This window comes from Desulfomicrobium macestii, assembly GCF_014873765.1.
Classification (GTDB): domain Bacteria; phylum Desulfobacterota; class Desulfovibrionia; order Desulfovibrionales; family Desulfomicrobiaceae; genus Desulfomicrobium; species Desulfomicrobium macestii.
In genome coordinates, this window is record NZ_JADBGG010000003.1 from 57,215 (window position 1) to 114,885 (window position 57,671).

49 protein-coding genes (2 of these 49 running past the window's edge) are annotated in these 57,671 nt (G+C 61.4%); 28 read left to right on the forward strand and 21 right to left on the reverse strand.

Features of this window, described 5'->3' with window-relative positions; genetic code table 11:
* The 6 genes in view from H4684_RS02685 to H4684_RS02710 are tightly spaced (at most 19 nt apart) and all read left to right on the forward strand, a layout consistent with a single transcriptional unit that may run on beyond the window.
* A protein-coding gene (locus H4684_RS02685) for a GAF domain-containing sensor histidine kinase (RefSeq protein WP_192622737.1) crosses the window boundary here: on the forward strand, positions 1-739 show its 3' portion. Its footprint begins 551 nt before the window's first position; only the last 739 of its 1,290 coding nucleotides appear in the window; its start codon lies off the left edge, out of view; the stop codon is at positions 737-739.
* Position 740: 1 nt separating this feature from the next.
* Positions 741-1,928 (forward strand): response regulator, encoded by a 1,188-nt coding sequence (locus tag H4684_RS02690; RefSeq protein WP_192622738.1) that lies wholly within the window; start codon positions 741-743, stop codon positions 1,926-1,928.
* A complete protein-coding gene (locus H4684_RS02695) occupies positions 1,925-2,605 on the forward strand; it encodes a cell division ATP-binding protein FtsE (protein WP_192622739.1) in 681 nt (226 codons plus the stop codon). The genes H4684_RS02690 and H4684_RS02695 overlap by 4 nt, the downstream gene beginning before the upstream one ends.
* Positions 2,602-3,474 carry a cell division protein FtsX gene (locus H4684_RS02700; RefSeq protein ID WP_192622740.1) on the forward strand — a complete coding sequence of 291 codons (873 nt, stop codon included), beginning with the start codon at positions 2,602-2,604 and terminating at the stop codon, positions 3,472-3,474. The genes H4684_RS02695 and H4684_RS02700 overlap by 4 nt, the downstream gene beginning before the upstream one ends.
* A 19-nt stretch (positions 3,475-3,493) precedes the next feature.
* The gene (gene ilvD / locus H4684_RS02705; protein WP_092189842.1) at positions 3,494-5,164 is read left to right on the forward strand and encodes a dihydroxy-acid dehydratase; all 1,671 of its coding nucleotides are present in this window, start codon (positions 3,494-3,496) and stop codon (positions 5,162-5,164) included.
* Positions 5,164-5,889 carry a class I SAM-dependent methyltransferase gene (locus H4684_RS02710; RefSeq protein WP_192622741.1) on the forward strand — a complete coding sequence of 242 codons (726 nt, stop codon included), beginning with the start codon at positions 5,164-5,166 and terminating at the stop codon, positions 5,887-5,889. The genes ilvD and H4684_RS02710 overlap by 1 nt, the downstream gene beginning before the upstream one ends.
* 4 nt (positions 5,890-5,893) lie before the next feature.
* Here H4684_RS02710 and H4684_RS02715 read toward each other — a convergent pair whose 3' ends face one another.
* Complete coding sequence (locus H4684_RS02715; RefSeq protein WP_092189839.1) at positions 5,894-6,655, reverse strand: class I fructose-bisphosphate aldolase; 762 nt, start codon at positions 6,653-6,655, stop codon at positions 5,894-5,896.
* 18 nt (positions 6,656-6,673) lie between these two features.
* Complete coding sequence (locus H4684_RS02720) at positions 6,674-7,918, reverse strand: NOL1/NOP2/SUN domain family protein (protein WP_192622742.1); 1,245 nt, start codon at positions 7,916-7,918, stop codon at positions 6,674-6,676.
* Between the two features lie 75 nt (positions 7,919-7,993).
* Between H4684_RS02720 and H4684_RS02725 the strand changes: the two genes are divergently transcribed.
* Together H4684_RS02725 and H4684_RS02730 are read left to right on the forward strand one after the other, a co-directional pair.
* Positions 7,994-8,914: an RluA family pseudouridine synthase gene (locus H4684_RS02725; RefSeq protein WP_092189835.1), complete on the forward strand. Its 921-nt coding sequence runs from the start codon at positions 7,994-7,996 to the stop codon at positions 8,912-8,914.
* Positions 8,911-10,467: an ArnT family glycosyltransferase gene (locus H4684_RS02730; protein WP_192622743.1), complete on the forward strand. Its 1,557-nt coding sequence runs from the start codon at positions 8,911-8,913 to the stop codon at positions 10,465-10,467. The genes H4684_RS02725 and H4684_RS02730 overlap by 4 nt, the downstream gene beginning before the upstream one ends.
* A gap of 121 nt (positions 10,468-10,588) precedes the next feature.
* On the opposite strand, the gene H4684_RS02735 is transcribed toward H4684_RS02730, so the two are convergent.
* The 8 genes from H4684_RS02735 to H4684_RS02770 all read right to left on the reverse strand — a co-directional run bounded on the left by H4684_RS02735 (position 10,589) and on the right by H4684_RS02770 (position 18,839).
* Positions 10,589-11,977 (reverse strand): Fic family protein, encoded by a 1,389-nt coding sequence (locus H4684_RS02735; RefSeq protein ID WP_192622744.1) that lies wholly within the window; start codon positions 11,975-11,977, stop codon positions 10,589-10,591.
* A 106-nt stretch (positions 11,978-12,083) separates the two neighbouring features.
* Positions 12,084-12,857, reverse strand: a complete 774-nt coding sequence (locus H4684_RS02740) for a sugar phosphate isomerase/epimerase family protein (RefSeq protein ID WP_192622745.1) — start codon at positions 12,855-12,857, stop codon at positions 12,084-12,086.
* A complete protein-coding gene (locus H4684_RS02745) occupies positions 12,854-14,083 on the reverse strand; it encodes a L,D-transpeptidase family protein (RefSeq protein ID WP_192622746.1) in 1,230 nt (409 codons plus the stop codon). The genes H4684_RS02740 and H4684_RS02745 overlap by 4 nt, the downstream gene beginning before the upstream one ends.
* A gap of 27 nt (positions 14,084-14,110) precedes the next feature.
* A complete protein-coding gene (pyrE, locus tag H4684_RS02750; protein ID WP_092189825.1) occupies positions 14,111-14,674 on the reverse strand; it encodes an orotate phosphoribosyltransferase in 564 nt (187 codons plus the stop codon).
* A gap of 10 nt (positions 14,675-14,684) precedes the next feature.
* Positions 14,685-15,977, reverse strand: a complete 1,293-nt coding sequence (purB, locus tag H4684_RS02755; RefSeq protein ID WP_092189823.1) for an adenylosuccinate lyase — start codon at positions 15,975-15,977, stop codon at positions 14,685-14,687.
* 84 nt (positions 15,978-16,061) lie between these two features.
* Positions 16,062-16,313 carry an FmdB family zinc ribbon protein gene (locus tag H4684_RS02760; RefSeq protein WP_092189821.1) on the reverse strand — a complete coding sequence of 84 codons (252 nt, stop codon included), beginning with the start codon at positions 16,311-16,313 and terminating at the stop codon, positions 16,062-16,064.
* Positions 16,314-16,553: 240 nt separating this feature from the next.
* The gene (locus tag H4684_RS02765; RefSeq protein WP_192622747.1) at positions 16,554-17,663 is read right to left on the reverse strand and encodes a DUF362 domain-containing protein; all 1,110 of its coding nucleotides are present in this window, start codon (positions 17,661-17,663) and stop codon (positions 16,554-16,556) included.
* Between the two features lie 3 nt (positions 17,664-17,666).
* Positions 17,667-18,839 carry a homocysteine biosynthesis protein gene (locus H4684_RS02770; RefSeq protein WP_092189817.1) on the reverse strand — a complete coding sequence of 391 codons (1,173 nt, stop codon included), beginning with the start codon at positions 18,837-18,839 and terminating at the stop codon, positions 17,667-17,669.
* 112 nt (positions 18,840-18,951) lie between these two features.
* Here H4684_RS02770 and H4684_RS02775 point away from each other — a divergent pair, with 112 nt between their 5' ends.
* From H4684_RS02775 to H4684_RS02830, 12 genes are all read left to right on the forward strand, one after another.
* Positions 18,952-20,232, forward strand: a complete 1,281-nt coding sequence (locus H4684_RS02775) for a helix-turn-helix domain-containing protein (protein WP_092189815.1) — start codon at positions 18,952-18,954, stop codon at positions 20,230-20,232.
* 19 nt (positions 20,233-20,251) lie between these two features.
* Positions 20,252-21,406: a DNA polymerase III subunit beta gene (gene dnaN / locus H4684_RS02780; RefSeq protein WP_192622748.1), complete on the forward strand. Its 1,155-nt coding sequence runs from the start codon at positions 20,252-20,254 to the stop codon at positions 21,404-21,406.
* A 51-nt stretch (positions 21,407-21,457) separates the two neighbouring features.
* Positions 21,458-23,866 (forward strand): DNA topoisomerase (ATP-hydrolyzing) subunit B, encoded by a 2,409-nt coding sequence (gyrB, locus tag H4684_RS02785; RefSeq protein ID WP_192622749.1) that lies wholly within the window; start codon positions 21,458-21,460, stop codon positions 23,864-23,866.
* A gap of 38 nt (positions 23,867-23,904) precedes the next feature.
* Positions 23,905-26,454, forward strand: coding sequence for a DNA gyrase subunit A (gyrA, locus tag H4684_RS02790; RefSeq protein WP_192622750.1), 2,550 nt, complete (start codon positions 23,905-23,907; stop codon positions 26,452-26,454).
* A 241-nt stretch (positions 26,455-26,695) separates the two neighbouring features.
* A complete protein-coding gene (locus tag H4684_RS02795) occupies positions 26,696-27,628 on the forward strand; it encodes an aspartate carbamoyltransferase catalytic subunit (protein WP_092189807.1) in 933 nt (310 codons plus the stop codon).
* A gap of 22 nt (positions 27,629-27,650) precedes the next feature.
* Positions 27,651-28,964, forward strand: a complete 1,314-nt coding sequence (locus H4684_RS02800; protein WP_092189805.1) for a dihydroorotase — start codon at positions 27,651-27,653, stop codon at positions 28,962-28,964.
* 50 nt (positions 28,965-29,014) lie between these two features.
* Positions 29,015-30,388 (forward strand): sigma-54-dependent transcriptional regulator, encoded by a 1,374-nt coding sequence (locus tag H4684_RS02805; RefSeq protein WP_192622751.1) that lies wholly within the window; start codon positions 29,015-29,017, stop codon positions 30,386-30,388.
* A 60-nt stretch (positions 30,389-30,448) separates the two neighbouring features.
* Positions 30,449-31,771 carry a tRNA nucleotidyltransferase/poly(A) polymerase family protein gene (locus H4684_RS02810; protein WP_092189801.1) on the forward strand — a complete coding sequence of 441 codons (1,323 nt, stop codon included), beginning with the start codon at positions 30,449-30,451 and terminating at the stop codon, positions 31,769-31,771.
* A gap of 95 nt (positions 31,772-31,866) precedes the next feature.
* A complete protein-coding gene (gene rlmN / locus H4684_RS02815; RefSeq protein ID WP_092189799.1) occupies positions 31,867-32,949 on the forward strand; it encodes a 23S rRNA (adenine(2503)-C(2))-methyltransferase RlmN in 1,083 nt (360 codons plus the stop codon).
* Positions 32,936-33,313 carry a phosphoribosyl-AMP cyclohydrolase gene (hisI, locus tag H4684_RS02820; RefSeq protein WP_092189797.1) on the forward strand — a complete coding sequence of 126 codons (378 nt, stop codon included), beginning with the start codon at positions 32,936-32,938 and terminating at the stop codon, positions 33,311-33,313. The genes rlmN and hisI overlap by 14 nt, the downstream gene beginning before the upstream one ends.
* A complete protein-coding gene (gene hisG, locus H4684_RS02825; RefSeq protein WP_092189794.1) occupies positions 33,313-34,194 on the forward strand; it encodes an ATP phosphoribosyltransferase in 882 nt (293 codons plus the stop codon). The genes hisI and hisG overlap by 1 nt, the downstream gene beginning before the upstream one ends.
* Positions 34,195-34,234: 40 nt before the next feature.
* Positions 34,235-34,999 (forward strand): tetratricopeptide repeat protein, encoded by a 765-nt coding sequence (locus H4684_RS02830; protein WP_192622752.1) that lies wholly within the window; start codon positions 34,235-34,237, stop codon positions 34,997-34,999.
* A gap of 158 nt (positions 35,000-35,157) precedes the next feature.
* Here the strand turns inward: H4684_RS02830 and H4684_RS02835 are convergent, their stop codons facing one another.
* A complete protein-coding gene (locus H4684_RS02835) occupies positions 35,158-36,048 on the reverse strand; it encodes a LysR family transcriptional regulator (RefSeq protein ID WP_192622753.1) in 891 nt (296 codons plus the stop codon).
* Between the two features lie 210 nt (positions 36,049-36,258).
* On the opposite strand from H4684_RS02835, the gene purE reads away from it, so the two are divergent.
* Together purE and H4684_RS02845 are read left to right on the forward strand one after the other, a co-directional pair.
* The gene (gene purE, locus H4684_RS02840) at positions 36,259-36,753 is read left to right on the forward strand and encodes a 5-(carboxyamino)imidazole ribonucleotide mutase (protein ID WP_192622754.1); all 495 of its coding nucleotides are present in this window, start codon (positions 36,259-36,261) and stop codon (positions 36,751-36,753) included.
* A complete protein-coding gene (locus tag H4684_RS02845) occupies positions 36,750-37,826 on the forward strand; it encodes a 5-(carboxyamino)imidazole ribonucleotide synthase (RefSeq protein WP_192622755.1) in 1,077 nt (358 codons plus the stop codon). The genes purE and H4684_RS02845 overlap by 4 nt, the downstream gene beginning before the upstream one ends.
* Positions 37,827-37,907: 81 nt before the next feature.
* Here the strand turns inward: H4684_RS02845 and H4684_RS02850 are convergent, their stop codons facing one another.
* On the reverse strand, positions 37,908-38,489 hold the full coding sequence (locus H4684_RS02850) for a hypothetical protein (RefSeq protein WP_092189784.1): 582 nt from the start codon (positions 38,487-38,489) through the stop codon (positions 37,908-37,910).
* Between the two features lie 307 nt (positions 38,490-38,796).
* Between H4684_RS02850 and H4684_RS02855 the strand changes: the two genes are divergently transcribed.
* The gene (locus tag H4684_RS02855) at positions 38,797-41,295 is read left to right on the forward strand and encodes a 2-oxoacid:acceptor oxidoreductase family protein (RefSeq protein WP_192622756.1); all 2,499 of its coding nucleotides are present in this window, start codon (positions 38,797-38,799) and stop codon (positions 41,293-41,295) included.
* A gap of 87 nt (positions 41,296-41,382) precedes the next feature.
* On the opposite strand, the gene ptrA is transcribed toward H4684_RS02855, so the two are convergent.
* From ptrA to H4684_RS02870, 3 genes are all read right to left on the reverse strand, one after another.
* The gene (ptrA, locus tag H4684_RS02860; RefSeq protein ID WP_192622757.1) at positions 41,383-44,223 is read right to left on the reverse strand and encodes a pitrilysin; all 2,841 of its coding nucleotides are present in this window, start codon (positions 44,221-44,223) and stop codon (positions 41,383-41,385) included.
* 39 nt (positions 44,224-44,262) lie between these two features.
* A complete protein-coding gene (locus H4684_RS02865; protein ID WP_092189779.1) occupies positions 44,263-45,180 on the reverse strand; it encodes a patatin-like phospholipase family protein in 918 nt (305 codons plus the stop codon).
* Between the two features lie 73 nt (positions 45,181-45,253).
* Positions 45,254-45,874, reverse strand: a complete 621-nt coding sequence (locus H4684_RS02870) for a LysE family translocator (RefSeq protein ID WP_192622758.1) — start codon at positions 45,872-45,874, stop codon at positions 45,254-45,256.
* A gap of 70 nt (positions 45,875-45,944) precedes the next feature.
* Between H4684_RS02870 and H4684_RS02875 the strand changes: the two genes are divergently transcribed.
* Positions 45,945-46,607, forward strand: coding sequence for a uracil-DNA glycosylase (locus tag H4684_RS02875; RefSeq protein ID WP_225940196.1), 663 nt, complete (start codon positions 45,945-45,947; stop codon positions 46,605-46,607).
* 128 nt (positions 46,608-46,735) lie between these two features.
* Positions 46,736-47,332, forward strand: a complete 597-nt coding sequence (locus H4684_RS02880; RefSeq protein ID WP_092189774.1) for a nitroreductase family protein — start codon at positions 46,736-46,738, stop codon at positions 47,330-47,332.
* A 76-nt stretch (positions 47,333-47,408) separates the two neighbouring features.
* On the opposite strand, the gene H4684_RS02885 is transcribed toward H4684_RS02880, so the two are convergent.
* From H4684_RS02885 to H4684_RS02895, 3 genes are all read right to left on the reverse strand, one after another.
* The gene (locus H4684_RS02885) at positions 47,409-47,765 is read right to left on the reverse strand and encodes a DMT family protein (protein WP_092190220.1); all 357 of its coding nucleotides are present in this window, start codon (positions 47,763-47,765) and stop codon (positions 47,409-47,411) included.
* A 152-nt stretch (positions 47,766-47,917) separates the two neighbouring features.
* Positions 47,918-48,712, reverse strand: coding sequence for an ABC transporter permease (locus tag H4684_RS02890; protein ID WP_092189772.1), 795 nt, complete (start codon positions 48,710-48,712; stop codon positions 47,918-47,920).
* A complete protein-coding gene (locus H4684_RS02895; protein ID WP_192622759.1) occupies positions 48,709-49,350 on the reverse strand; it encodes an ABC transporter ATP-binding protein in 642 nt (213 codons plus the stop codon). Before H4684_RS02895 ends, H4684_RS02890 begins: the two co-directional genes overlap by 4 nt.
* A 514-nt stretch (positions 49,351-49,864) precedes the next feature.
* On the opposite strand from H4684_RS02895, the gene ald reads away from it, so the two are divergent.
* Positions 49,865-50,977, forward strand: coding sequence for an alanine dehydrogenase (gene ald, locus H4684_RS02900; protein ID WP_192622760.1), 1,113 nt, complete (start codon positions 49,865-49,867; stop codon positions 50,975-50,977).
* 175 nt (positions 50,978-51,152) lie between these two features.
* Here the strand turns inward: ald and H4684_RS02905 are convergent, their stop codons facing one another.
* The 3 genes from H4684_RS02905 to H4684_RS02915 are packed head-to-tail and all read right to left on the reverse strand — an operon-like array spanning position 51,153 to position 55,361.
* On the reverse strand, positions 51,153-51,611 hold the full coding sequence (locus tag H4684_RS02905; protein WP_192622761.1) for a GyrI-like domain-containing protein: 459 nt from the start codon (positions 51,609-51,611) through the stop codon (positions 51,153-51,155).
* Positions 51,612-51,639: 28 nt separating this feature from the next.
* On the reverse strand, positions 51,640-52,833 hold the full coding sequence (locus H4684_RS02910) for an HDOD domain-containing protein (protein ID WP_192622762.1): 1,194 nt from the start codon (positions 52,831-52,833) through the stop codon (positions 51,640-51,642).
* A 53-nt stretch (positions 52,834-52,886) separates the two neighbouring features.
* Complete coding sequence (locus H4684_RS02915; protein ID WP_192622763.1) at positions 52,887-55,361, reverse strand: heavy metal translocating P-type ATPase; 2,475 nt, start codon at positions 55,359-55,361, stop codon at positions 52,887-52,889.
* A gap of 233 nt (positions 55,362-55,594) precedes the next feature.
* Here H4684_RS02915 and H4684_RS02920 point away from each other — a divergent pair, with 233 nt between their 5' ends.
* Both H4684_RS02920 and H4684_RS02925 read left to right on the forward strand, forming a co-directional pair.
* Positions 55,595-56,239, forward strand: a complete 645-nt coding sequence (locus H4684_RS02920; RefSeq protein ID WP_092189760.1) for a succinate dehydrogenase/fumarate reductase cytochrome b subunit — start codon at positions 55,595-55,597, stop codon at positions 56,237-56,239.
* 11 nt (positions 56,240-56,250) lie between these two features.
* On the forward strand, positions 56,251-57,671 hold the 5' portion of the coding sequence (locus H4684_RS02925; RefSeq protein WP_092189758.1) for a fumarate reductase flavoprotein subunit. It continues 439 nt past the right edge of the window; only the first 1,421 of its 1,860 coding nucleotides appear in the window; its start codon is at positions 56,251-56,253; the stop codon falls past the right edge of the window.

Consider the following 57,671-nt stretch of genomic DNA (forward strand, 5'->3'; position numbering starts at 1 on the left):
CAAGCAAAAAGAGCTGATCATCGCCTCCACCGAGCGCTCCGAACTGGTGCAGATGGTGGTCCACGATTTTAAAAGCCCCCTTTCTGCCGTCATCTCCAACATGGATCTGTTGTCGTATCTCGGGCCCAGCGAATCCCAGAAACCGATCATCGAGACGGCCTTCAAGGGAGCGAGCAAGCTTCTGGAAATGATCGACGAATTTCTGCACATAGCGCGTGTCGATGAATGTCAGGAGCGTGGAGTCATCCCCTGTCCGGTCTCTTTTCTGCCCCTTGTGCATGAGCAGATTGAAGCTCTCATGCCCTTGGTCCGTGAAAAGAACATGACCATTGAAAATCAGTGCGAGCTTGATGTTCAGGTTCTGGGCGATCCCATGCTGCTTGGACATTTGGTTCAGAATCTGATTTCAAACGCCATAAAGTATACGCCCGTGAATGGGCGGATCAGGGTGGGGATGGGCGCCTGGGAATCGCGCAGAACGGCGGATCCCACGCATACGGTGCTCAAGTTCTGGGTCGAGGATGATGGCGAGGGGATCGAGGATCGCTACAAGGAATCCATTTTCGACAAGTTCGTGCGTACGGAAAAATCAGTTGAAAGCGGGATAAAGGGAACCGGTATCGGACTTTTCATCTGTCGCAAGATAGTGAACATGTTTCAAGGCAAGATCTGGGTGGAGGATGTCACTCCGCACGGCAGCAGATTTTGCGTCATTCTTTTCATCCCCGAGGAAAATTGAGATGGACAAAAATATCACCGTGATGGTGGTTGAAGATATCCTGTCTGCCAGGGAGACGGTCTTGAACCTTTTGCGGGCCCTTGGCTTCACTCATTTTCTGGAGGCGGAGAACGGCGAGGCGGCTCTTGAAAAAATCAAGGACGGCGTTCCCGGCCTGATCATTTCCGACTGGAACATGCCGAAGATGAACGGCCTGAGCCTGTTGCGCGCTGTGCGTTCAAGGCCGGAAACTCCCTACATTCCCTTCATATTTCTGACTTCCAAATCCGAGGTGGAGGACGTGGCTCTGGCCTCGGACGGCGGCGCTTCGGCCTATCTGGTCAAACCCTTGACCATCAAGGCTTTGTCCGAGGCCTTGAACACGGTTTTCGATGGGGGCTTTGAACAGGATTTTGAACTGCTCAAAGCGGAGATCCAGAATTTGTGCGCGGCAAAGGAACAGGCCAAGGCTCTCGATCTTTTGCGCCGCTTTGAATTGCTCTATCCTTCCCAGATGCAGAGGATACGACTTGCGCATGTGCGGGTGCTGACGGAATTTTCCGATTTTTCCAAGGCCGAGGAGATGCTCTGTGAAATACTGGCCGCGAACCCGCTTTTCGCCAGAGGCTGGGAAACCATGGCCAAGGTCCAGTGCTGGCAGGGAAAACCGGATCAGGCTTTGGCCGCCGTGGACAAGGCTGTCTCCATCAGTCCCAACAACACCGAATATTACATTCTGCGCGGCTCCATCAATCTGCACAAGGAAGATCTGTACGCGGCCCGGAATAATTTCATGACCGCTCTCAACATCGATCGCAAGAACGATCAGATCAAGCAGGACATCTGGAACGCCTATGTAGATCTGGATATGGTCGATGAAGTGCAGCGCGATTTCGGCTCGTATATTTTCTCTTCCCTGACCTGCGATACCCTGAACAACATGGCCGTGGCCTACCGGCGCAAGGGCGAACTGGCTCGGGCAATAGAAATCTACCGCGCGGCGCTGGCCAAGGAACCCGACAATCCCAAGATTCTCTTCAACGCCGCCGTGGCCTATGTGAACAGAAAACAATACGGCAAGGCCAAGTCGCTTTTGGCCCACGCCCTGGGCAATGATCCTGATTTTGAAAAAGCCAAGGCGCTCCTGAAGCAAATCAGCGCTCATGAGCACAAACACGACGAAGCCGAGAAATCCGGGGACGAAAAATGATCAGCATTTCCAAACTTTCCTACTCCTTCGGCAGGCAACTTGCGTTGAAGGACATAAATTTCTGCATGAAGCCCGGCGAGTTCGTCTTTCTTTGCGGTCCATCCGGCGCCGGGAAGACGACCTTCATGCGCATTCTGCACGGCGCGCTTCCGGTGCAACGCGGCAAGGCCGATGTGGCCGGCTATGATTTGAACACGTTGGCCGAGAGCCGCAAACATTTGCTCCGCCGCGACGTGAGCGTGGTCTTTCAGGATTTCAAGATCCTGACCAACCAGACCGTTTTCGCCAATGTGGCCCTGCCGTTGAAGGTACGCGGCATCGGGCAGCACATCATCGAGAAACGTGTCCGGGCGGTGCTCAGAAGCCTGCACCTCGATCACAAGACCGGGGCGCCCTGCGAGGAACTGTCCGGCGGCGAACAGCAGCGGGTGGCCGTGGCCCGGGCCGTGGTGGTCAAGCCCAAGCTGCTCCTTGCCGATGAGCCCACCGGGAACCTCGACCACGAACTGTCCATGCGCATGATGGATATTTTTCAACAATTTCATAAGTTTGGAACTTCAATCATGATAGCGACCCATAACCGTGAAATCATGGAACGCATGGCCGATGCGCGCATCGTGACTCTGGAGGACGGGGTCATGCGCGAAGGTTGCGCCCAGACCGGAGGGCGGCCATGAACGTATTTTTTCAACTCATCGGGCAAGGCGTGCGGGACCTGTTCCGGGCTCCGTGGTCCCTGTGCATGACCATTGCGGCCATCACCCTGGTATCCTTTCTGGGCGGGGCTTTTCTCATGCTTGTGCACAATCTCGATCTGCAGATCGGCAACAGGCAGGGCAATGTCCAGTTCCAGGTCTACTGGCAGGCCGATGTCGCTTCGGATCAATTGAAGGAGGTCTGGTCCGGACTGTCCTCCATGGAGGGTGTGGTCAACGTGCGCACTTTCACCCCGGATCAGGCTCTTGGCGTGCTTGAGGAGTCGTTCCAGAAAAATGTGGACCTGGATTGGATGAAAGGCAGAAGCCCCTTGCCGCCGACGGCTCTGGTCGAATGCGATCTGCCCGCCGAAGACGGAAAAAAATGGGCCGCAGGCATGGTCAGGCGTCTTGAAGGCTTGCCCAAGGTCGAGAAGGTGACCTTCAATCCCCTGCAGGTCGATCTGTTGACCTCTTGGGTCGGATTGACCAAGATGGCTTTCTGGCCGGTGACCGGATTTTTGCTTGTGGTTGTCGGCCTTGTGGTGGGCAACACCATAAAACTCGCTCTTCTGGCCCGGCGCGATGAATTGGAAATTCTGCGTTTTGTGGGCGCGAGCCGGGCATACATACAGTTCCCGCTGCTCGTGGGCGGAGCCTTTCAGGGACTTTTGGGCGCAGGCCTCGCCCTTGGCCTGCTAAAGCTTTTGCACCACGGCATCGAGGACATGTTCAATGTTCCTCCGCTGTGGATCACCATCTCCTTTCTGCCCCAGATACACAGCCTGGCCATTCTTGCCATTTTGGCGTCAGTTGGAGTTTTGAGCTCCCTGGTCGCTTTTCGCAATTAATCTACTCGAGGATATTTCAATGAATCGCAGCGATAAAATGATCAAAGGTTTGGAAAAGGCACCGCACCGCTCCCTGCTTTTTGCCCTGGGCATGACCCGCGAGGAGATGAGGCGCCCACTGATCGGCGTGGTCAATTCGGCCAATGAGATCGTGCCCGGACACATGCATCTTGATATCATCGCCCAGGCCGTCAAGGACGGTGTGCGCATGGCCGGAGGCACGCCCATGGAGTTTCCCACCATCGGCGTGTGCGACGGGCTGGCCATGAATCATGAAGGCATGAAGATGAGCCTGCCCAGCCGCGAACTCATCGCCGACTCCATCGAAATTTCCGCCACGGCCGTGCCTTTCGACGGGTTGGTTTTCATTCCGAATTGCGACAAGATCGTGCCCGGCATGCTCATGGCCATGCTGCGCCTCAACATCCCCTCGATCATGATCAGCGGCGGCCCCATGCTCCCGGGCAAGTTCGAGGGCCAAACCGTCGATCTGATCACGGTCTTCGAGGGCGTGGGCAAGGTCAAGAGCGGCAGCATGACCGAAGCGGAACTTGAGCGCATGGAGGAATGCGCCTGTCCCGGCTGCGGTTCCTGCGCGGGCATGTTCACGGCCAATTCCATGAATTGCCTGTCCGAGGCCCTTGGGTTGTCCCTGCCCGGCAACGGAACCATCCCCGCCCCGACCAGCGCGCGCATCCGTCTGGCCAAGGATGCGGGAATGCAGGTCATGAGCCTGGTCGAAAAGAACATTCGCCCGCGCGACATCGTCACCGAAAAGAGCGTGGCCAACGGCGTGACCGTGGACATGGCCCTTGGCTGCTCCACCAACACGGTCCTGCACCTGCCCGCGATTTTCCGCGAGGCCGAGCTCGATCTGACGCTGGACATTTTTGACAACATCAGCCGCAAGACCCCCAATCTTTGCAGGCTTTCCCCCGCCGGACCGCACCATATCGCCGACCTGCACGAGGCGGGCGGCATCCCGGCCGTCATGAACGAATTGGCGCAGAGCGGGCGCATCGATCTTGATGTCATGACCGTGACCGGCCGGACCCTGGGACAGAACATCGAGGCCCTGAAGCCGCGCATCCTGCGCCCGGAAGTCATCCGCACCGTGGCCGATCCGTATTCCCGTGAAGGCGGCATCGCCATCCTGAAGGGCAACCTGGCTCTGGACGGCGCGGTGGTCAAACAGTCCGCCGTGGCGCCTGAAATGATGCAGCGCACGGGCGTTGCCCGAGTCTTCGAGAGCGAGGAAGACGCCGTGAGCGCGATCATGGGCAACAGGATAAAGGCCGGCGACGTGGTCGTCATCCGTAATGAAGGCCCGGTGGGCGGCCCCGGCATGCGCGAGATGCTGACCCCGACCTCGGCCATCTCCGGTCTTGGCCTTGGCGGCGAAGTGGCGCTTTTGACGGACGGCCGTTTCAGCGGCGGAACGCGTGGGGCGGCCATCGGGCATATCAGTCCCGAAGCGGCCGAAGGCGGGATCATAGGGCTGGTCCAGGAAGGGGACCTGATCAGGATAGACATTCCTGCACGCAGCCTTGAGCTTCTGGTTGACGAGGCGGAACTTGAAAAGCGCCGCCAGAACTTCAAACCCTTTGTGAAGGAAATCCGTTCCTCCATTCTGCGTCGCTACAGCCGCATGGCTTCGTCCGCGGCCAAGGGAGCGGTGACCAAAATCTGATGCGTTGGAACCGGGAAAGCGCGGTCCGCTACGACAAATGGGCCGGAACCGTGCGGGGAAGCTTCGCCCTGCAGCAGGAAAAAAAACTGCTGCAGGGAGTCATAGCACCCTGGCCCAGACGCAAGCAGAAGCTCCTGGACATCGGCTGCGGAACGGGAATGTTTCTGGAGTTTTTCTGGTCCTGCGGGTTTGATCTGACGGGCATGGACAAAAGTCCGGACATGCTGGCCCGGGCCCGGGAAAAGATAGGCCATCGCGCCGATCTCCACCTTGGAAGCGCCGAGCATTTGCCCTTCGAGGATCGCGAGTTTGATTACGCCTCGCTCATGACCGTGTTCGAATTCCTGGAAGATCCGGCCCTGGCCCTGCGTGAAGCGGCGCGTGTGGCGCGTAAGGGCCTTTTGATCTGTTTTTTGAACCGGATGTCCCTGTACGGGCTATCCCTAAGGCTGGAAAAAAGAAAATCCCCGCTTGGCGAGGCGCGCTGGTTCACCTGGCCCGAAATGCGCGCGCTGATCCAGCAAAATCTATCCCCGGGCGGCATCGAAGCCAGGTCCATTCTTCTGGGCCCGCCCTGCACCTGGAATTCTGTTCCGGTCATCCGCTATCTGAACAGCACGCCCGCCTTTCCATGGATGGGAGCCTTCACGGCGGTGCGCGTCGATCTGACCGCCCCTCGCGCCCAGACTCCCCTCATGGCCTGGAATACCGAACCCACAACGTAATTGCCTATGCCTTTCCGTGCACGAGATTGCATATTTCTTCCAGGGCCTTGGCAGGATTTTCCTGCTGGAAGACGTTGCGTCCGATGCACATCCCGGCCACTCCGGCGTCCAGGCTTTCGCGCACCGAGCGCAGGAAGGATTTGAAATCGCCACTGCGCGGTCCGCCGCCCATGACCACGGGCACGGGACAGGCCGCTATGGCCCGGGCGAAGCTCTGGTTGTTCCCGCAATAAGGCACCTTGACCACGTCCGCGCCCAGTTCCGCGCCGATGCGGATGCTGTGCGCGACCAGGGACGGATCGTTCTCGTTTACGATCTGTCCGCCTCGGGCGTAGATCATGGCCAGCAGCGGCAGGCCGAGCTGGTGCGCCTCTTCAACGCAGGCGCCAAGATCCGAGAGCATGCGGTCTTCGAGGTCATTGCCGATATTTATGTGCATGGAGACCATGTCCGCGCCAAGCCGTAGCGCTTCCTGCACGGAACAGACCAGGGCCTTGTTGTACGAGGGCAGGCCGTGCCGGGTTCCGGCAGAGAGATGCACGATCAGGGACTGGTCCAGGCGGATTTCCCCGGCGTGGGCCATGACCATGCCCTTGTGCAGGATCACGCCCTGGGTGGGCAGATGCCGCACTTCGCGAAGCAGGCTGCCCAGATCTTCCAAACCCGGGATGTTTCCTTCGGAAATTCCATGATCCAGAGGCAGGATGATGGTTCGTTTGGATCCCGGATGAAAAAGACGGGCCGCCTTGCGCAGGTATCCGATCATGATGCTCTCCTGTTTTTGTTATCGATCCGACCACAGGCAACGATTGCCCTTGATCGTCAAAAAACCCAAGGGAAGTCCCTTGAAATAGAACGCGAGGCGCTTTCCCGGTCCGGCCCAGGACAGACTTTGCCCGGACAGGAGTTCCCGAATGGTGGATACCTGTTCAAGGACGAGGCTTTTTTCGTCCGGCCTCGGCGGAACGAACATGCGTAGCGTGGCGTCGGCCAGGATGGAATCCCCGGCGCTCTTGCCCACGGCGAAACCCTGCCAGCGCAGTTCCGCCGGAAGCTCTGCCGCCTGTTCCAAGATGAGATAGACCCGGCCGCCCACGCGCAGGAAACAGTGCTCCGGGAGCCAGCCCGTGTCCAGTCCGGTGCGGGACGAAAATTCGTGCCGTGAGACAAGCTCGCCGGGCAATTCCGCCTTGGTTGCGCGGACGCTCTTTTCCGCCTGGCCCGGCTTTTTCAGGGCGGCCAGGAAAAATCCCTGTGCAAGACTGCCCTCGCCGTCCACGAGCAGGCATCCCGGCAGGGATGGGGCAAACCTGAATCCGGGGAATTCCGCCAAGGGCTCGGTCACAAGACCCAGGTGCTCCGTGGCGAAACGGACCTGATCCTCGTTTTCACGCTCATTTGTGGTGCAGGTCGAATAAAGAAGTCGTCCTCCCGGGGCAAGAAGCCCGGCGGCTCTGGTCAGGAGTTCCCGTTGCAGGATTTCCAGCGGCGCGGTCTTCTCCCCCGCCCACATCTGGGCGGCCTTGGGGTTCTTGTCCACCGTGCCCCAACCGCTGCAGGGTGCGTCGAGCAGGATGCGCGGCCATGAGTCATCCTGAAGGGGCAGGGACTGGCCTTCATATTTGCAGGTGGCCACGTTGTAGCAGCCAAGATGGCGCATGTTCACGCGCAGGGTGGCCAGACGGTCCGGACTTGGCTCGTTGGCCAGCACCAGCCCCGTGGGCCCGACCAGGCTTGAGAGGATGCCGGTCTTGCTGCCGGGACTGGCGCAGAAGTCGAGCACGCGGTCCCCGGATTCGGGTGCCAGAGCCAGGGGCGGCAGCATGGAAGACTTGTCCTGGATGTAGATATAGCCGAACCTGGCCGCGATGCTCCGGCCAAGCGGCATGGGTTCGGCGGTGAGGGTCCGCGCCAGGGCGAAGCAGGGCTGCGGCTCGAAGCGAAAGCCTTCGGCGTGAAGCAGGGACTCCACATCGTTGATCTGGTCCTGCGCGCACACCAGCCTGAAAGAGCGAGTGGTATTTTTCATAGGGGGGTGGTTAAGGGCTTATTTGACAAGAGCCCCTGTAGCCATCAAGAAAGGGCCTGTCAAAGCGGAGGGTCCATGCAGTCGGAAAGGACGTCGGTTCAGGTGGTGGAGGTCGGGCGCGAGGAAAACGGTCGCAAGCTCATCTCCTTTCTGGAGGCACGGCTGGGGAGCCTTCCGACGGGTCTGCTCATGCGTCTGGTGCGCACGGGCCAGGTGCGCATCGACGGTCGTCGCTGCAAGCCCTTCGATCGCGTCCTGACGGGCCAGATGGTGCGCGTTCCGCCCGTGAACGTGGAACGCGGGGAAAAGCCCGCGCGCGACCTGCCGGGACTTCAACGCGTGTTCGAGAACGATGAGATGATCGTGATCGACAAGCCCGCGGGGCTGCCCGTCCACGGCGGCACGGGCTGGACCGATTCCGTGCACGACCGGCTCAAGGGCTGTTTCGAAGGGCAGACCTTTGTGCCCGTCCCGGTGCACCGGCTGGATCGCGACACATCCGGGCTGTTGCTCTGCGCCAAGACCCATGATTTTCTGCGCTCGATGCACGCGGCATGGCCCACGCTGACCAAGGCGTATCTGTGCTGGGTGGAAGGGACATGGGAATCGACCGGCTGGCGGACCATCGTCTCGAAGATGGCCAAGGCCGAAACGGGGCGCGGCGAGCAGGTGGTCTCCGGCCAGGGCAAGCGGGCCGTCTCCCACGTGCATCCATTGCTTACGGACGGGCGTAAAAGCCTGCTGCTGGTCGTTCTTGGCACCGGGCGCACCCATCAGATTCGGGTTCATCTGGCCGATCTCGGACATGCCATTGTCGGCGATCCCCGATATGGCCGGGGCGGAGGGCTTTTGCTGCACGCGGCCGCCCTTTCCTGGCCCGGACATGAATTTTTCGTCCTGCCGTCCTGGCGGGGAGAGTTTCGGATAGAGCGCATTTGCGCGCAGGACATGAAGGATATTCTCGCAACCGCTCCCGCCAAGGAGGGGGCCATATGACCAACCGTCAAGAATCCGCACTGTATTGGGCTTTGAGTCTTCTTCTGATAACGGCGGCAACTCTGGCCAGATACTGGTTCGTGGCCTCGGGACAGCTCAATCTTGCGCCCGATGAAGCCCAGTATTGGGACTGGAGCCGGAGTCTGCAGTGGTCCTATTATTCCAAGGGGCCGCTTATAGCGTTCATCAATTACGTGGGCACGGCCTTTCTGGGCGCGACGGAACTTGGCGTGCGCTCCGGCGCCATGGTCGGGGCGCTGATCATGCAACTGGCCGTACTGGGTTGGATCGGCATCTATATGAAGCGCATCCGCACCGCCTTCTGGACGCTGCTGGTGCTGAACACGACCATGCTTTTCATGGCCGGGGGCCTGCTCATGACCACGGACAATCCGCTCCTGGTCTTCTGGCTTCTGGGCATGATCTGCCTTGGCGTTGCCGTGGACAAGGGACATCTCGCGGCGTTTGTCATGCTCGGGCTGTGCCTCACGCTTGGGATCACGGCCAAATACACCATGGTGCTGTTCATGCCCCTGGCTCTTGCGGCCGCGTTCTGGATCGGGCGCAAGCAGGACATGCCCGCCCTTTTTTGGCCGCGGCTTTTAAAGACGCTTGGGATCGGGGGAGTGGCCGGGTTGCTGCCCATCCTGATCTGGAACGCCACCAACGATTGGGTCGGGATCAAGCACGTCATCTATCGCGGGGCCATGGCCGGGGACAAGGCCAAGATCTTTTTCGAGCTGAAGAACTTTCCCGAATATCTGGGCAGCCAGCTGGGCGTGGTCACCCCTTGGTGGTTCGTTTTTCTGTTCATCGGGGCCTGGCTGGTCGGTCGGCAGCTCTTGAAACGCGACCAGGAGCCCGTGTTCCCCTGGCTTTCCCGGTCCATGTGCATCATTTTGACCGTCTTCTTCTGGCCCGTGTGGCTCTTTTTCCTGTTCTGGAGCCTGCACACCAAGGTCGAAGCCAACTGGTCGGCCACGGCCTATCCGGCGGGCATCATGCTTGCGGCCCTGGCCGTGGAGCGGTTCGTGCACCGCGATCCTCGACCCAAATGGCGCTTCGCCTGGCCTGCCTTGGGCGCCGTCGTTTTCATCCTCTTGCATTTGCAGGGATTCATTCCCTTCGACAGTCCAAGGAATCCGGTGCACCGGCTCATGGGCTGGCAGGATCTGGGCGTGCAGGTGGCGCAGGCCAGGGAGGAGCTTGGCGGAGAGGAAACCGTTTTTCTCTTCGGGAGCGAATACGGTGTCACGGCGGAGCTGGCCTTTTACGTCCCGGGCCAGAAGCGGGCATTCTGCCTGGCCGGAGGGCGCAAGATGAACCAGTATGATCTGTGGCCCGGTCCGGACAGCGGGATGCAAAATGCGGTCTTTGTCTACAAGGGTGAAAAGGACAAGGTTTCAGACAGGGTGCAGCCCCTGTTCGAGAGCGTGGATGAGCCACGGGTGGTGGTCAGCGCTCACGGAAAACGCACCGGACAGACGTTCACCATCTTTCTTTGTCGGGGCTACAAGGGCGTGTGGCCGGAGCAGGAAGGCCGTTCGTTTTGACGTTGCGGGGACCCTGTCCCCGCCGCGTTTTATTTCATCGTGAGTTTAACGTCGCCCCGGATGCAGAACGACCGGGGCGGCACATCGATGGCCCGCACTCTGCGACGGGGCATTTCCCGGATCACAAGAGCTTTCTCGCTTCCCGCCACGCTTCGAATTCGGAAAGCCGGAGCCGATATCTGGCCAGCGTTCCCGGGTGCAGACGCTTTAATTCGTCCTGAACCATCTCGACAAAGGCATCCTGGTCCCGGGCCTCGATATGTTCAGCCGCAAATCGCTCCATGGCCTCCAGTACATCCTGTCGTCTGGAGCGCACGATATCGATGACAATCTCCCTCAACTGCGGCCTGTAGCGCAGGCGCAGCGGATCCGGGTCGGCCAGACTCTTGCGCACCGCCACGTACTCCTTCGCCGAACGTTCGTACGCCCAGACAAAAAGATCCCGCAGCAATTCGATGCGGTTCATTTCATATACGCCCAGGATAGCATCGACATACGTCCGATCAGGAACGTCGATGAATGTCAGCGGCGAAAGGTTGTTCTTGATAAGCGGAATATTGGCCGCAAGGCGTGAGACGCGCTTGTTCACATCCTCGAACGGCTGCAGATACGGAAGCTGGACCAGCATGAAAAACGCTTGCTCGAAAGGATCCGAAATGGCCGCCGCCTTGCCCAGAATGCCATGAAAACATTCTTCGATGACCTGTGGCATGGCCAGGGGAATGAAGACTGATCCGCTGATCTGCACCGGGCGGAAGCGCAGGCGTCCGGATGCATCCGGATCAGGCATCAGGTTCTCCGAAAGCAGGCCGTGCAGGCTGAGCAGGGTATGTACGTCAAAGCCCACGGACTCGGCGTCATCGAGTAACAGTTCGATGGCCGCCTTGTGGTTGAGGATCATCTGGGCGTCCTGGGCGCCCTTGCCTTGCGCATGCCGACCGAACTCGATCAGTTTCTGCGTATCGAGCCTGGAATAGGTGTTGCCTTCCAGACGGCTTGAGGCCCAGGACAAGTCAATCAGAAGCCGGTTCAAGATGGCCCGGCCATGCGTGCCTGCCGGTCGGCCGAACGCGTCCGTCTCCCCAATGTTCCGCAAATGCCTTCTGGTTGCCTCGTTCAGATACCAGGTCTGGCTTGGAACGTAATCGTCAAGAAAGTTTCGGTCATAACCAATCGGGGTCCGGCCTGTGCGGGGGCGCCTGACGTAGGCATAAATCTCTCTGCCTTGCTCCGACAGGGGAATGCCGTCCGTGGTGTCAAACGGCGCCGATGGCTCCGCCAGTTGCGCAGGAGCTGGCTTGATCGGGGTGGTCAACTGATAGACGGTGGCTCTTGCGCGGCCGGAAACGGTCACGATTCCGGTCGCAGCGAGTTCGGCCAGCCAGCGCTGCACCGTGCGTGGATGGGGCGGATTTCGCAAAAAAGCGCAGATGGCGGTGCTGGTCAGCCCGTCAGGATATTGAAGCAGAAGCTGCCGGATCTCTTCATGTCTTAGGGCTGAAATGTGCATGCGTGAACCTTGACGTGGCAAATGATGACGAATCACGACATGGAATATGTCATGATATGTCGCGATTTACAAGGTGTGTCGTGATTCGTGTCGCGATCTGCGCGGCTCAGAGCTTCGGGCCGTTGGCGCGCAGGTAGTCCTGGGTGGCCAGGAACGCGGCCTCGGTGTGCGGTTCGAAGGTGGCCGAGGCCTTCCGGCCGGCCAGGCCGCACCAGAGCTGGTCCCAGGGTATCGTCCCCTGGCCCAGGCCAAGGTGGGCGTCGGACTCGCCATCGTTGTCGTGCAGGTGCAGGTGCAGGCGGAAGGGAGCCAGGGCCGCAAGCCACTCCGCAAGATTTTGGCGTTTGCGTCCTTTAGCGAAACAGTGCCAATGCCCCACGTCCAGACAGGCTCCGGCCTTGCCGGAAAGTCCCCGCAGTACGCGCACATGATGATCCGGGCTCAGCTCAAACACGTTTTCAAGATAGAGCGGCGTATCTGCTGTCTGGCCCAACACCATCTCCCAGGTGCGCAGGGAGTTTTCAAGCCACGCTTCCTCGAAATGGGAATAGATGACGCTGTTGTAGTCCAGATGGGCGATGAAATGGACCGGGGCATAGATCCGGGCGGTGTCGACGGCTTGCAGCAGGCGCTCCCTGCTCGCCTTGCGGATCATGTGGTCGAGGCTTCCCGGACGCAGGTCGAAAAAGGGCAGATGCACGGCGCAGGTCAGTCCGGCATCATGAAAGATGCGGGCGGTTTTTTTGTGCCATTCGGGCGAAAACGTGTCGAGGGCCAGGGCGTCAAGGCCAAGTTCGGGGCTTAGCCCACGGGTCAAAAAGAGGTCCAGATATCGCGGGTGCTCTTCAATGTAGCGCAGGGGCAGGTTGGTGAAGGTCATGGCTGCGGCGCCGTCTCGTCGCTTGCAATGAGCCAGGCATCAAAGGCCCCGGGCAGAAAGAGGATGTTCCGGGAATTCCCGTCAGCCATGAGTTTGGCCTCGATGCCTTTTTTGGTGACGCGCACCACGGGTTCGGCGCTGTAGGGGTTTTTCTTTTTGGCCGCCATGTCGTGCTCAAGCGATGCGGCGATGGCTTCGCGGCCCTTTGCGCCGCTTCGAATGCCGGTCCGGTCATAGATCCGCACCAGGGTTTTGAGATCACCCTTGTCCCAGGCCTCTGCGCATTCCTGCAATCGTTCGCGAATCTCCTTGCCGACCAGCCCGGCGTAGTCCTCGCTTCCGCCCAGGTTCTGCGGAATCCACTCTTCGCCAACGATCTTCCAGAGCTCCACCTGGCGCATCCAGTACAACCTGCGCAGGCCCTGTTCCCCATGAGGAAAGGTGCGCTGGGCAAAGACCGAGACCATGTAGTCCGGCCCCTGCAGGACCTGCAGATTTTCCATGCGGATATCGACCCACTTCGCGCCGGCGAATTCCTGTAGGGTTTTCTGCCGGAAACGGGCAAAGCTCAGGTTTGATGATTTTTCAAAACGCGTGGGATCGTAGATCTCGAAAAAAGCATTCTCGCGTCGTTCACGGGCCTTGATCCAGCCCCAGGTGCCAAGAACAATCTCCGGGGGAGGCCCTTCCTTGCCCGTCAGGCTCACCGACTCCGCGATGACGACAGGCGTGGCGTGGATGCGCACATGCCGGTCCAGGGTGTCCACATCGTCGTTTTCAAGAACCACGCATCCAAGAGTCTGGCGCGGGCCGAAGCTGCGTCCCCGGCCGTGGATCATGATCCCGTTTCCGGTCTTGCCGTGGATGCGGTCCACGGGGTTGGGATAATTCAGCGGAAAGGCCGTGTTGCCGAAACTGTCGAAATCAAGGCCCCCTGTGGCCTTGCCCTCCAGAAAATAGACGCCTTCAGGGGTTTTGCGGTCGCCCTCCAGGAGCTTGCCGCCGCCGCGCATGCCTGTCGTGCAGGGCATATCCCTCATTTTTGTGAGTTCGCCGTTCTTGTTGCGGACCAGAAAGGCGCGTTGCCGACCCATGTCCACGGCCATGAATGCCGCAGGAGTGCTTGGATGTGCGGAAAAGGATGCAGTCCAGCTCTGGGAGCTGGACGGAGCGGCGGAGAGGACGGACAGGAACGCCGCGAGCAGGATGAAGGTGCGGGAACCCATTTTTTGGGGGGGGAGGCCGAAGCCTCCCTAGCTTTTCGCGGTTTCGAGCAGTTCTTTGCGGGTGAAGATGGTCTGCAGGTCGAATCCGGCTTTTTCCAGATTTTCCCGGCCACCCTGTTCGCGGTCGAGCACGCCCATGATGCCGACGATGTTGAGGCCCTGGTCGCGCACCCGTTCCACCGCCGTGAGCAGCGTGCCGCCGGTGGTGATGACGTCTTCGAGCAGGCACACGTTATGGCCCGGTTCGAAGTTCTTGAGGCCTTCGAGGTACTGGTTGGTGCCGTGACCCTTGGACTGCTTGCGGATGATGAATCCGGGCAGGGGATAGCCCTCCAGATGGGAGACCACGGTCACGCTCGATACCAGCGGGTCCGCGCCCAAAGTCATGCCGCCCACGCCCTTGACCCCGCCCTTGGCGCGGATCATGTCCAAAAAGAGCTTGCCGATGAGCCATGCCCCTTCGGGATGCAGGGCCGTGTGCTTGCAGTCGAAATAATAGTCGCTCTTCTTGCCCGAGGTCAGGGTGAAGTCGCCCTCGAGATAGGACTTCTCGATGAGCAGCCTGGCCAGGCGTCTCTTCAGATCAATCATTTTTTTCTCCTTAAGAGAAAACGCGGTTGAACACGGTTTGTTCGTGCCGCAGATAATAGTTCAGATCAAAGGCCTGGTCCAGTCGGGCGGAGTCGAGATGGGCGGTGATGTCGGCGCTGTCGCGCACGGCAGCCTCGAACGAGGTCCGGTCCTTCCAGCAGTCCATGGCCACGGCCTGGACCATGACATATGCCTCCTGACGCGGGAGACCCGCTTCCACCAGGGCGATGAGCACGCGCTGGGAGAAGAAGAGGCCGTAGGAACCCATCAGGTTGCGCTCCATGTTCTCGGGGATGATGCGCAGGTTCGCGAGCAGCCCGTTCAAACGGTTCAGCATGTAGTTCACCATGATGGTCGAGTCGGGCATGATGACGCGCTCGACGGATGAATGGCTGATGTCCCGCTCGTGCCACAGGGCCATGTTCTCCATGGCGGCCACGGCGTTGGTGCGCACCAGACGGGAGAGGCCGGTCAGGTTCTCGGCGGAGATGGGGTTCTTCTTGTGCGGCATGGCCGACGAGCCCTTCTGCCCCTTGCCGAAACCCTCTTCCACTTCCAGGACCTCGGTGCGCTGCAGGTGCCGAAGCTCCACGCAGATGCGTTCGATGCCGCCGGCGATGAGCGCCAGGGTGGTGAAATACTGGGCGTAGCGGTCGCGCTGGATGACCTGGGTGGAGATGGGATCGACCTCAAGACCGAGGATGGTCAGGGCGCGCTCCTCAAGCTCGGGTTCGAGCTGGGCGTAGGTGCCCACGGCGCCGGAGATCTTGCCGAAGCGGATGTTCTCCAGGGCGTCCACCCAGCGCTGTCTGTGGCGCTGGAATTCCGCATGAAATACCGCCATCTTGAGGCCGAAGCTGGTCGGCTCGGCGTGGATGCCGTGGGTGCGGCCCATGCAAAGCCTGCCCTGGTGGGTCTTGGCCATCGTCTCAAGGGTGCCGAGCAGCCTGTCCAGATCGGCCAGGATGATCCGGCCCGCCCTGGTCAGGAGCACGGCGTTAGCCGTGTCCACGATATCCGAGGACGTGCAGCCGAGGTGAATGTATCTGGCCGAAGGGCCAACCTTTTCTTCCACGGCGGTCAGGAAGGCGATGACATCGTGCTTGGTGGTTTCTTCGAGTTCGAGGATCCGGTCCAGTTCGAAATCGGCCTTTTCCCTGATGGTGGCCATGTCCGTGGCCGGAATGACATTCATGGCGTGCCAGCCTTCGCAGATGGCCAGTTCCACTTCGAGCCAGACCCGGAACTTTTGTTCAAGGGTCCAAATGTCGCCCATTTCCTTGCGGGTATAACGATCAATCATGATGGTGGGGGGTGGGTTGATGTTTGGAGTCGCGTGGAGATCATCCGCGACTGAAAATGAAAAAGGCAGCCGGAGCTGCCTTGGTCAGGACGCCGAAGAGGTTGTGTCCGGGGCCGGAGTGGACGAAGTGTCCTTTTTCTTGCCGTTGCCGCCGGATTCCTTGCTGTAGCCGGAAGCGTACCAGCCGCCTCCTTTCAACACGAAGGAGGTGTTGGAGATAAGCCTCTGGGACGTGCCCCCGCAGACCGGACAGACTTTTTCCCTGTCCTTGAAATCCTTCTGCCACTCTTCGAAGATCTGGCGACAGTCTTCACAGCAGTATTCGTAAATGGGCATGGTTACCTCCCTAAAAACAGGGCCTACTTCTTGGCAGCGGCCTTGGCTTCCTTGATGCGTTCCTTGATGCGCTCGGCACGACGTTTGCGGCGACGATCAATCTCTTTTTTTCGTTCGATTTTCTTCTGAGCCATTATGTATTCCTCCAATGGGATAAAATTTTAAGCTGATTCAAAGAAAGGGCACATATAATAGCGTCACGCCCTTTGTCCAGTCTCAATGTGTGTCAAAAAGCCTGTCTCATACGGGCTGAAGCGCATATTCCCGGGAGCCGAGCCCGAGGCTTGCCGCGTACTCCAGAAGATGGACGCCTCTTACGTGTCCGTGGATGGCCTCGAATTTGTCCTGTCCGGGCATGATGCCTTCGGGAAGGGCGCTCGGATGCAGGGGCTGGGCCTGGTTGACCAGGTCCAGGCAGGCCTGGTCGAGGGCCACCGGGTCCCAGGAGGCCAGCAGTCCCAGATCGGGACAGATGGGCGCATCGGAGAAGCCCGTGCAATCGCATCCGGGGCTGACCTGCTGGATGAAGCTCATGTGGAAGGTCCGCCTTGGCCTGGTCAAAAGCGCGGCCGCTGCATACTCGGCCATGCGCTCAAGAAATGTGTTCACATCCACCCGCCAGTCCACTTCCAGACCTCCTGCGCGGCAGACCAGGAAGCAGGCCGCGCAGCCCGCGCACTTGTCGCGGTCGATGGTGATCCTGCCGCTTGGGTCAAGGGTCAGGGCGCCGTGGCTGCATACTTCCACGCAGTTTCCGCAGCCGGTGCAATGCTCGGGATGGATGGTCGGACCTAGGCCGCAGTGCTGCTGCATCTTGCCCTTGCGCGTGGCGCAGCCCATGCCCACGTTCTTGATGGCACCGCCGAACCCGGCCAGATCGTGGCCCTTGAAGTGACTGATCGTGACCATCATGTCCGCGTCGACTATGTCCCCGCCCAGATAGGCGAACTCGAAATGCCTGCCGGGACAGGGGATGGCCCGTTCGTTGCCGCTTTTGAGTCCGTCGGCGATGATGACCGGGGCACCCAGGACATTGGGGTCGTAACCGTGGGCGGCGGCCTGTAGCCCGTGGGAAACGGATTCGCCGCGCTGGCCGACGTAGAGCGTGTTGGTGTCGGTCAGAAACGGCTTGGCTCCGCATTTGCGGACAAAGGCCAAAATGGGCGCGAGTTGCAGGGGACGCACATGGCCCGTGCCTCCGCCCTCGCCGAAATGAAGCTTGATCGCGGCCAGATCGCCGGAGCGAAGCTCCGCGCCCAGTCCGGCCAGCTTCAGCAGGCGCTTGACCTTGGCTTCATATGGAGCCTTGCGCGAGGCTCGCAGATTCCAGAAATAAACGGGTTCGGCCATGACTCACCTTGCGGGAATGGGTTCCTGGGCTTCGGTCAGCAGGAATCGGCCTTCCTGGATCCAGCGTTTGAGTTCCTCGGCGACTTCCCAGGAGAGAGTGTGACTGGTCAGGGGTGTGGTGGGCACATCCTTGCCTTCCACGCGGATGACTCCCTTCTTCAGGTCGGCAAAGCTGGCGTGTCCGTACTTGGACGGATATCCGTTGGGATAGTCCTCTCCGTAATCGACAATGGGCACGAGGATGTCCTCGTCGGCCACGCCGGTGAACCAGGCCATCTCCTCGTTCAGGATGGGGATGGGAATGCCCAGGCCCACGGCCAGGGAGCTGCCGTAGCCGACGATGCTCACCCCGCGCAGGTAGCGGGCGTTCATGCCTTTGAGGTCGCCCTTGACCATGAGGGTGCCCGAGGCGCTCATGGGCACTCCGCGCTCGTTGCGCTGGGGATCGGGAACATGCTGGGTGCCTTCGCCGATGACGTAGCCCACACCCCCGCCGAGGAAGATGCGGGTACCCAGCCCGATGGTTCTAAAATACGGGTCATTAAGTAATGGGCTCAGCTCGCCGGCCGTGGCATAGTTGGCGTTGCCGATGTTTGATTTGAGCGGGCCCATGTAAGTGTACTTGAGCTTGTCCGTGCGGTTTATGGCGCAGTTGTAATTCTGGTAGCAGTTGCGCGGATTGAAGAGGATGGCGTTGCGCAGCTCTGCCAGGGAGACGTTCTTCTCGATGGCCTTGCGCGGGTAGCAGTCCGTGCCGTAGGCTTCGGCTTTCAGGTGCACGCGCTTGCCCTTGACCAGATCCTCGATGACATGCCCGCCGCCGTATTTGAACTGGCCGGGATAGACCTTGTTCAAGGGGTCCTCTTCCGTCGGTTCGGTGGCGCCAAGATAGGAGTCCACCGCTGCAAGACCGGCATAGCAGGGCACGCCGTTGAGCCAGACCTTGGAGGTTTTGATGGTCGGAGGCTGCTGGCCGATATTGAAGATCAGGCCGGAGGAGCACATGGGCGAGAAAGTGCCGGTGGTGACGACATCGACTTGTCTGGCGGCCTTGACCTTGCCTTCCTTGCGAACTAAACTGGTCATTTCGCTGGCGTTGAGGACGACCGCTTTGCCTTGTCGGATTTTTTCATTGATCTCGGCGATGGTTCTGTGGACTTCAAATGGTGCGCTCATGCATGTCCTCCAAAATATATTATCGGGCCGCGGGCGGTCCGCAAGGGATGACTATGTCTGATTTGTACGCCGGAGTAAACCAGCCGCGGGCCGTGACCCATGCGGGGGGCAAGTGAGCAGCGCGCGGGTTGATGCGGCGCTGGCGCAGGCCTTTGCCCCGGAAGAGCTGGACAAATGGCGTTCATCCCTGGGTTTGAGCGTCGATGGCTCGGTGCTCACGGTGCGCTTTCCGCACAGATTTTTTGCCGACTGGTTTGAGAATCACACGCGGGCCCGTTTCGAGCAGGCCCTGGCCGGTTCCGATCTGACCATCTCCTATGAATGCCGGGACGGAAGCCGCTCCCGCATCGTGCGCGAGTCCCGGCCGGCGGCCCAGGCCCTGCCCTTTGGGTCCGAGTTCATTTTCGACAACTTCCTGGTCAACAACAAGAACTACTTCCCTCTGGCTTCGGCCCAGGAAGTTGCCCAGAGCCGGGAAGCTCCGTATAACCCGTTCGTGCTTTGCGGAGAAAGCGGGTCGGGCAAGTCCTTTTTGCTGCGGGCCATCGCCAACGCCAGGAGCGAGCATGGCGGGGACGGGACCTATGTGGGCGGCATTGAGGATCTGCACGAACTGTACTCGTCCCGGTCCGACGCGCGGAAATTTCTGACGTCCATGCAGCTTCTGGCGGTGGACGACCTGCAGGAGATTGCCCGCTATCGCTACCTGCAGGGCGAGCTTTTGGCGCTCTTCGATCACTTCCATCTGCAGCGCAAGCAGATGGTTTTTGCCTGTTCGGGCAAGGTCGGCGGGTTCACGTTTCTGGCGCCCAAGCTCAAGTCGCGCCTTGAGTGGGGCCTTAGCGTCATGCTCAAGGCTCCGGACCTGGACATTCGCACCCAATACGCCCAGTCTCGTTGCCGGGAGCGCCGTCTGGATCTCTCCAGGGACAGAATTCTGCTCCTTGCCCAGCGTTTTTCCGATTTGCGCAATCTGGAAGGATGTCTTCTGAAGCTTTGGGCCTACCGGGAGCTGGTCCATGACCATATTTCCGATGAAGAGTTTGACAATATTCTCAATTATCTGGACGATCGCGCGGTAACGAGCCTGAGTGTCGAGCAGATTCTCGACCAGGTTTGCGCCAGGCTCAACCTGAAGCCCGAGGACATCCTGTCCTCCGGCCGCAGGCACGACCTCGTTTTTGCCCGTCAGGTGGCCATGTACCTGTGCCGCAAGCATCTGGGGCTGTCGTTTCCGGAGCTTGGCCGGGCCTTTGGCGGGCGGGACCATTCGACGGTTCTCTACAGCTGCCGAAAAGTCGAACAATTGCAAAGAGATGATAAAAGCATAAAAAACATGTTACATGAGCTGAGCGATAAATGCCTGGCCATGAACGAAACAACCCTTGCCTAGTCAGGAGAAGGAGTCGGCGATGTTTTTGAAAGTGCGTAAGGAAGAGGTCATTGACGGACTGCTCAAGGCCGCGAACATCATTCCGTCAAAAACCGGCGCGGCCTATCTGCGCACGGTCTGGCTCAAGGCCGAAGGCGACACCATTTCCATCCTGGCCACGGATTCGAGCATCGAGTTCGTGGGCGTCTATCCGGCCGTGATCAGCGATGGCGGACTGGTCGGCGTGCAGGGCAAGAAGTTCTGCGAACTGATGCGCCGCCTCCCCCCCGGCGAGATCACCCTCAAGCTCGACCCGAGCGCCAAGCATCTGCACATCGAACAGGGCCGCCGCAAGTACAAGCTTCCCGCCAACGAATCCTCCTGGTTCCAGGACTTCAACCCGTTCCCGGCGGAAAACGCCGTGCTCTGGTCTGGAGACCTCTTCAAGGAGATCATCGATCGCATCGCCTTCTGCATTGCCGACGACGAAGATCTGACCAGCATGAACTGCATCAAGTTCGCGCCCGTGGAGAACGACGACGTGGAGATCTGCGGCCTGAACGGGCACCAGTTCGGCCTGCTCCGTTTCTCCAATCCCGATATCCGCGCCGTTCTCGGGCAGGACGGGTTTCTGGTCTCCAAGAAGTACCTGCTCGAAATCCGCAAGTGGCTGACCAACGACGAGATCGAGATCAGCCTTTCGGACAAGCGTTTGTTTCTGCGCACCGAGAACCGCAAGGAATCATTCAGCCTTCCGCTCAAGGCCTACGTTTTTGCCGACTACCGCAATTTCATCAACCAGTACAAGGATCGCTTCGCCTCCAACCTGGTGGTGGACCGGCACGAGCTGACCGACGCCCTGGACCGCATCTTCGTCTTCAACACCGAAGCCAACAAGGCCACGTTCTTCGATTTCGGCCCGGAAGAGCTGTCCCTCTACTGCCAGGGCCAGGACATTGGCGAGGGCACGGAGCTGATCAGCTGCCAGTATCAGGGCGAACTGTCCAAGATCGCCCTGCCGACCAAGGTCATCCTTGAAATCCTGGGGCACTTCGTGTCCGACTCCCTGACCTTTTCCTTCGTGGGCCCCTCCGAACCCTGCCGCATCACCGGCAAGGACGACCCCAACTACATGATCATCACCATGCCCGTGGAGATCACCGAAGACACCTATTACAGCGAGGAAGAGCTGTAGGCGTTCCGTGAAAACGGAGCCTGCACTCTTTGCATGAAACAAGAACATCCTATGACAAAAGCATCAACATATACCGCAGACAACATTACCGTCCTTGAAGGTTTGTCCGCTGTGCGCATGCGTCCGGCCATGTACATCGGCTCGACCAACACCAACGGCCTGCATCACCTGGTCTACGAAGTCATCGACAACTCCATCGACGAGGCCATGGCCGGCTATTGCGACCATATCAAGGTCGTCGTGCACATGGACAACTCGGTCAGCATCGTGGACAACGGCCGCGGCATTCCCGTGGACATGCATCCCAAGGAAAAAAAGCCCGCTCTCGAAGTGGTCATGACCGTCCTGCATGCCGGCGGCAAGTTCGACAACGACACCTACAAGGTTTCGGGCGGCTTGCACGGCGTGGGCGTGTCCGTGGTCAACGCCCTGTCCGAGTACCTGGAGGTCACGGTCAGTCGCGGCGGCCATCGCCACTACCAGCGGTATTGCCGAGGCGTGCCGCAGGCCCCCCTGGCGGTGATCGGCGAGACCGACAAGAGCGGGACCCTGGTCCGTTTCAGGCCCGACGAGGAGATCTTCGAGGAGCTTGATTTCCAGTACGACGTGCTGGCCAAGCGCTTCGAGGAACTGGCCTATCTCAATCCCGGCATCAAGATCGAATTTTTCGACGAGAAGACCCAGAACCGGGACGTGTTCAAGTACGAAGGCGGCATCATCTCCTTCGTCAAGAACAAGAACCAGGACAACGGGATTCACAAGGTCATCGGCGGCACCGGCGAGATGGAAGGGGTGAGCATCGATTTCGCTCTCCAATATACCGCCGGTTACAAGGAAAACGTCTTTACCTTCGCCAACAACATCCGCACCAAGGAAGGCGGCACGCACCTGCAGGGCTTCAAGACGGCCCTGACCCGCGCCATCAACACCTACATCCAGAACAGCGACGTGCCCAAGAAGCTCAAGCAGAAGGTGTCCGGCGATGACGTGCGCGAGGGGCTGACCGCCATCATCAGCGTCAAGATCCCCAACCCGCAGTTCGAGGGCCAGACCAAGACCAAGCTCGGCAACTCCGAGGTGGCCGGATACGTGGCGACCATGGTCTACGAGGCACTGAACCAGTTCTTCGGTGAAAATCCCAAGGACGTGCGGCTGATCATCGAGAAAGTCATCGACGCCGCACGGGCCCGCGACGCGGCAAGGCGGGCCAAGGATCTGGTGCGACGCAAGGGCGCCCTGTCCGACAACGCCCTGCCCGGCAAGCTGGCGGACTGCCAGAGCAAGGATCCCGCCGAGTGCGAAGTCTTCATTGTCGAGGGTGATTCGGCCGGCGGCTCCGCCAAGCAGGGCCGCAACCCCAAGTTCCAGGCCATCCTGCCCCTGCGCGGCAAGATTCTGAACGTGGAGAAGACCCGCTTCGACAAGATGCTCCAGAACAAGGAGATAAAAGCCCTCATCACGGCCATGGGTGCCGGCATCGGCGAAGACGACGTGGATCTTGCGCGGCTTCGCTACCACAAGATCGTCATCATGACCGACGCCGACGTGGACGGGGCGCATATCCGCACCCTGATCCTGACCTTCTTCTTCCGCCACTACGAGGAGCTCATCAAGCAGGGCTATCTCTACATCGCCCAGCCGCCGCTCTACCGGGTGCACAAGGGTTCTTTCGAGCGCTACATCAAGGACGAGGAAGAGATGAGCCAGTTCCTGATCCAGCGCGTGACCGAAGAGGTCGCCCTGGTTGTCCCGGACCGGGAACCCGTCACGGGCGAGGAGCTCAAAGGGCTCCTGAACACCATCCTGGCCCTGCGTGAACTGGCCATTGATGTCTCCAACATGGGCATCCCGGACGGATTGTTCATGCAGGTGGTCAACGCCCCCTGTGTCATCGAGCCCGATGAGCTGCGCGCAAGCGGGCCGGACGAGGCCTTGACGGCCCACATGGCCGCAGGCGGCTTTTCCCTTGAGCTCATCAGCGAGCAGGACGAGCCCCAGAACGGCGAGGCGCTGGACAGCGAGGCGCGTCATTACCTGCGCTTCATCGATGCCAACAATCATGTGATCCGTCTTGGCGTCGAATTCTTCTATTCCAAGCGTTATCGTCGGGCCGTGGAGCTTTTGGGCAGGATCAGGGAAGTCGGTTCCGGACAGGTCTGGACCATCCGGCACAAGGATACGGAGCTGGAGGCGACGGGTCCCTTCGACCTGCTGCGCCAGGTCCTGGATCTGGCCCAGAAGGGGATCAACGTGCAGCGCTACAAGGGTTTGGGCGAGATGAATCCGGAGCAGCTCTGGAGCACGACCATGGATCCCGAAGCGCGTACCTTTCTGCAGGTGACCATTGACGATGCGGTCGAAGCCGACGAGCTGTTCACCAAGCTCATGGGCGACAAGGTAGAACCCCGGCGTGAATTCATCGAGCGTAATGCCCTTCTGGTTTCGGACCTTGACATTTAGCTCGGGTTCAACAGCTTTTACAAGAAATTGAGGTGGATGTGTCCAACATCAGTATCGAAAAAGAACTTCAGAAATCATATCTGGAATATTCGCTGAGCGTCATCATCGGCCGGGCCATCCCGGACGTGCGCGATGGCCTCAAACCTGTGCACCGGCGTATCCTTTTCGCCATGCACGAACTCGGCAACACCTACAACCGGGCCTACAAGAAGTCCGCCCGCGTGGTCGGTGACGTCATCGGTAAGTTTCATCCCCATGGCGACTCGGCCGTGTACGACGCCTTGGTGCGCATGGCCCAGGAATTCAACATGCGCGATCCCCTGGTCGACGGCCAGGGCAACTTCGGCTCCATCGACGGCGATTCCGCGGCAGCCATGCGTTACACCGAGGTGCGCATGTCCCGTCTGGCCAGTTCCTTTCTGGCCGACATCGAAAAGGACACGGTGGAGTTTCGTCCCAACTACGACAACTCCCTGCAGGAGCCCTCGGTGCTGCCGACCAAGGTCCCGAACCTGCTGGTCAACGGCTCATCGGGCATCGCCGTGGGCATGGCCACCAACATTCCGCCCCACAACCTGGGCGAGGTGGTGGACGGAACCCTGCGCCTGCTCGACGACCCCAAGATGTCCATCGAAGATCTGATGCAGTACATCAAGGCCCCGGATTTTCCCACGGGCGCGCTCATCTACGGCAAGGCCGGCATCCGCGAGGCCTACCGCACGGGTCGCGGCTCGGTGCGCATCCGTTCGCGTATCGAGATCGAAAAGCGAAAAGGGGACCTCGAATCCATCGTCGTGAAAGAGATTCCCTACGCCCTGAACAAGTCCACCCTGGTGGAAAAGATCGCCATGCTGGTCAACGAGCGCAAGATCGAGGGCATCTCGGACCTGCGCGACGAATCGGACATGAAGGGCATTCGCATCGTCATGGATTTGAAGAAGGGCGTCTTCTCCGATGTGATCATCAATCAGCTCTTCAAGTTCACATCCCTTGAGACCAGCTTCGGCATCAACATGATGGCCGTGGTCAACAACCGTCCCCAGCTTTTGAACCTGAAGCAGGTGCTCGAGTATTTTCTCGACTATCGCCGCGAAGTGGTCATCCGCCGCTCCCGGTTCGACCTCAGGAAGGCCCAGCATCGGGCGCACATCCTTGAGGGCCTGCGCATCGCCCTTGATTTCATCGACGAGGTTGTCGCGCTCATCCGCGCCTCCAAGACTCCGCAGGAGGCCAAGGAGCGCCTGCGCGAGCGCTTCGGCCTGTCCGATATCCAGGCTCAGGCCATTCTCGACATGCGCCTGCAGCGGCTGACCAACCTGGAGCGTGAAAAGCTCCTGGAGGAATATGCCGAGCTCCTGAAGCAGATCGAGTATCTGACCAGCGTCATCGAGAATCCCGAAGTCCTGAAGTCCGTCATCCGTCAGGAACTCGAAGACCTGCGCGAGACCTTCGTCACGCCCCGCAAGTCCGAGCTTCTGGCCCATGATCCCGACTCCATCGACATCGAAGACATCATCCCCGACGAGCCGGTGGTCATCACCCTGTCCCGCAACGGGTATCTGAAGCGCACCAGCCTGGACAACTATCGCCAGCAGCGCCGGGGCGGAACGGGCATCACCGGGGTGCAGGTCGCGGAGGAGGATTTCATCACCTTCATCCTCACGACCTCGAACCACCAGTACATGAATCTGTTCAGCAACAAGGGCAAGATGTACCAGGTCAAGGTGCACCAGATTCCCGAGGGCGGCCGCACGGCCCGGGGCAAGCACGTGGCCAACCTGCTCCCGCTGGACAGCAACGAGTACATCGCCGCGGCCATGACCTGCCGTGATCTGGACCAGGAGAAATTCTACTTCTTCTACACCAAGCTCGGCGTGGTCAAACGCAGCTCCATTCACCTCTATCGCAACATCCGCGCCGTGGGTCTCATCGCCCTTGGCATGCGGGACGACGATGAACTCATCGGCGTGCGCGAGGTGGAGACCGACGACGAAATGGTGCTGGTCACCATGGACGGCTACTCCATCCGCTTCGCCTGCTCCGACGTGCGCGCCATGGGCCGCACCGCCACGGGCGTGAAGGGCCTGGCTCTGCGCAAGGGCGATCAGGTCGTGGCCGGCGTGGTGGTCAACAAGGACACCCAGCAGGAGCTCTTGACCATCGCGGAGAACGGCTACGGCAAGCGTACCCAGGTCGAGCACTTCCGGGCCCAGTCGCGCGGCGGCAAGGGCATCATCAACATGCGCATCACGCCCAAGACCGGCAAGGTGGTCGGGGCCATGATGGTCTATCCCACGGATGAGCTCATCCTCCTGACCTCGGGCAGCAAGATCATCCGCATCGGCATCTCCGACATCAGCCTGGTCGGCCGGGCCACCCAGGGCGTGCGCCTGGTCCGCCTTGAAGACGATCAGACCGTGGTCTGCTTCGATCATGTGCCGACCGATGCCCCGGAAGTCAGCGGCGTGCCTCGTGCCAGCGTGCCTGCCGAAAAGACGGCCCCGGACGATTCCGAGGTCCTGGACGATGATACGGATCTGCCCGATGACGACGAGGCGCTGGACGAATCCGAGGACTTGCAGGAATAGATCGCTTGGTTTTTGAATGAAGATATGGGCGCGCTCCGATGGGGGCGCGCCTTTTTTTGAGCGCCCGCCCATGTTTGCCGTCGCACTGGACGTCAAGAGGCGTGTCGTGTAAGGGCCCATGGCATGAAACGTGTACGAAAGACCGTGCGTGACGCAAGCAACAGGGACGGGCGAGAAGCCGGGTCCCTTTTTTTTGGTCACGATGCAATCACAACCCCCGCAGGGGCGGCAAGGCGGAGCTATGAATTGGCGGCATAAGGACCTTTTGGAGATTTCCCAGCTCGATCCCGATGAGATCGCCCATATTTTCGAGACGGCGGCCCGGTTCGCGGAAGTGAATCAGCGGCCCATCAAGAAGGTGCCCATCCTGAAGGGCAAGAGCGTGGTCCTCTTCTTTGCCGAGGCCTCCACGCGCACCAAGACCTCGTTCGACATGGCCGGCAAGCGCCTGTCCGCCGACACCTTCAGCCTGACCAAGTCCGGCAGCTCCCTGCAGAAGGGCGAGAGCCTGAAAGACACGGCCCTGACCCTGCAGGCCATGAACCCCGACGCCATCGTCATCCGACACTGGGACAGCGGGGCGGCACGGTTCCTGGCCGAACGCCTCGACTGCTCCATCATCAACGCCGGGGACGGCTGGCATGCCCATCCGACCCAGGCCCTGCTGGACGGCTTCACCCTGCATCAGGTCTGGGGCTCCTTTGCGGGCAAGACCGTGTGCATCCTCGGCGACGTCGCCCACAGCCGGGTGGCCCGTTCGGATGTGGAACTGCTGACCATGCTCGGGGCCCGGGTCCGCATTTGCGCTCCGCGCACACTGCTGCCGGCCATGGTCCAAACCTGGCCGGTGGAGGTTTTTTCCGACGTGGCCAAGGCCTGCGAGGGAGTGGACGCGGTCATCTGCCTGCGCCTGCAACTGGAGCGGCAGCAGGCGGGGCTGCTGCCGGATCTGCGCGAGTACGCCTGCACCTACGGACTCAGCCCCAGGCATCTGGAAAAGGCCAAAGCGGATGTGAAGATCATGCATCCAGGGCCCATGAATAGGGGCCTTGAGATCGCTTCCGAGCTGGCCGATTGCGGGGCGAGCCTGGTCCTGGATCAGGTCGCCTCGGGCGTGGCCGTGCGCATGACCCTTTTGCATCTCTATCTGACCAGGGCTCGGATTTCGGCATGATAAATTTCAGGATGGTGGTACCATGGCACATGTAGACTTTTTTATTCGCAATGTTTCCTGGCAGGATCGCACCTGCGACCTGCTCATCGGCGAGGGCCGCGTTCTCGAACTTGCCGAGGCCGGAACTGTTGCCGCGCCCCAAGGCGCGTCCGGGACCGAGATCTTCGATGCCGCCGGGTTGACCCTTCTGCCGAGCCTCATCGACGCCCACGTGCATCTGCGCGAGCCCGGTCAGGAGTACAAGGAGGACATCGCCTCGGGCCTGTCCGCAGCGGCCGGGGGAGGCTTCGGCCAGGTCATGGCCATGGCCAATACCAGCCCCGTCAACGACAACGCCTCCGTGACCCGCTTCATGCTGCAAAAAGCCGCCGAGAGCTTTGCGCACGGTCCCTGGGTGCGGCCCGTCGGGGCGCTTACCGTGGGCCTTCTGGGCAAGGAGCTGGCCGCGGCCGGGGAATTGGCCCGGGCCGGATGCGTGGCCCTGTCCAACGACGGCCTGCCTGTCGAGAACACGGAACTTTTCCGGCGGGCCATGGAATACGCGGCGGATTTCGGCCTGAAGGTCATCGATCACTGCGAGGATCCATGGCTGGGCAAGGGCGGAGTCATGAACGAGGGCGAGGTATCGAGCCGTCTCGGCCTGAAGGGCATTCCGACCGTGTCCGAGGCCATGCAGGTCGCCCGCGACATCCTGCTGGCCTCCTATCTGGACCTGCCCATCCATCTGGCTCACATCAGTTGCAGGCAGTCCGTGGAGCTCATCGCGGGAGCCAAGGAGCGCGGCGTCAAGGTCACGGCCGAGACCTGCCCGCACTATCTGCTCTGGGACGAATCGCGGGTCGAGGGATATGACACCAGCGTGCGCGTCAATCCGCCCCTGCGCACCCGCGACGACGTGCTGGCCCTGCGCCAGGCTGTGCGCACGGGAGTCATCGACATTCTGGTCACGGACCACGCGCCCCACGCGGCTCACGAAAAGGAAGTGACCTTCGCCGATGCGCCCAGCGGCATCTCCGGCCTCGATACGGCCCTGTCCCTGACCTATGAACTGGTGCGCAGCGGAGAGCTTGAATTTGCCGACATAAGCCGCCTGTGGTGCTGGAACACGGCCGCCATCTTCGGCCTGCCCGCCAACCGCATGCAGCCCGGCGACCCTGCGGACTTTGTGCTTTTTGATCCTGATCTGGCCTGGGTGGCCACGGCCGGGGCCCTTTTGTCCAAGGGCAAGAACACGCCCTGTCTCGACAAGGAGATTCCGGGTCGGGTCATGGCCCATTTTCTGGGCGGCCGGGCCGTTTTTTCCAGGCTGGAGGCGATCACCCTGAAGCGCCCGTGACGCGGGGGCGGGCCTGAACCGATTTTGCAATCAGGGGGCACGGAAAGAATATGGCCAACATACTTATCGTAGATGACGACCTGAGCCTGCGCGAAGTCCTTGAAATCGCCCTGATCAAGAAGGGGCATTCGGTCTGGACCGCGCCCGATTCGGCTTCGGCCCTGGCCGTGCTGCAGCAGCATTCCATCGGCCTCATCCTGCTGGACCTGCGTCTGGGCCGGGAAAGCGGGATCGATCTGCTGGTCCGCATTCGCGAGACCTGGGCCGATGTGCCCGTGCTCATGGTCACGGCCTACGCCGACGCCAAGAGTGCCATCACGGCCATGAAGCACGGCGCCAAGGACTACATCTCCAAACCCTTTGAACTCGACGACCTGCTCTACACGGTGGAGCGCACTCTTGAGACGGCCCGCCTCAAGGAGGAAAACGACTGGCTCAAGGGGCAGATCAGCAAACAGTACGGCGAGATCATCGGCCAGAGCCGGCAGATGCAGGCTGTCTTCGATCTGGTGCGGCGCATCGCCCCGACAAACATCAGCGTGCTCGTGACCGGCGAGTCGGGCACGGGCAAGGAGCTTTTCGCCCGCTGCATTCACAGCCAGAGCCAGCGCGCCAAGCAACCGTTTCTGGCCATCAATTGCGGCGGATTGCCGGAGAATCTGGTGGAGAGCGAGCTGTTCGGCTTTCGCAAGGGCGCCTTCACCAGCGCCGATCGGGCCAAGAAGGGCCTCCTGGAAATGGCCGAGGGCGGCACCCTTTTTCTGGACGAGGTGGGCGAACTGGCCCATTCGACCCAGGTCAAACTGCTGCGCTACGTGCAGGAGCGCTGCTTCATCCCTCTTGGCGGGACCGAAGAGATGCGCTCGGATGTGCGCATCATCGCGGCGACCAACCGCAACGTCGAGCAAAGCGTGGCCGACGGCGATTTTCGCGAGGATCTTTACTACCGTCTGAGCGGGGTCAAGGTGCATCTTCCGCCTCTGCGCGAACGGGGGGACGACGTCCTGGCCCTGGCCGAGCATTTTCTGGAGAAGGCCTGCCGCGCCCAGAAGCGTCAGTTGCGGGGCTTTACGGCCGAAGCGCGCAAAAAACTCCTGGCCTATGGATATCCCGGCAACGTGCGTGAACTCGAAAACATCGTGGAGCGCGCCGTGGCCCTTGAACCCGGGGATACCGTCACGGCGGATTCCCTGGTCATCTACGAGAAAATCACTTCCACGGATCAGGATGGCGGAATCCAGAAGGTCCTGTCCGGGCAGATGACCCTCGACGAATATCTCGCCGTACACGAGCACAAGGTCATTTCCGAGGCGCTGCGGCGCTGTGGAGGGCATAAGGGGCGGGCTGCGGAGATGGTCGGACTCAACTTCCGGCAGTTCCGCTACCGCTTGACCAAGTCGGGGGAAAAAGATGAAGATATTTAGATTGCATCCGATTATCCGATGCAGACCTTTTCACGAACACGACCACTCAAGGAGACCTTGATGCCTCAGCCGATAAAAGAAGCCGCCTCCATCTGTAAAACCATCATGCGCAACGGCTACGACGCCTACGTCATCAACGCCGCGCTGCAGCGCAAGATTCTTGGAACCTCCAAGGATGCCGAGGTGGAGATCTGCACGGATATCGATCTTGCCGGCCTCAAAAATCTTTTTCCCGAAGTCTCCGCAGGCAGCGGGGATATCGTGGCCAGGATGAACCAGGGCAGCGCGACCTTCCTCTTTCATCCCGCCGACATGGCCGACGCTTCCCATCCCGAGGCCTGCGTTGCCCAGATCACGTCCAATATGTTGAGAAAGCTCGACAAGGACGAAGGTTTTCCCGTGAGCCTGGCCTGTCCGTTCATTCCCCGCTCCCGCGACGTTTACGATGGCTTCGAAAACATCTCCGGCGGTCAGATCAAGTTTCAGGGCATCCCCGACGAGACCCTCAAGCACGACTACCTGCGGGCCATCCGCGCCCTGCGCTTCTCGGCCAACTACCACCTGCCCATTGAGGAAAATTCCTGGATGTCCATCATTCGCGCTTCGCGTCGGGTGCTTGACTATGTCTCGGTCACGGACATCATGGACGAATGGCGCAAGGTCGAGGCCGAGAACATGTGGCGTTTCGCCGAGCTCCTTTTCGATTCCATGATCCTGCATGGGCTGGTGCCCGAGCTTGCGGCCTTGAGCCGGATCTTTCAGGTTTTCGACGAGGAGACCGGACCGTCGTCCATCTGGGAACACACCTTGAAGGTCATGCAGCACTATCCCGAGGAGTTGCCCTACGACTGGTACGGCACCCTTGGCTGCCTCTTCCTCAATTGCGGCAAGCTGTACGCCGGGGAAGTCTACGAGGATCGCACCACCTTCTACCAGCACCACCGCATCGGCGCCAAGGTCGCGCGGAAGATCCTGAAGCGCCTGCGCCTCAACACCGAGGAAGTGGACATGATCGTGAATCTGGTCCGCAACCACATGCGCTTTCATTTCATGCTCACGGACAAGGGCATCCGCCGCTTCAAGGCCGTGGACGACTATCCGCGCCTTATCGAGATGGCCCGGGCCGACATCAAGGCCAGAAATGCCAACTACACGGAATTCAATCACAACATGAAGATGCTGGAGCGGGCGGACATCCGCGAGGAGCTGCTCGAACCCCTGCTGAACGGCAAGCAGATCATGGATATCGCGCGCATCAAGCCCGGCCCGGCCGTTGGTCTGATCCGCGACAACCTGCTCCAGGCCCAGATCTCCGGCGACGTGAACACGATCGAAGAGGCCGAGCGTTTCGTGGCCGCCTACAAAGCCAAGGAGCAGCTCTAGGCGACCCGGTTCGCGGAGCCAGTTTCCTGCCGAAGGCACGAGGGGCGGCTTTGTAACGCCCTTTGTGCCTTTGCGATTCCAGACAGTGGAGCATCATGCGCAATATTCTTGAATTGACCTGCCCCGAGCTCGAAGAAGCCGTAAAAGCCATGGGCCACCAGGGCTTTCGGGCGCGCCAGCTGTGGCAATGGCTGTGGCGCAAGGGCGTGCGCGAGTTTTCGGCCATGACCAACCTGGCCCGGGATTTCAGGGAACAGCTCGTGCGCGAGTGGGCCCTTGTCTGGCCTGAAGTGCACGAGGTGCAGACCAGCAGCGACGGGACGGTCAAGCTGCTGCTGCGTCTGGCTGACGGGGCATTGGTCGAGACCGTGCTCATCCCGGACAAGGAGCGCTACACCCAGTGCCTGTCGTGCCAGATCGGCTGCCCCATGGGCTGCACCTTCTGCAGCACCGGGCTCATGGGTTTTTCCCGCAACATGACGGGGGGGGAGATCGCGGCCCAGGTGCTCGTGGCCAGGGACTACCTGCGCACCCACGGCCTTGGCGATGAGGTGAAGAACCTGGTTTACATGGGCATGGGCGAGCCCCTGACCAACTGGGACGAGGTGCGGCGCAGCCTGGAAATTCTCTCCAACGCCGAGGGACTTGAATTTTCGCGTCGGCGCATCACGCTCTCGACCTGCGCCATCAAGGGCCGGATGGACGTCTTCGGGATCGAAGGCCTCGCTCTGCCGGCCATCTCCCTGCATGCCCCGACCCAGGAGATCCGGGAGCGGCTCATGCCCGGCGCGGCGCGCTGGAGCATCGAAGAGCTGATCGAGACCCTGCAGGGTCTTGAGCTCAAGGCCCGGGAGCGGGTGACCATCGAATACATTTTGATCAAAGGGGTGAACGACAGCCTCCAGCATGCCCGGCAGCTGGTGCGGCTGCTTTCGCACCTGAAATGCAAGATCAACCTCATCGCCTACAATCCCGGCCCGGGCATCGAGTATGCAGCCCCGGAACCGGAGGACGTGCTGGCCTTTGAGGGACTCCTGCGCAAGAAGGGCTTTACCGTGACCTTGCGCAAGAGCAAGGGGCAGGATATCGCGGCTGCCTGCGGTCAGCTCAAGACCGAGGTTCAGGACCGCATGAATTCGACGACGAGCAACGAAGGACCAAAAAATGGAACAGCCTGATTTTGATAAATGCGGTGGACTTCTTCCGGTCATCGCCCAGGAGGCGGCGAGCGGCGAAGTGCTCATGCTCGCCTACATGAACGAAGAAGCCTGGAACGAGACCCTGCGTACCGGCGAGGTACATTATTACAGCCGCAGCCGGAAAACGCTGTGGCACAAGGGCGGCACTTCCGGGCATGTGCAGAAGGTGCGCTCAATACGAATGGACTGCGACAGGGACACGGTGCTGGTCCAGGTCGAGCAGATCGGCGGGGCGGCCTGTCACACGGGCCGCAGAAGTTGTTTTTATCGTGAACGAGACGCACAGGGGCGGTGGACGGACTGCTCCCCCATGGTGTTCGATCCCAAGGAGGTTTACAAATAATGGTTGATGGAAAACAGATGCGCATCGGAATACCGAAGGGTTCCCTGGAAGAGGCCACAGTCAAGCTTTTCGCCAAGGCCGGCTGGAAGGTGACCTCGCACCACCGGAACTACTTCCCGGAAATAAACGACCCTGAACTGACCTGTTCACTGTGCCGGGCCCAGGAAATGGCCCGCTACGTGGAAAACGGTCTCCTCGACGCCGGTCTGACCGGCAAGGACTGGATCCTCGAGAATCAGTCGGACGTCGTCATCGTGGATGACCTCATCTATTCCAAGGCCAGCAATCGTCCGGCCAAGTGGGTGCTGGCCGTGGCCGGCGACTCTCCGTACAAGCGGCCTGAAGATCTGGCCGGGAAGAAGATCGCCACGGAATTTCTGAGCTTCACCAAGCGCTATTTCGAGGAAGCGGGAATCCCCGTGGAAGTCGAATATTCCTGGGGTGCAACCGAGGCCAAGGTTGTCGAGGGACTGGTGGATGCCATCGTCGAGATCACCGAGACCGGCACGACCATCAAGGCCCACGGCCTGCGCATCATCGCGGAGCTTTTGCAGACCAACACCCAGCTCATCGCCAACAAGGAATCCTGGAAGGATCCCTGGAAGCGGGCCAAGATCGAAAACATGAACACCCTCCTGCAGGGAGCGCTCAGAGCCGACAAGCTGGTGGCCCTGAAAATGAACGCTCCGGCCGATGTCGTGGACAAGGTCATGGCGCTGCTGCCGAGCATGAACTCCCCGACCATCGCCCATCTGCACAACTCCGACTGGCTGTCCATCGAGACCGTCGTCGAGACCTGCCAGGTTCGGGATCTGGTGCCGAAACTGCAGTCGGTGGGTGCTCAGGCCATCATCGAGTACTCCCTCAACAAGGTCATCTAATGCGAGAGCCCCCAAAAGGGGGCTGTCAAGGAGCACGGCCATGAAGACATGCACGATGGTTCTCATTTTATGCTTCGTCCTGGCTGGGTGCGGAGCCCGTGGGGCTTCCAGGGGCGCATCGTCGAATATGGGCTCCAAGGAAGTGGATTTGCGATTCAACCTGATTGAATCGTACATCAACAGCGATCAGCCCCAGCTGGCCTTGCAGGAGCTTCTTCAGGTGGAACCCGCCGCCAGTCATCTGTCACGGTTTCATTTTGATTCGGGCATGATCTACATCGGGCTGCAGGAGCTTGAGCAGGCCCGGGACGGCTTTACCCGCGCCGTTGAAATCGACGAGGACTTCGGGGAGGCCTGGAACAATCTGGGCAAGGTCGAGGAAGCACTGGGGCGGGACAAGGAGGCCGAGGCCGCGTACCGCAAGGCGCTCAGCATTCTGACCTATGTCACTCCCGAGTTCCCGGCCTATAATCTGGGCCTGCTCCTGCTGCGTCAGGGCCGGGCGCGGGAGGCCGAGGAGTTCGGGCGCAAGGCGCTGGCCCGCAATTGGCGCTACATCCCGGCCTACAAGCTCCTGTCGGACGCCTTCGTGGCTCAGAATCGTCTTGATGATGCCGAGGCGGTGCTCAAGAGCGGCCTTGAGGCGGACATGGACAGCACCGCGACCATCCTGGCCCTGGCGGAGCATCAGATGCGCATGGGCAAGACGGCGGAAGCCAGGGAGCTTTTCGCGCGCATCGTCAAACAGTATCCCAAGTCCGGCGAGGCCAAGGCCGCCAAGGATTATCTGGACTTTCTGCAGTGATGCCCCGGGGATGCCCGAGGCATCCCCGGCATCAATCTCTTGATTTCCGATTTCGCGACCATCCGTATTTGACCACGATCGGACTGTCTGCCGGCATGCTCCACTCCGGCTCATAACCTCCCGTGCATCCCCGGCCGTGGTTCGGCTGCGGGCTTTTTTCAACCGCCGAAGAGATTTTGCCGCGCATGCGCGCTCACGGCCATGACGGCGGGATGCTTGAGGCGTCTTTCCGCGGAAATGGCGAAATAGCGCACATCGACGTCCGCCGCCTCTCCCACCTCCTCCACGTCGTAAACGCGACGAACCTCCTCTCTCATCACGCTTGGCGCCGGAAAGAGCCCAAGGCCGGCCTGGCCGAAGGTTTTCAGCAAGGCCGTGTCGTCGAACTCTCCCACCACGCGCGGGTGAATCCCGTGCTCGGCAAACCATCCGCCCAGCGCGCCGCGTGCGCTTCCCGTCGGCATGAGCATGGGCGCCCCTTCCAGGGAGCGCGGAAAATCGGGCCGGTAGCGCCGGGCAAGGTCCTGCACTCCGAAAAACGTCATCGAACAGTTGCCAAGGGGATGGTTGAACGCCTTTACCCCGAGACCGGAAGGCAACTGCTGGTCGGCAATGACAAGTTCGAGCTTGTGTATGGCCAATTCGGCAAACAGGTTTTCCAGCCTGTCCCGGTGACACAAAAGCCGGATGGGGGTCGCCAGCTCAAAGGCCGGGGCCAGGAGGCGAAAAGCGATGGATTTGGGCACCGAATCCGCCAGCCCTACGCGGAAGGGCAAGGCTTCTTCTGGAGGGGAATCCTTGAGCATTTCGGTCAGTTCGTTGCCGATCTGGAAGATTTCATCGGCGCGGGCCAGGGCGAGTTTACCTGCCTCGGTGATTTCGAGCCGCCGCCCGGAGCGTACGAAGAGCTTGACGCCAAGGTCCCGCTCCAGTTCGCCGATCTGTCCGCTGAGCGTCTGCGGCGTCAGGTGCATGCGTTCGGCCGCGCGCCTGATGCCGCCTGCCGTGGCCACGTTCCAGAAATAGTGGAGTTGCCTGTAGTTGAGCATGCCTGCCGCCTTTTGTCAGTTATTCACGAACAATTAATCCATTAATTACGAATATACTTGCTGCTGAAAATAGACAAGTAGGGGTTCTCAAATGGTCTGACGGCCGGGAGCGCATACGGGCCGTCGTGTTCACAATGCATTGCGGCACAGCCATGCCCCCGCTCCCGGGCTTGTTCGGCTCGGCCTGCGCAATAACAAATGGAGCACAACATGGCCCCTTCAGTTGGTGTCATCATGGGATCTTCCTCGGACTGGGAGACAATGCAGCACTGTTCCCGGACCCTTGAAATGCTGATGGTCCCGCACGAGACGCAGGTGGTTTCCGCGCACAGGACCCCGGGCCTGCTTTTTGAATACGCTTCCGGGGCCGAGGCGCGCGGTCTGCGCGTGATCATTGCCGGGGCCGGAGGCGCGGCCCACCTGCCGGGCATGGCGGCGGCCATGACTCTGCTCCCGGTCATAGGAGTGCCTGTGCGCTCCAAGGCCTTAAGCGGTATGGACTCCCTGCTTTCCATCGCCCAGATGCCGGCGGGGGTGCCGGTGGGAACCATGGCCATCGGAAGGGCCGGAGCCGTCAACGCAGCCCTGCTGGCTGCTGCCATCCTCGCCCCGCAGCATCCAGAGATCCGTGAGGCTTTGGCGGAGTATCGGCGCAGGCAGACACAGGCCGTCCTGGACAATCCCGTGCCGGGAGATCCGCTATGATCATCGGCGTGCTCGGAGGCGGCCAGCTTGCGCGCATGCTCGCCCTGGCGGGCCTGCCCCTGGGCTTTGATTTCGTGTTCTACGACCCCGCGCCTGCTCCGTGCGTCGCCTCTCTTGGCGAACATTTGCGCGGGGAATATTCCGACCGCGTCATGCTCTCCCGATTTGCCCGGCAGGTGGACGTCATCACCTACGAGTCCGAGAACATTCCCATTGAGTGTGTTGAATTTCTTTCGCTGATCACGCCTGTGCACCCTGGCGCGCAGGCATTGACCTGCTCCGGCGACAGACTGCGCGAGAAAGGGATTTTTCAGGAGCTGGGCATTCCCGCCCCGGCGTTCAGGGCGGTGGATTCTTTGTCGGCGCTGAACGAGGCGATCGGGGAAATCGGTCTGCCCGCCGTGCTGAAGACCCGCACCCTCGGCTATGACGGAAAGGGGCAGTTCGTGTTGCGCAGCCGTGACGATGTCGGCAGGGCTTGGGAGATGTTAGGCGGTTTTTCCCTGGTGCTGGAGAGTCTGGTCGCGTTCGATCGCGAAATCTCTGTTCTCGGGGTTCGGGACCAGGCGGGAAAGATCCTGTTTTATCCGCTCAGCGAGAACGTCCATCATGACGGGGTGTTGCGGTTTTCCAGGAGCCGCCCTCGCGATCCGATGCAAAAGTCGGCGGAGGAGCTGGCCGGAAAACTGCTCCGGCATCTGGATTATGTGGGAGTGCTGGCCCTGGAATTGTTTCAGGTCGGGTCCATGCTGCTGGCCAACGAGATGGCGCCGCGAGTGCACAATTCCGGCCACTGGACCATCGAGGGGGCCATGACGAGCCAGTTCGAGAATCATTTGCGGGCCATCGCGGGGCTGCCCTTGGGCAAGACTTCCGTTACCGGGCATTCGGCCATGGTCAATTTTATCGGAAGACAGCCTGATCTGGCAGGACTGTTGGCGCTGCGCGGTCTGCATGTCCACCTTTACGGCAAGGCGGAACGCCCCGGGCGCAAAGTCGGACACGCCACGCTGTGGAGCGGAAGCGGGGCCTCTTTCGAGGAGGGGTGCAGGACCCTGCGGTCGTTGCTGTGACGGTGGTCGCGGAAAAGGTGGGCTGAACGGGCGTTTTTTCAGCAGGGGAGACTGGGGCGGGACTGCATGCAGTCCCGCTGGCTATTCCTCGTCGACCCGCAGCAGGTCTTCCTCGTCCAGGTCTTCGGGATATTCGCCGGAGTCCAGATCGCAGAATCCGAAGCCGACGGAACACATGGGCAGGCCCAGAAGTTCCACCAGGCTCAGGTGGCGATCAACGGCCAGGGCAAAGCTGCAATCGTGATCCGGGCAGTGCAGGATGTCGATGATTTCTTCGCGGGTGGCGTCGGTGTTGAAGAGCTGGGCCAGAAGTTCGGGCTTGCCGCCCTGGCTTTTGGAGTTGCCCTTGCCCTCGGGGTCCAGGGACTGGGATGGCGACTTGTAGGTGTCGAGCAACTCCCCGTCCGCGTAGAGCCAGTAGTTAAGAAGCTCCTCGTCCAGGGTCTGGACGGCCAGGGCCGGGCATCCGAAATAGCCCGACAGGTCTTCGGCCAGATCGGTGAGGGCGGTGGAATCCCCTTCGTCGCTGTCCATTTCATAGACAGTGGTCAGGTCGTCCTCTGTTGGAGAAACAAAGGCGGAGCGTCCCTGGTTGCCGAGCTCCTGCAGAATGTCCTGCGCCTTTGGCCCTTTGAGCGTGATGTTGGCGTACGTGGTTCCCATATGGAGTTTCTTCAAACAGATTATGGTTCAAGATGCAAGCTTCTGATCGAAGAGTCTTTGAAAATGTGAAGGGGCTGTTTTTTTCGGAACTTGCAGTGCTGCGTGGCCCTTGCAAGCCCTTTGCAGGGGCTTTGCGCGCGGCCTTTGTTTCGCTTGGGACTTGAGAAAGGGCGGGGCTTCGCGTACCGGCAGACGACAGGGCGCGAACACGTTCGGGGCATTCATGCCCGGACGGGCGCCTGAATGTTTGCCGTCACGCCCTTGAGCAGGGTGCTTCTTTAAGACATATTTTTTTTTTGGAGGATTCATGAGTGCAGTGAAGGCGATGTGTGTCGCAGAGGCGGGCAAGGGTGTGGTCATTCAGGGCAACATGGCTTTTGCCGTGGGCTGCGTGAGGGCCGGAATCCACGCAGCGGACGGTTATCCCGGGACGCCCAGCACCGAGGTCATCGACAAGGGCCTCTCCCAGGTCCAGGACATGATCACCGTGGGCTGGTCCGTGAACGAGGCCGTGGCGGCGGGAGTGGGATTCGGCCATACCCTGGCCGGTAGCGACTGTGTCGTGACCATGAAGATTCCGGGCCTGTTCCAGGCCGCCGACGTGATCACGAGCGCCGCCTTCTATACCGGCCAGCGCGGCAGTCTGGTCTATTACATCGCCAGCGATTACACGCCGAGCTCCACCCAGCATCTGGTCGACCCGCGCTACATGCTCAAAAGTTGCTGCATTCCGGTCTTCGAGCCGCGCAACCACCAGGAGATGCACGAGGCGGCCCGCATCGCGGCGGATCTTGGACGGCAGTTCAACACGCCCGTGGCCGTCATCGCCAGCGGAGTGCTCTGTCACAGCGAGGGCCTGGTGCGCCTGATGGAAACGGCCACGCGCGAAAAGGCTCCCCTGCCCGAGAAAATGAGCGATTTCATCACCCTGCCCGTGCGTGCGCGGATGTTTCATGATCAGGTCCGCACCTCCCGCATCCCGGCCCTGCGCGGGATGGTCGAGGAGAGCCCGCTCAATGTCCTGACCAGAGGCGACGGCAAGATCGGCATCATCACCCACGGCGTGAACGACCTCTTCGTGGAGGAGGTCCGGGCCGCCACGGGAAAGAACGTGGATGTCCTGTCGCTGGGCTTCACCTATCCCCTGCCCATGGATCTCATCCGTCGCTTCTGCGAAAGCATCGACGGTCCCGTTTACGTCATCGAGGACGGCTATCGCTTCATCCAGGAAGCTATCCAGGCCGAAGGAATCGCGGTTCAGGGCAAGGGCGCGGACGAGACCGTCACCGAATGGACCCCGGCACTTATCTCCGCCCGTCTTGGTCTGGCCGAGCCGGCCGGAAAATCCGCGGTGGCCAGCCTGCCGCGTCCGCCCATGATCTGCGCGGGCTGTCCGTACCGTCTTTTCGGCCAGATCGTCGGCAAGATGCGCAAGAAGGGCAAGCTTGAAGCGGTGTTCGGCGATATCGGCTGCAACACCCTGCTGCACTTTCTGAACGCCATGGACACCGCCCTGGCCATGGGCGCCAGCGAAGCCAAGCGGCTGGGCTATGTTCTGTCCAGGCCCGAGGCCGCGAGCAAATGCCTGGCCGTGCTCGGCGACGGCACGGAGTGTCACAGCGGCATGGACGCGACCCGCAACACGATTTTCAGGAACATCCCCGGCGTCAAGGTCATCCTGAACAACGAATGGACCGCCATGACCGGCGGCCAGCCTTCGCCCACTTCTCCCGCCAACCTGGCCGGGGATCCCAATGTCTTCGACCTGAATGCAAGCCTGAAGGCGCACGGGGCCAATGTGGTCGAGGTCAGCGGCTATGACAAGAAAGCCCTGGAAAAAGCGCTCAAGAACGCTCTTGCGGCCGCCGAGACCGGCACCTTCACCACCCTTGTGGTCACGGGCGTGTGCATCCGCAAGATGCCCAAGGAGTCTTACGGCGTCAAAATGGCCGTGGACCCGGAATTGTGCATCCGCTGCGGCATGTGCCAGATCTGCTCCGGCATAGAGGCCGACGCCGAGGGCCTGCCCTTCTTCAACAACATCTGCACCGGCTGTGTGAGCCAGAACCCGGCCTGCGCCCAGATGTGCCCCAAGGGCGCCATCGCCCCGGCCAAGGATCAGAGCGCCTGCGGCCTGACCAGCTGTCCGGATCTGCCCGTTCCGCCCGAGTCCATCGACCTGCCCGCCACCGGCGGCTTGCCCGCCTTCTTGTCCGTGGCCATCCGTGGCGTCGGCGGCCAGGGCAATCTCTTCTTCGGCCGGGTGCTGACCCAGCTCGCGTACCTGCTCGGCTACGACAAGCAGAACATCGTCAAGGGCGAGACCCACGGCATGGCCCAGATGGGCGGCCCGGTCATCAGCACTTTCGCCTGCGGCGCGGTCCACTCCCCCGTGCTCATGCCCGGCACCACCCAGTGCCTGGTCTGCATGGAGCGCAGCGAAGTGTTCCGTCCCGGCTTCCTGGACATGCTGAAGCCCGGCGGCACGGTCATCCTGGCCGACACGGCCATCATGCCCCCGCTTTTCAAGGCCGAGAACTATCCGACGGTGGAAGCCGTGCGCGAAGCCTTAAGCGGGTACAAGGTCATCGACGTCGATGTGCTCGCAACGGCCCTTGGCCTTGGCGATCCCACGGGCCGCAGCGCCAACGTGGTCATGATCGGAGTCCTGAGCACCCTGGCTCCCTTTGATTCATTCCCCAACGAGTACTGGCTGCAGGCCCTCAAGAACGTCAGCCCCAAGCCGGCCATCTGGCAGGCCAATTACGCGGCCTTCCTGGCAGGACGGGAGCTGGGTGTGAAATAGGCTGGAGGATGTCTCCGGGTGGAACTCCGGAAGATGAATTGAAAAAGGGCGCCTGTCGGTTGACGGGCGCCCTTTTTTGCGGGTGTCCTAGAGGCCCTGATAGCGCTGCAGGCCCATGAGTTTGTGGAAGTCTTCGGGTTGCTCGACCGGCCTTGCGTCCAGTTTGCGCGCCCAGCCGAAGTCGCTGAAGCGCGAACCCTGGATCTGGATCAGGGCCCGCGTGCCGCCGGGGCCAAGGACCATGGTCTCGTAGGCGCGCACGACCTCGGGCAGGGTGATTTTCTTCAGGGCATCCACCAGCAGGTCGCGGCTGTCGAAGTTCCGGTTGCCCAGGCGCAGGTCCGTTTCAAGCCAGCCGAACTCCTCTTCCAGGGTGTCCGGGCTCTTGGTCAACGAGGCCAGCACGCCCTGACGCACGTCTTCGAATTCCTCTTTTGTCACTCCGCGCATCTGTTCGAGCGCCCGGAAGTAGAAGGATTCAAATCTGTCCGCCAGACCCGCCGTGCCCTGCACCGGGCTTTGCACGCCGAATCCGATCCCGGCATTGTGCGCGAACATGACCGGAAAGCTCGTCGCCACGTAGCCCAGCTGCTCCTCGGTGCGCAGCCGGCTGTAGAAGCGGGTGGACAGGAGCCCCTCAAGGAGCAGCATGCGCGCCTTGGCGTTTGGGCCGGGCGCGGGGTCGAGGAAGAGTTCGACCAGCGCGCTGTCCTCCAGCACGCTGTGCTTGCGATAATCCGCCGTCACGCCCTGCCTGGGCGCGATGCGCGTGGCCGTCGGAGGTGCGCCGGCTTCGGGGCCGACAAACTGCTCAAGGTCCGCCGTCAGCCTTTGCAGGGCATCTTCCGTGACGTTGCCGAAGCCAAAGACCGTGAGACGCATATCCCGGCGCACGGCGCTCAGGTATTGGCGGAAGTCCGTCAGGGTCAGTCCCTTTGTCGCCTCTTCGAGCGCCCGATGATCCCACGACGGAGCCTTGAGAAGATTGCGCATTGCGCTCATGGCCTGGCCGAACAGACCCTGCTTTTCCATGTTGGCAAGCTCGCGCAGCTGTTCCGCCCTGGCCTGTTCAAAGTCTTCCGGCGTTGTTTCCTGTTCCAGGAAGCCCAGCACCCGGGGCAAGAGGTCGGTCTGGTGCTGGCTGAAGCCGTCGATGCGGATCACGACACCTTCGTCCCCGGATATCGACAGTCCGAGCCCCGCCTCGATGGCTTGATAGCGCAGGCCCGCCTGCTTCTGGTCCCACAGTTCGAGCAGCACGCCCTGCTGGGCCGTTTGTTCGATGGTGGAAGCGAATCGCGTGGACTGTAACCGGGTCATGAGGATGGCCCTTGGCTCCTGGCGGAATGCGGAGTGGGCGTGCCAGAGGGAGAGGCCGGGTCTGTCCGCGAGCTCGCGGGGCCGTGCGTCGCCCTTGGGCGCGACCAGGGAGAAATTGTCCGGCAGGAAGGGGTTGAGGTCCGGAAGGCGCAGGTCCATCCCGGCGGAAAGCCCGGCCCAGCGGGAGATGTCGTCTGCATTGACGGGTCTTGTGCTGTACGGCGTCTGGTAGAAAAAAGCCTCCCTGTCCACGGGCTGGTCCGGGCCGACCTGGAAGATCCGCGCGTTTTCGGGCCGCAGCGCCTCGATCACGGTGTTTACGGCCTCGCGGTCGTAGGAATCCAGGCGATAGAAACCGAAATTTACATCCTCGACCGGGTGCAGGAGCATCCGCCTGGCGGCGGAGGCGACATAGTCGAAGCCGCTGGTCAGGGGGGCGAAGCGGAATTCCATGTCCCAGATGCGCCGCAGTTGATCGAAATAGGCCTGATTCAGGCCCTGGGTGCGCAGCAGGTCGAAGTAGGCAAAGATCGTGGCCAGGACCTCGTCGCGGCGCCTGTCGCCCTCTTCGGTGAGTTGCACGTAGAGGGACAGGGTCACGCCGTTGCGAAGACTGGTGGTATCGCCGCCGGCGCTCAAGGACAGCGCCAGGCCCTTGTCGCGCAGGACCTCGATCAGGGAATGCGAGGTCTCCGTGCCGAGCACGGCGGACACGACCTGCATGGGCTTGGTGCGGTAGTCGTCCAGGGCCTGGGGCAGGACGAAATCGATGCTCAGGCTGCGGGTCTCGCGCACGGGACGCACCCCGATGATCACGCCCTTTTCGTTGTCCGTGGCCGGAGGCGCCGTGGGAACGACCACCTTGGCCTGGCGGTCGGGGATCACGGCGAGTTCCCGTCTGGCCAGGGCTTCCAGTTCGTCCAGGCTCTGGGGCCCGTAGAGCACGCCTTTCATCAGGTTCGCCGAGTACCAAGTGGCGTGGAAGCGCACCAGTTCCTCGTGCAGGAGGCTGCCCGGCTTGTCGGACAGGGTCTCCAGATTTCCGCCCGTGAAGCGGGTGCCGGGATGCTCGGGGTTCAGGGTCGAGAGCGTCAGCATGGCCAGGCGTCGGCCGTCGCTGTGCTTCTTGGATTCCATCTCGGCGTTGACGGCGTTTCGCTCCTTGTCCGCATAGACCGGGTCAAGCCTCGGGTGGGCCAGGGTGTCGGCCATGCGCCGCAGGGCTTCGGCAAAGGCGGGCGGATCTACCTCCATCATGTACGTGGTGGAGGTGTAGCCCGTGGCCGCATTGGTCTGGCCGCCGTTTCTGGTGATGAAGGACTGGTACTCCTCGGGGCCGGGATAGGACTTGGAGCCCAGAAAGAGCATATGCTCCAGATAATGGGCCAGTCCGGGCTGGGAGTCCGGGTTATCGAGGCTGCCCACGGGCAGGGCCAGGGCGGCGGCGGCCTTGGAGGCGCGCTCGTCCTGCACCAGCAGCACCTGAAGGCCCGAATCCAGGGTCAGGGCCCGGTAGGCGCGGTAATCCGTGTCAGAAACGCGCACCTGGGCCGCAAGGGCCTGGGTGGCGATGAACAGGAAGAAAAGAACAAAACGCAATATGGGCATGGGGCCTCCTCGAATACGTTGTTGATTCAGTGCTGACGGTTACGTTCTCTGCAGCAGCTGCTCGATTTCGGGCAGCATGGGCGCGACGCATTTTCTGCCCTCTTCGATGGCCTCCTCGGCCCTGAAGAACTCAAGCAAGCCGATGTGCGAGAGCTTGGGCGTGAACAGGATCTCCGGAGGGTCTCCGGCCAGGCGGCTGCGTGTGATGCGCTCCTGGGCGATGTTCACGGAGCCGGCGATGGCGTCGAAAAGTCCCGGGGGTTCGTCTTCCTCTTCGGTAAAGGAAAAGAGAGAGCCTGCGTATTCCTTGACCAGATTCGAGAACGCTTCGGCCATGCCGTTTCTTTTTTCCTTTTTTGGCGTCTTTTCCAGATGCTTGCCCACGATGTCGCCATTGAGGTTGACGGCTATGACCACGTCGGCCCCGAGGGCGCGGCAGACCGAGACCGGCACCGGGTTGACCAGGCCGCCGTCCACGAGCCAGCGGCCTTCATGCCGGATGGCCGGGAACAGCCCCGGCAGGGAGATGGAAGCCCACACGGCCTCCAGCATCGGCCCCTTGGTGAACCATATCTCCCGGCCCGATTCCAGGCTGGTGGCCACGGAGCCGTATTGCAGCTCAAGGTCCTCGATGCGTACATCCGCCCCGACCACGTGCTTCTGCAGAAATTTGCGTAGCCTGGAGGTGTTCACGAATCCCGTGAAGGAGGAATTGATTTCAAAGAAGCTTGCGGTCTCAAGCCGTGTCAGGGAGCGGACCCATTCTTCGAGCCTGTCCAGGTTGCCTGCGACGTGGGCCGCGCCGACAAGGGCTCCGACAGAGGTTCCGCAGACGATGTCGGGCCTTATGCCCTGTTCCGCCAGAGCCCTGATGATGCCGATGTGGGCCCAGCCACGCGATGAGCCGCTGCCCAGGGCAAGGCCGATCTTGAGATGGGGATTGGAATGTGTGCTCATCAGCTTGTCTCCGTGAAACAGGTCGTCCGGCCGCAAACAAAGAGGGTAAATCCGCCGGGGGGCGCGTCAAGGTCTAGTCGGAAAAAGCCAGCCGTGCCCCGAGTCCGACGAGCAGTCCTCCGCCCAGGCGTCTGAGCCGGATGGCGCCCGAACCGCCGGTCAGCCGCCGGTGCAATGCTCCTGCGGCCACGGCCAAGACAAGGCTCCAGATCGTGCTGGTGGCGACGAAGGTCAAGCCCAGCGCCAGAAAGGACAGGCCGGGATGGGCGGCACCCGGCGCGATGAATTGCGGGATGAGGGCCAGGAAGAAGAGCGCCACCTTGGGATTGAGCACGCAGGTGATCACGCCCTGGATATAGATGCGGCCCGGGGATTGCCTTTTGGGTCCGGCATGGGACGCTCCTTCGGGGCGCGACCATATCATGGTCAGGCCGAGATAGACGAGGTACGCCGCTCCGGCCCATTTGATCATCTGATAGGCCGTGGCCGAGGCCATGACCACGGCGGCCAGTCCCAGGGCCCCGAGCAGCGCGTGGATCACGCATCCGCTGGAGATCCCAAGGGCTGAGGCGATGCCCGCTGCGCGGCCTTGCGTTGTGCTGCGGCTCAGTATGTAGAGGGTGTCCGGACCGGGATAGAGATTCAGGGTCACAGCGGTGATGATGAAAAGCGGGTAATGCATGATGTCGATCATTCTGGTCCTCGATTGCAGGGCCTTGCGCCGGAGTCGGGCTGTGTGTAGCGCAGAGCCCATGCATGAATTCATGAAACTTCTGAAAAACTCTCCGTCCGGGGCGGTGTTCAATCCCTGGCATCACCGGGATTCCGCGCACGACGCCGCGCCCGGCGCTCCGGCCGTGCGACGGGAGCAGCTCGCCTCCTACCTCGGTGAACGGCAAAAGGCCACGGTCATTCTTCTGGCCGAGGCCCTGGGCTATCAGGGCGGGCATTTCTCGGGCATCGCCATGACCTCCGAGCGCCTGCTTCTGGGACACCTGCGCCACAAGGGCCTTGGCCCCGAAATGGTCCTGGCGGGCAAGCCCCGGCGCACCAGCCGCGAGGACGTGAAGCCGGACGGCTTCACCGAACCCACGGCCACCATCGTCTGGGGGGCCATGGCGACGCTTGGCGTGGACACGCGCGACGTGATCCTGTGGAACGCCTTTCCCTGGCATCCCTACAAGCCGGACAAGGGTTTCCTGAGCAACCGCACCCCCTGCGACACGGAGGTCATGCTCGGACAGCCCGTGCTGCGGGCGCTCATGGCCTACGCCTCCGGGGCCCGGATTCTGGCCGTGGGGCAAAAATCCGCCGCGCTGCTTGCGGCCATGGGCATCACCGCCCCGGCCCTCCGGCATCCGGCCAACGGCGGAGCCGGTCAGTTCAGGGAGCAGTTCGGGCGGATCATGAAAAATCTCCGGAGATGATCGGTCACGTTGACATGCCCGCCCCGTCAGGGGATATGTCTCGGGAAGCGTGAACACCCTGCCTGGCTGTTGAAAAATTCATAATTCGCAGGCCGTTTTGGGGCGGCCTGCCACCCCCGGAGGATATCATGAAATACCCGTCCCCCTATGCTCCCGATTTCAGCAATCGCGATCCCCTGACAGGCGTGGCCGAAGACTTCCCGACCCGCTGGTCCCCGCGTTCCTTCGTAAAGACCGCCATTCCCGCCGAAGACCTTGAAGTCATCTTCGATGCGGCCCGCTGGGCGCCTTCGGCTTACAACGAGCAGCCCTGGAACATCCTGACCTCCACGGACGAGACCTTCGAGACCTTCCTTGGCCTTTTGGTCGAAGCCAACCGGAAGTGGGCCGTGAACGCGTCCCTCATCGGCTTCATGGTCGCCCGCAGGAATTTCACCCAGTCCGGCAAGCCCAATCCCACGGCATTGTACGATTGCGGCTCGGCCTGGATGTCCCTGACCCTGCAGGCCAGAAAGCTCGGCCTCTACACCCACGGCATGTCCGGGATCAGAAGAGACGCCATTTACGAGGCTTTCGGCATCGACAGGGATGACTTTGAAGTCGTGGCCGGATTCACCATCGGCGTCCTTGATCTGAAGGAAAATCTGGGCAAACCGTATGTCGACTGGGAAAGCCCATCCCCGCGCAAGCCCCTGGCCGAGATCTGGAAACAGGGCGTCTGGTAGGAAACCGCTTTGATAACGGCGAAGGGCCGCGCTCCCCTGGGAACGCGGCCCTTCGCCGTTTTTTGGCGCATGAGCTTCATGCGCCCATGAGTTTCTTGCGGAACATGAAGAAGGCCGCGCCAAGGATGCACAGCCCGGCCCAGACATAGTCCATGCCCGGCTTCTCCTTCATGTACAGGATGGAGAAGGGGATGAAGACGGACAGGGCGATGCACTCTTGCAGAATCTTGAGCTGGCCGATGTTCATGACCTGGTGGCCGATGCGGTTGGCCGGGACCTGGAGCAGGTATTCCATGAGCGCGATGCCCCAGCTGGCGAACGCCGCTATGATCCAGGGGGTCTGCGACAGGTTGCGCAGGTGCCCGTACCAGGCAAAGGTCATGAAGATGTTGCTGAGCGACAGCAGGATGATGGTGGTGAGATAAAAGCGCATGAGATCCGCCTTGCCCCGGAGGGGCTTTGACCGCGAAATTTGGATTGCGGCCTGATGTAGCAGGGCCACGGAAAAACACAACGCTTTCCATCAAAAATAAGTTCTTTCATTTCAGAGTGATAAGATGGAGTCTGCGCTTTGCGACGCCTTTTTCAGGGACGCCTTAGAAAAATGTCCTCATTGAGCCGTCCGCATGGGTCGAAGGCCACCTTCCGGGCGAAGTGCACGGCCAGAAACGACGAGACCGTGGCGGCGGTGAAAATCGCGATCATGATCATGATCTGGTAGACGATGGCCACGGCCGGGGATGAGCCGCCCAGAATCTGACCTGTCATCATGCCCGGCAGAGAGACGATGCCCATGGTCGCCACCGTCCCGATCTGCGGCCCGACGGCGGCGCGCAGGGCGTTGCGCAGAAAGGGGCGCACCGCTTCCGCGCGGCTTGCGCCCAGGGTCAGGTACTGGATGTGCACATCGACCCCCGCGCGCAATTCGGAGAAAAAGCGGTCCAGAGCCACGACGTTGCTGCGCAGAATGTTGCCCAGCACCATGCCCATGAGCGGGACCAGATAGCGGGCCGAGGAGATGGTGGCCAGATCGAAGACCAGCAGGAAACCGGCCAGGATCAGCAGCGCGGTCAGCAGGTGGGCGGGCAGGATCGTCCACAGGCATTTCCTCCACGACAGCAGGCTCTGGCGCAGGATCGACCCCGTGGCCACGACGATCATGACCAGCACCCAGGCCACGTTGACCGGCAGCATGTCGAGCCTGAAGATGTACTCCAGATAGACGGCCACCAGCGCCAGTTGCACGGACATGCGCACCATTGAGATGAGCAGGTCCCGGGTCAGGCGCAGGCGCAGATGACGGAAGATGAGCACCGGGAATACCAGGATCACGGAAAACATGAGCAGGGCCGGGATGGAAATGACCATTGTCTCGTTCATTCGCGCCTCCAGAGCTTTCCGGATTCAAGGCTGACCTCGGCGAAGCCGAACTCCAGCCATTCGCGGTTGTGGGTCACGGCCAGCACCGTTCGGGCCTTGTCCCGGGCAAAAAAGCCGACCACGGCGCGCATGGATTCCTGATCCAGGCTGGAGGTGATCTCGTCCAAGAGGCAGAAGCTGCGCTCAAGTTGCAGGCCCTGGATGATGGTCAGGCGCTGCTGTTCTCCTCCGGACAGCCTGGCGTACGGGCTTTTCTTCAAGGCCGGGTCAAGTCCCAGGGCCTCCATGAGCCGGTCCTGCTCCACCTGGTCCGCATGCAGGGCGTGATTGGCGGCAAAGGTGAAAGGCAGGTTCAGATATTCCCCGGCCGTGCCTTCGAAGGGCAGGGGCTTCTGGCCGATGTACAGAAAGCGGGAGCGATGGGCCCCGAGGTCTGCTACCGTGACCTCCTGTCCGTTCCACAGGACGGCGCCTGCATCCACGGGCTCGAACAGGAGGGCGACCTTGAGCAGCGTGGATTTGCCGGCACCCGACGGTCCGGTCAGGGCCAGATGTTCACCCGGGGACACGGTGAGGTTCACCCGGTCCAATATCACTCTCCCGGCGCGGCGCAGGGTCACCTCGCGAAATTCCAGCATGCGTTCTCCATTTTTCAGGATTGTTTCCCCCGGCCACATGGCAACCTTCCCGGAGTGGGTCAAGGCCGGGATGAAACGGGGCGGATTTTGCCCGGACCTCAGGGGCCCTTGCGCGTACGGGCCATCGAGGCCTTGCTTGGCAGGTCGTGCGCGTGACTGCCATCCGGGTCGATTGCCAAAGGTGTGGCCTCGGGCGGCTGTCGGTCAAAATGGAAATTTTGTTTATAACTTGGAAATATATATAACCACTAACGAATTCCGCCTTATTTACCGAATTTAAAGGATTATTTTAAATAATGGCAATATTTTGTTCCAGCCATGTCGGATTCTTACGGATTCGCGACGGGTTTCCCGTGTGCCCCGATGCGGCCGTGCGTGCCGCAAGCCTTGCCGGCTCGGGGTTTGCGCGGAATTTTCGTGAATGTTTGCCCCGGGCCGTGTTTGTGGTAAGCTTTTTGCCAGTAAGAGATTTTTCCACCTTACTCAACATGACACAGGCATAAGGAGCAGGCATATGATTGTCGGAGTTCTCAAGGAAATCAAGGCGCAGGAAAACCGGGTCTGCATGACTCCGGCCGGGGTTGAAGTCATGAAGCAGCACGGGCACGAGGTGCTGGTGGAGGCTTCGGCCGGTATCGGCAGCGGGTTTTCCGACGCCGACTACGTGGCGGCGGGTGCACGAATCGTCGCGGCTCCGGCCGAGGTCTACGCCCAGTCCGACATGGTCATGCACGTCAAGGAGCCGCAGCCGTCCGAGTACGCGATGGTCAAGCCCGGGCAGATCGTCTTCACCTATTTTCACTTCGCGGCCGACGAGAAGCTGACCCGCGAATTCATGAAGACCGGCTCCGTGGCCATTGCCTACGAGACCGTGACCGGCCCTCACGGCGGTCTGCCGCTCTTGACCCCCATGAGCGAGGTGGCCGGGCGCATGGCGGCCCAGGAAGCGGCCAAGTACAATGAGCGCGTGCACGGCGGGCGCGGCATCCTGCTCGGCGGCGTGACCGGCGTGGCCCCGGCCACGGTGCTGGTCATCGGCGGTGGCATCGTCGGGACCAACGCGGCCATGATGGCGGCCGGTCTTGGCGCGAAGGTCTACATCCTGGACATGAACCTCGACCGCCTGCGCTACCTGTCCGAAATCATGCCCAAGAACTGCACGCCGCTGATGAGTTCCCCGGCCATGATCCGCGAACTGGCCGCTCAGGCCGACGCCATCATCGGCGCGGTATTGGTGGTGGGGGCCAAGGCTCCAAAGCTCATCACCCGGGAGATGTTCAAGGACATGAAACCCGGCTGCGTGCTGGTTGACGTGGCCATCGACCAGGGCGGCTGCTTCGAGACCTCCAAGGCGACCACCCACTCCGATCCGATCTACGAGGTGGACGGCATCATCCACTACTGCGTGGCCAACATGCCCGGAGCGGTTCCGATCACCTCGACCATGGCCCTGACCAACGCGACCCTGCCGTACGCCCTGCAGATCGCGGACAAGGGCTGGAAGACCGCCTGCAAGGAAAATTCGGGCCTTAAAAACGGCCTGAACATGGTCGGCGACAAGATCACCTTCAAGGGCGTCGCCGAAGCCTTCGGCCTGCCCCACACCCCCGCCGACTCCTGCCTCTAGGCGACCTGCCGGGCACCTCCTCCCGGTTTGGCCGCGACAAACTTCAGGCCCGAAGCGCATTGGAAAATGCACTTCGGGCCTGAAGTTTTTTCAAAAAACGCCGCCCTGATTTCAAGGCAAGTTCGAAATCATCCTGCTCTGGACGTGAAGAGAGCGGACGCTCCTGTGCCCCGGCTCAATTCTGCAGAGGTATCTGAAGCTCCGTTAGGTTGTCCTCGCTGTTCATGCCCTCCCAGTGCACGTAAACCTCGCGGCCCAGGGGCTGCAGGGCAAGTCCCTGCTGCAGGGCCTGCGGGGTGAAGGCGGTCCAGGCGATGCCGACTCCGCTTATGGGCCCCCTGTAGTCCGTGCACAGGCATTCGTGGGCGGGAACCTCGTGGCAGATGAACGCGCCCTGACCACGGCAGGCGTCCACGGGGAAGGATACCTTCAGGGAAAATTCCTTGTCCGGGGAGCCGTCGCAGCCATCGTAGGTGAAGATGCACGGACCGGTCAGGGCCATGCCTCTGTTTTCGATCTCCGCCAGGAGCATGGGGATGATCTTGCCGGCAAAGGCCGCGATTTCCGGGATTGTCAGTGTGGCTCCGGCTTCAAGGACCGTGGCGGCGGGGATGTTCTTGCGCTTGATTTGCATGTTCTCTCCTTCAGGGTCGAGGTTGAGTTCACTGAAACGCACCCATGATAAGGCCGAGCTGGGTCTCGATGCGGACCGCGATGTCGGCCATCTGCCCAGGCTGGATCGGTACGATATCCATGACCTCCGGGCGGGCTTCGGGCGGACCGCATTCACCGCTGCAGCCCAGACCCATGGCGTGGGTCAAGAGGTCTGCCAGATGCACGATGCCTGCGAGGGGCAGGCCCGTGGCCCGCGCGGGATCGTGGTGGCAGCCTACGGTCCGGCTCAGGCCGGAGGGCATCCGCCATCCGTCCAGAAGGCGCTCGCCCATGTCCGCATGGTCTATGCCGAAGAAAAGAGCTTCCTCGGTCATCAGCGGGCGTTTGTGCCTTAGGGCGCTGTCTATGCAATAGCGGGAGCGCTCGGGAAAGGACGTGAAGAAATAGAGCCGCCCGATGTCGTGCAGCAGCCCGGCTACAAACGCCTGTTCCGGCTGTGCCAGTCCGGTGCTTTCCGCCAGCGCCTTGCAGGTCAGGGCGCAGCCGAGACTGTGTTCGAGAAAGGTCCGCATCTCGATCACTGATTTTGGGATGACCCCGAACTGATCGACCATGAGCAGGCTGGAGGCGAGCATGCCCACTTCGCGCAGGCCGACGATGGCCACGGCCCGGGAAACGGTTTCGACCTTGCCCTGGAAGCCGTAGATCGGCGTGTTGACGAGTCGCAGGAGCTTGGCCGTGAGTCCGGGGCTGTGGGTGATGATCTCGACGATCTTCTTGCTGGAGGGGTCGGGCTCGCTCAATGCCAGATTGAGGTCCTGGGCCACGGCGGCCAGCTGTGGGGGATCGAAGCTGTCCAGGCAGAACATGGGCAGTTCCCGGGGCAAATGCACCGGTCCGGCGGGCCCCCTGCAATCGCGCAGCAGCGGGGGGAGTCCTCTTTCGATGCGTTGGGCTTCGGCTTCGGTGCGCAGGCCGAGCAGGATCGGGCCGGGCGGGACGCCAAGGTCGTGCCCGGCATAGAATCTGCGTGCATGCTCGGCGGCCAGTCTCAACTGTTCGGCGCTCAGGGTCACGCGTTCGTCCTCGATCTCGACGTCCGCGACCCCGCGTTGCCCAAGGGCCGCGATGGCGCTTTCCGACAGCGTCGCCCCCTTGGGAAAGAGCAGGCGGCCTGCCGGGTCCATGAGGTCGGCCGCCAGGACTTCACCGGGCAGGACCTGCTCGATGCGTTTAAGCATGGTGTCCACTCCCTACAGGTTTCATGGCCGTGCAGTTTTTATGAATACTACATTTATGCACGGGGAGGAACAAAAAAACGCAATCGCAAGGCGTTCGTGACCACCAATACCGAGCTCATGGCCATGGCGCCTCCCGCGAGCATGGGGCTCATGGTCGGCCCCCCGAAGACGTGCAGAAGCCCTGCCGCGATGGGAAGCCCGATGGTGTTGAAGGCAAAGGCCCAGAACAGGTTCTGGCGGATGTTGCGCATCACCGCGCGGCTCAGGGCCAGGGCCGTGAGCACGCCAAAGAGGTCTTCGCGCATGAGCACGACATCACCGGACTCCATGGCCACGTCCATGCCGCCGCCCATGGCCACACCCAGGTCGGCCCGGGCCAGGGCCGGGGCGTCGTTGATCCCGTCGCCGACCATTCCGACAACGCGTCCTTCCTGCTGAAGCTCGATGATGACCTCGGCCTTGCGGTCCGGCAGCACCCCGGCGATGACCCGGTCGATGCCGAGGCGCGTGGCCACGGCCCGGGCGGCCCGTTCGGAGTCGCCGGTCAGGAGCACGATTTCCATGCCCAGATCGCGCAGACGCTGCACCGCCTTCTCCGATTCAGGCCTGAGCTGGTCGCTTATGGCCAGCAAGCCCGCCAGAACGTTGTCCACCGCCACGTGCACCACGGTGGCGCCGCTTTCCTCCAAGCGCTCGCGCGCGGCCCTGGCCGTTTCCAGGTTCAGATTCCGGGCCTGCATCAGCCGCTCGTTGCCGATGGCGACGGTGCGGCCTTCGACCGTGGCTGTCACGCCTTGGCCGGGGACGGACAGAAAGTCCCCGGCTTTGGGCAGAGGGCCCTGTGCGGCCGCGACCACGGCCTGGGCCAGGGGATGCTCGGACTGGGCCTCGATCGATGCGGCCAGGCGCAACAGGGCGTCCCTGTCGAGCCCGGCGGACGGGTCGACCCAGACCTCGGCCAGCACCGGTTTGCCGATGGTCAGGGTCCCGGTCTTGTCGAAGACCAGGGTGCCAAGCTCCCCGGCGCGTTGCAGGGCCCGGCCGGATTTGATCAGCACACCGAGTTGCGCGCCCCGGCCGGTGCCGACCATGATCGACGTCGGCGTGGCCAGGCCCATGGCGCACGGGCAGGCGATGACCAGCACGGAGATGGCGATGCGCAGGGCGAAGACGAAGGGCTCGTCGCTCAGCAGGTACCAGGCCAGGCCCGAAGCCAGGGCCAGGGCCATGACCACGGGCACGAAATAGTAGCTGATGGTGTCGGCCAGGTTGGCGATGGGGGCCTTTGAACCCTGGGCGTCCCGGACCAGACGCACGATGCGGGCGAGCATGGTGTCCTCGCCCACCAGGGAGGCGCGCATGACGAACGCGCCCGTGGTGTTGAGCGTGCCGCCGTAAACTCGGTCCCCGGGGCCGCGCCGTGCAGGCAGGGGTTCGCCCGTGAGCATGGATTCGTCCACATGGCTCTGTCCTTCCGCCACTTCGCCGTCCACGGGCAGGCGTTCGCCGGGACGGATGCGCAGCAGATCGCCGGGCTCGAGCTCTTCCACCGGGATCTTGCGCTCCTCCTCGCCGTCCACGAGGGTGGCGGTGTCCGGCGCCAGGGCCATGAGCGCCCGGACCGCGCCGGTGGTCTTCGACACGGAGCGGGCCTCGAAGAATTTGCCCAGCGAGATCATGGCGATGAGGACCGCCGCCGATTCGTAATACAGGTCCATGGCGCGGGCCTGGGCGTCCACTCCGAGCCAGATCTCGATGGTGTTCCACAGCGAGTAGACCAGGGCCGCGCCCGTGCCCACGGCCACCAGCGAGTCCATGTTCGGGGCGCGCCTGGCCAGGGCCGGGAAGCCGATCAGATAGAAGCTCCGCCCGCTCCATACCACGGGCAGGGTCAGCAGCAGCTGGGCCAGGGCAAAAGTTCCCGGCGCGTGCATGGGGTCGAGGAAGTTCGGCAGGGGCATGCCCCACATGTGGCCCATGGAAAGGACCAGAAGTGGCAGGGCAAAGGCCATGGACCAGCGCACGACCCGCTTTTTCTCCTCAAGCCGTGCGGCGATTCGCGCCTCTTCGTCTCCTGCGCTTTGTTTTTGCGGAATGCTCGTGGTGAAGCCTGCGTCGTGGATGGTCTGACGGAGCGTGCGTTGCGAGACCAGGGCCGGGTCGAAGACGAAACGGCCGCTCTCGGCGCCCAGATTGACGCTGGCTTCCTTTACCCCTTCCAGGCGGCCGGTGACGCGTTCGATGCGCGAGGAGCAGGCCGCGCAGTGCATGCCGCCGATCTTGAGGTCCAGCACGCTTTGCTCCTGCGGGGCCTCGACGGAAAAACCGAGTTCCCGCACCTGCTCCAGCACTTTTTCCAGGGGCGCGTCTTGCGGGTCATGGAGCAGATCCATCTCTTCGCTGGCCAGATTGACGGAGATTCTTTCAACCCCCGGCATGGCGCCAACCACTTTTTCGATGCGGGTAGAGCATGCCGCGCAGTGCATTCCGCCGACGGGTAAACGTACTGAACGTGATTTTGAGCTCATCTTTCTCTCCGGGATATATTCCAATCGTTTCGAACCTTTTTGTACCTTTTGACGCATGTCTTGCAAGTGCGTTGTTACGGCATGTGATTGACTGATCAATTGTATTCGCGTAGCCAACATGCCTACAAAAATTCTTTTCCGAAAGTCTTCAGACTCCCATCGTTTCTTGAAAAACAAATTGGTTGTTCAACCAGGAGTCAGCAGTGCATTGGCTCCGCAACTTCGGAGGAAGTATGTCCGTTGATGCCACCATGCATGTCGTGCGTCCGGGACGCCGGGATGCGTACCTCGACTGGCTTCAGATGCTCACCGGAGCGGGTCTTGTCCTGTTCATGTGGTGCCACATGCTGCTGGTCTCGTCCGTTGTCCTGTCCCCGAAAATCATGGACGCCATCGCCTGGTTCTTTGAGGCTTCTTACATGGCCCAGGTCGGCGGGCCCGTCATTTTCATCACCATGATCGTTCATTTCATCCTGGCCGCGCGCAAGATTCCATTCCGCGCCGAGGGACAGAAAACTATCTGGGCTCACGCCAAGATGATGCATCACGCCGATACCTGGCTGTGGGTCGTTCAGGCCGTGACGGCCATGATCGTGCTGATCATGGGCTCCGTGCACATGTTCGTGGTTCTGTCCGATCTGCCCATCACCGCCCTCAAATCCGCCGCGCGGGTGCAGGAAGGGTGGGGCTGGTTCTACCTGATCCTGCTGCCGAGCATCGAGCTGCATGTCTCCGTCGGTTTCTATCGCATCGGCGTCAAATGGGGCTTCATCAAGACCGATGGCCGACCCAAGGCCAAAAAGGCCGAAAACATCATGTTCGCCGTGTTCATGACCATCGGCCTTGTCACCTTGTTGCGTTTCGCATTTTTGGGCTAAAGGGGGAAGGCATGCAAACCTATTATTCTGATCTTCTGGTTATCGGCGCGGGCCTTGCCGGCGAGCGCGTGGCCGTGGAATCCGCGTTGGCCGGTTTCAACGTCATCTGCCTGTCCATCGTTCCGGCCCGGCGTTCTCATTCCTCCGCTGCCCAGGGCGGCATGCAGGCTGCGCTTGGCAACTGCGCCATGGGCGAGGGTGACAATGTGGATGTGCATTTCATGGACACGGTCAAGGGCTCGGACTGGGGCTGCGACCAGGAAGTTGCCCGCCTCTTCGCCGACGCCGCGCCCATCGAGATGCGCCGCCTGGCCCACTGGGGCGTGCCGTGGAACCGCGTCGTTCCGGGCACATCCTCCTATTTCAAGGGCGGAGAGAAATTCGAGAAATTCGAGAAGCCCGAAAAGGAGGGCCTCATCACCGCCCGCTCCTTCGGCGGCACGGCCAAATGGCGCACCTGCTACACCTCCGACGGTACGGGCCATGCGGTCATGTGCACCATGGACAACAAGTGCGCGGAGCTGGGCATAAGCGTCCTGGACCGCAAGGAGGCCATCTCCCTCATCCACGACGGCCAGCAGTGCATGGGCGCCATCGTGCGCTGCCTGCGCACCGGCAAGCTCGAAACCTATCTGGCCAAGGCCACGGCCATCTGCACCGGCGGCTTCGGCCGCATCTACAAGGCCACGACCAACGCCGTCATCTGCGACGGTGGCGGCCATGTCATCGCCCAGGACACGGGCGTGGTGCCCATCGGCAATCCCGAGGCCATCCAGTTCCACCCCACGGGCATCGTGCCGACGGACATTCTGGTCACCGAAGGCTGCCGTGGCGACGGCGGGACGTTGCTGGACGTCAACGAAGAACGCTTCATGCACATCTACGAGCCCGAGAAGGCCGAACTGGCCTCCCGCGACGTGGTCTCGCGCCGCATGACCGAGCACATGCGCGCAGGCAAGGGCGTGCAGTCGGCCTACGGCGAACACCTCTGGCTCGACATCCGCCACCTCGGCGACAAGCACATCTCCACCAAGCTGCGCGAAGTTGACGAGATCTGCCAGAACTTCCTGGGCGTCGATGCCCGCACCCAGCTCATCCCCGTGCGGCCGACCCAGCACTACACCATGGCCGGCGTGCGCACGGACAAGAACGGCGCGGCCTATGGCCTGAAGGGCCTCTTCTCGGCAGGCGAGGCCGCCTGTTGGGACATGCACGGCTTCAACCGCCTGGGGGGCAACTCCCTGGCCGAGACCGTGGTCGCCGGCGGCATCATCGGCGTCAAGATCGTCGAATTCCTCAAAGGCACCGAGACGTCCTTCAATACGGGCGTCATCAATGCCGAGGCCAAGCGCCAGCAGGAGCGCATCGACAACCTGATCAGCGGGCGCCTGGGCAGGGAGAACGTCTACAAGGTCCGCGCCGAGATGCAGGA

Coding starts and splice junctions, on each gene's coding strand:
- H4684_RS02895 (WP_192622759.1), bottom strand. CDS start 49,350: ATGCTGGAATTTCGCGAGGTGACCCTGCGCCGCGCCGGGAGAGTGATA.
- H4684_RS02845 (WP_192622755.1), top strand. CDS start 36,750: ATGATCATCGGCGTGCTCGGAGGCGGCCAGCTTGCGCGCATGCTCGCC.
- H4684_RS02690 (WP_192622738.1), top strand. CDS start 741: ATGGACAAAAATATCACCGTGATGGTGGTTGAAGATATCCTGTCTGCC.
- H4684_RS02735 (WP_192622744.1), bottom strand. CDS start 11,977: ATGCACATTTCAGCCCTAAGACATGAAGAGATCCGGCAGCTTCTGCTT.
- purB (WP_092189823.1), bottom strand. CDS start 15,977: ATGATTGATCGTTATACCCGCAAGGAAATGGGCGACATTTGGACCCTT.
- H4684_RS02715 (WP_092189839.1), bottom strand. CDS start 6,655: ATGATCGGATACCTGCGCAAGGCGGCCCGTCTTTTTCATCCGGGATCC.
- hisG (WP_092189794.1), top strand. CDS start 33,313: ATGGTTGATGGAAAACAGATGCGCATCGGAATACCGAAGGGTTCCCTG.
- H4684_RS02890 (WP_092189772.1), bottom strand. CDS start 48,712: ATGAACGAGACAATGGTCATTTCCATCCCGGCCCTGCTCATGTTTTCC.
- H4684_RS02880 (WP_092189774.1), top strand. CDS start 46,736: ATGAAATACCCGTCCCCCTATGCTCCCGATTTCAGCAATCGCGATCCC.
- H4684_RS02700 (WP_192622740.1), top strand. CDS start 2,602: ATGAACGTATTTTTTCAACTCATCGGGCAAGGCGTGCGGGACCTGTTC.
- H4684_RS02710 (WP_192622741.1), top strand. CDS start 5,164: ATGCGTTGGAACCGGGAAAGCGCGGTCCGCTACGACAAATGGGCCGGA.
- H4684_RS02830 (WP_192622752.1), top strand. CDS start 34,235: ATGAAGACATGCACGATGGTTCTCATTTTATGCTTCGTCCTGGCTGGG.
- rlmN (WP_092189799.1), top strand. CDS start 31,867: ATGCGCAATATTCTTGAATTGACCTGCCCCGAGCTCGAAGAAGCCGTA.
- H4684_RS02770 (WP_092189817.1), bottom strand. CDS start 18,839: ATGAGCGCACCATTTGAAGTCCACAGAACCATCGCCGAGATCAATGAA.
- ilvD (WP_092189842.1), top strand. CDS start 3,494: ATGAATCGCAGCGATAAAATGATCAAAGGTTTGGAAAAGGCACCGCAC.
- H4684_RS02875 (WP_225940196.1), top strand. CDS start 45,945: ATGAAACTTCTGAAAAACTCTCCGTCCGGGGCGGTGTTCAATCCCTGG.
- H4684_RS02855 (WP_192622756.1), top strand. CDS start 38,797: ATGAGTGCAGTGAAGGCGATGTGTGTCGCAGAGGCGGGCAAGGGTGTG.
- H4684_RS02810 (WP_092189801.1), top strand. CDS start 30,449: ATGCCTCAGCCGATAAAAGAAGCCGCCTCCATCTGTAAAACCATCATG.
- H4684_RS02915 (WP_192622763.1), bottom strand. CDS start 55,361: ATGAGCTCAAAATCACGTTCAGTACGTTTACCCGTCGGCGGAATGCAC.
- H4684_RS02920 (WP_092189760.1), top strand. CDS start 55,595: ATGTCCGTTGATGCCACCATGCATGTCGTGCGTCCGGGACGCCGGGAT.
- hisI (WP_092189797.1), top strand. CDS start 32,936: ATGGAACAGCCTGATTTTGATAAATGCGGTGGACTTCTTCCGGTCATC.
- H4684_RS02805 (WP_192622751.1), top strand. CDS start 29,015: ATGGCCAACATACTTATCGTAGATGACGACCTGAGCCTGCGCGAAGTC.
- pyrE (WP_092189825.1), bottom strand. CDS start 14,674: ATGATTGATCTGAAGAGACGCCTGGCCAGGCTGCTCATCGAGAAGTCC.
- H4684_RS02730 (WP_192622743.1), top strand. CDS start 8,911: ATGACCAACCGTCAAGAATCCGCACTGTATTGGGCTTTGAGTCTTCTT.
- gyrB (WP_192622749.1), top strand. CDS start 21,458: ATGACAAAAGCATCAACATATACCGCAGACAACATTACCGTCCTTGAA.
- H4684_RS02850 (WP_092189784.1), bottom strand. CDS start 38,489: ATGGGAACCACGTACGCCAACATCACGCTCAAAGGGCCAAAGGCGCAG.
- H4684_RS02720 (WP_192622742.1), bottom strand. CDS start 7,918: ATGAAAAATACCACTCGCTCTTTCAGGCTGGTGTGCGCGCAGGACCAG.
- H4684_RS02905 (WP_192622761.1), bottom strand. CDS start 51,611: ATGCAAATCAAGCGCAAGAACATCCCCGCCGCCACGGTCCTTGAAGCC.
- ptrA (WP_192622757.1), bottom strand. CDS start 44,223: ATGCCCATATTGCGTTTTGTTCTTTTCTTCCTGTTCATCGCCACCCAG.
- H4684_RS02695 (WP_192622739.1), top strand. CDS start 1,925: ATGATCAGCATTTCCAAACTTTCCTACTCCTTCGGCAGGCAACTTGCG.
- H4684_RS02725 (WP_092189835.1), top strand. CDS start 7,994: ATGCAGTCGGAAAGGACGTCGGTTCAGGTGGTGGAGGTCGGGCGCGAG.
- H4684_RS02800 (WP_092189805.1), top strand. CDS start 27,651: ATGGCACATGTAGACTTTTTTATTCGCAATGTTTCCTGGCAGGATCGC.
- H4684_RS02760 (WP_092189821.1), bottom strand. CDS start 16,313: ATGCCCATTTACGAATACTGCTGTGAAGACTGTCGCCAGATCTTCGAA.
- purE (WP_192622754.1), top strand. CDS start 36,259: ATGGCCCCTTCAGTTGGTGTCATCATGGGATCTTCCTCGGACTGGGAG.
- dnaN (WP_192622748.1), top strand. CDS start 20,252: ATGTTTTTGAAAGTGCGTAAGGAAGAGGTCATTGACGGACTGCTCAAG.
- H4684_RS02910 (WP_192622762.1), bottom strand. CDS start 52,833: ATGCTTAAACGCATCGAGCAGGTCCTGCCCGGTGAAGTCCTGGCGGCC.
- H4684_RS02765 (WP_192622747.1), bottom strand. CDS start 17,663: ATGGCCGAACCCGTTTATTTCTGGAATCTGCGAGCCTCGCGCAAGGCT.
- H4684_RS02870 (WP_192622758.1), bottom strand. CDS start 45,874: ATGATCGACATCATGCATTACCCGCTTTTCATCATCACCGCTGTGACC.
- H4684_RS02885 (WP_092190220.1), bottom strand. CDS start 47,765: ATGCGCTTTTATCTCACCACCATCATCCTGCTGTCGCTCAGCAACATC.
- ald (WP_192622760.1), top strand. CDS start 49,865: ATGATTGTCGGAGTTCTCAAGGAAATCAAGGCGCAGGAAAACCGGGTC.
- H4684_RS02835 (WP_192622753.1), bottom strand. CDS start 36,048: ATGCTCAACTACAGGCAACTCCACTATTTCTGGAACGTGGCCACGGCA.
- H4684_RS02795 (WP_092189807.1), top strand. CDS start 26,696: ATGAATTGGCGGCATAAGGACCTTTTGGAGATTTCCCAGCTCGATCCC.
- H4684_RS02740 (WP_192622745.1), bottom strand. CDS start 12,857: ATGACCTTCACCAACCTGCCCCTGCGCTACATTGAAGAGCACCCGCGA.
- H4684_RS02745 (WP_192622746.1), bottom strand. CDS start 14,083: ATGGGTTCCCGCACCTTCATCCTGCTCGCGGCGTTCCTGTCCGTCCTC.
- H4684_RS02865 (WP_092189779.1), bottom strand. CDS start 45,180: ATGAGCACACATTCCAATCCCCATCTCAAGATCGGCCTTGCCCTGGGC.